General features: G+C 46.8%; 55 protein-coding genes, 2 riboswitches and 1 other annotated feature (2 of these 58 cut by a window edge). Of the genes, 45 read left to right on the top strand and 10 right to left on the bottom strand.

All coding sequences use genetic code 11. The features are described 5' to 3' along the window. The 28 genes from IEY34_RS14985 to IEY34_RS14850 all read left to right on the top strand — a co-directional run. On the top strand, positions 1-286 hold the final stretch of the coding sequence (locus tag IEY34_RS14985) for an endonuclease MutS2 (RefSeq protein ID WP_189012682.1). 2,078 nt of this gene lie to the left of the window's left edge; the window shows 286 of its 2,364 coding nt (coding positions 2,079-2,364); its start codon lies beyond the left edge, outside the window; it ends in the stop codon at positions 284-286. 142 nt (positions 287-428) lie between these two features. After that, positions 429-1,109 carry a PspA/IM30 family protein gene (locus IEY34_RS14980; protein WP_189012681.1) on the top strand — a complete coding sequence of 227 codons (681 nt, stop codon included), beginning with the start codon at positions 429-431 and terminating at the stop codon, positions 1,107-1,109. Between the two features lie 117 nt (positions 1,110-1,226). Then, a complete protein-coding gene (locus IEY34_RS14975) occupies positions 1,227-1,646 on the top strand; it encodes a DUF350 domain-containing protein (RefSeq protein WP_189012680.1) in 420 nt (139 codons plus the stop codon). Between the two features lie 137 nt (positions 1,647-1,783). After that, positions 1,784-2,284: a hypothetical protein gene (locus IEY34_RS14970; RefSeq protein ID WP_189012679.1), complete on the top strand. Its 501-nt coding sequence runs from the start codon at positions 1,784-1,786 to the stop codon at positions 2,282-2,284. Between the two features lie 113 nt (positions 2,285-2,397). Next, positions 2,398-3,708 (top strand): MFS transporter, encoded by a 1,311-nt coding sequence (locus tag IEY34_RS14965; RefSeq protein WP_189012678.1) that lies wholly within the window; start codon positions 2,398-2,400, stop codon positions 3,706-3,708. A gap of 68 nt (positions 3,709-3,776) precedes the next feature. Next, on the top strand, positions 3,777-4,703 hold the full coding sequence (cysK, locus tag IEY34_RS14960) for a cysteine synthase A (protein ID WP_189012677.1): 927 nt from the start codon (positions 3,777-3,779) through the stop codon (positions 4,701-4,703). Positions 4,704-4,992: 289 nt separating this feature from the next. Then, positions 4,993-6,357, top strand: coding sequence for an IS1182 family transposase (locus IEY34_RS14955; RefSeq protein WP_189012676.1), 1,365 nt, complete (start codon positions 4,993-4,995; stop codon positions 6,355-6,357). Positions 6,358-7,100: 743 nt separating this feature from the next. Beyond that, a complete protein-coding gene (locus tag IEY34_RS14950) occupies positions 7,101-7,391 on the top strand; it encodes a hypothetical protein (protein ID WP_189012675.1) in 291 nt (96 codons plus the stop codon). Between the two features lie 191 nt (positions 7,392-7,582). Continuing rightward, positions 7,583-8,074, top strand: coding sequence for an Lrp/AsnC family transcriptional regulator (locus IEY34_RS14945; RefSeq protein WP_189012674.1), 492 nt, complete (start codon positions 7,583-7,585; stop codon positions 8,072-8,074). A 15-nt stretch (positions 8,075-8,089) separates the two neighbouring features. After that, the gene (locus IEY34_RS14940) at positions 8,090-9,295 is read left to right on the top strand and encodes an aminotransferase class I/II-fold pyridoxal phosphate-dependent enzyme (RefSeq protein WP_189012673.1); all 1,206 of its coding nucleotides are present in this window, start codon (positions 8,090-8,092) and stop codon (positions 9,293-9,295) included. Between the two features lie 67 nt (positions 9,296-9,362). Continuing rightward, positions 9,363-9,629: an aspartyl-phosphate phosphatase Spo0E family protein gene (locus IEY34_RS14935; protein ID WP_189012672.1), complete on the top strand. Its 267-nt coding sequence runs from the start codon at positions 9,363-9,365 to the stop codon at positions 9,627-9,629. A gap of 61 nt (positions 9,630-9,690) precedes the next feature. Then, complete coding sequence (locus IEY34_RS14930; RefSeq protein ID WP_189012671.1) at positions 9,691-10,218, top strand: hypothetical protein; 528 nt, start codon at positions 9,691-9,693, stop codon at positions 10,216-10,218. Positions 10,219-10,250: 32 nt separating this feature from the next. Beyond that, positions 10,251-10,401, top strand: a riboswitch (cobalamin riboswitch). A gap of 559 nt (positions 10,402-10,960) precedes the next feature. Then, entirely contained in the window at positions 10,961-11,974 is a 1,014-nt protein-coding gene (locus tag IEY34_RS14925; protein ID WP_373291251.1) for an ABC transporter substrate-binding protein, read from the top strand. Then, the gene (locus IEY34_RS14920; protein ID WP_189012669.1) at positions 11,975-13,012 is read left to right on the top strand and encodes a FecCD family ABC transporter permease; all 1,038 of its coding nucleotides are present in this window, start codon (positions 11,975-11,977) and stop codon (positions 13,010-13,012) included. A gap of 5 nt (positions 13,013-13,017) precedes the next feature. Further along, positions 13,018-13,794 (top strand): ABC transporter ATP-binding protein, encoded by a 777-nt coding sequence (locus IEY34_RS14915; protein WP_189012668.1) that lies wholly within the window; start codon positions 13,018-13,020, stop codon positions 13,792-13,794. Positions 13,795-13,817: 23 nt separating this feature from the next. Then, positions 13,818-14,885 (top strand): nicotinate-nucleotide--dimethylbenzimidazole phosphoribosyltransferase, encoded by a 1,068-nt coding sequence (cobT, locus tag IEY34_RS14910; RefSeq protein ID WP_189012667.1) that lies wholly within the window; start codon positions 13,818-13,820, stop codon positions 14,883-14,885. 25 nt (positions 14,886-14,910) lie between these two features. Continuing rightward, positions 14,911-15,507, top strand: a complete 597-nt coding sequence (cobU, locus tag IEY34_RS14905; protein ID WP_189012666.1) for a bifunctional adenosylcobinamide kinase/adenosylcobinamide-phosphate guanylyltransferase — start codon at positions 14,911-14,913, stop codon at positions 15,505-15,507. Positions 15,508-15,512: 5 nt separating this feature from the next. Further along, complete coding sequence (gene cbiB, locus IEY34_RS14900) at positions 15,513-16,490, top strand: adenosylcobinamide-phosphate synthase CbiB (protein WP_189012665.1); 978 nt, start codon at positions 15,513-15,515, stop codon at positions 16,488-16,490. Further along, complete coding sequence (gene cobS, locus IEY34_RS14895) at positions 16,463-17,314, top strand: adenosylcobinamide-GDP ribazoletransferase (RefSeq protein ID WP_189012664.1); 852 nt, start codon at positions 16,463-16,465, stop codon at positions 17,312-17,314. Before cbiB ends, cobS begins: the two co-directional genes overlap by 28 nt. 38 nt (positions 17,315-17,352) lie before the next feature. Further along, positions 17,353-18,447 (top strand): threonine-phosphate decarboxylase CobD, encoded by a 1,095-nt coding sequence (cobD, locus tag IEY34_RS14890; protein WP_189012663.1) that lies wholly within the window; start codon positions 17,353-17,355, stop codon positions 18,445-18,447. Positions 18,448-18,451: 4 nt separating this feature from the next. After that, positions 18,452-20,062 carry a cobyric acid synthase gene (locus IEY34_RS14885; protein ID WP_189012662.1) on the top strand — a complete coding sequence of 537 codons (1,611 nt, stop codon included), beginning with the start codon at positions 18,452-18,454 and terminating at the stop codon, positions 20,060-20,062. Next, the gene (locus IEY34_RS14880; protein WP_189012661.1) at positions 20,059-20,628 is read left to right on the top strand and encodes a cob(I)yrinic acid a,c-diamide adenosyltransferase; all 570 of its coding nucleotides are present in this window, start codon (positions 20,059-20,061) and stop codon (positions 20,626-20,628) included. The genes IEY34_RS14885 and IEY34_RS14880 overlap by 4 nt, the downstream gene beginning before the upstream one ends. Continuing rightward, on the top strand, positions 20,625-21,566 hold the full coding sequence (locus IEY34_RS14875; protein WP_189012660.1) for an RluA family pseudouridine synthase: 942 nt from the start codon (positions 20,625-20,627) through the stop codon (positions 21,564-21,566). The genes IEY34_RS14880 and IEY34_RS14875 overlap by 4 nt, the downstream gene beginning before the upstream one ends. Before the next feature lie 114 nt (positions 21,567-21,680). Further along, positions 21,681-22,046 (top strand): arsenate reductase family protein, encoded by a 366-nt coding sequence (locus IEY34_RS14870; RefSeq protein WP_189012659.1) that lies wholly within the window; start codon positions 21,681-21,683, stop codon positions 22,044-22,046. 1 nt (position 22,047) lies between these two features. Next, positions 22,048-23,151, top strand: coding sequence for a site-2 protease family protein (locus IEY34_RS14865; RefSeq protein ID WP_373291255.1), 1,104 nt, complete (start codon positions 22,048-22,050; stop codon positions 23,149-23,151). A 58-nt stretch (positions 23,152-23,209) separates the two neighbouring features. Next, positions 23,210-24,385: an aminotransferase class I/II-fold pyridoxal phosphate-dependent enzyme gene (locus IEY34_RS14860; protein WP_189012657.1), complete on the top strand. Its 1,176-nt coding sequence runs from the start codon at positions 23,210-23,212 to the stop codon at positions 24,383-24,385. Positions 24,386-24,479: 94 nt separating this feature from the next. Further along, a complete protein-coding gene (locus IEY34_RS14855) occupies positions 24,480-25,616 on the top strand; it encodes a DNA sulfur modification protein DndB (RefSeq protein ID WP_189012656.1) in 1,137 nt (378 codons plus the stop codon). Further along, complete coding sequence (locus IEY34_RS14850; RefSeq protein WP_189012655.1) at positions 25,616-26,794, top strand: DNA sulfur modification protein DndB; 1,179 nt, start codon at positions 25,616-25,618, stop codon at positions 26,792-26,794. The genes IEY34_RS14855 and IEY34_RS14850 overlap by 1 nt, the downstream gene beginning before the upstream one ends. A gap of 357 nt (positions 26,795-27,151) precedes the next feature. Here the strand turns inward: IEY34_RS14850 and clpP are convergent, their stop codons facing one another. The 3 genes from clpP to IEY34_RS14835 are packed head-to-tail and all read right to left on the bottom strand — an operon-like array spanning position 27,152 to position 28,689. Further along, positions 27,152-27,739 (bottom strand): ATP-dependent Clp endopeptidase proteolytic subunit ClpP, encoded by a 588-nt coding sequence (gene clpP / locus IEY34_RS14845; RefSeq protein ID WP_308423019.1) that lies wholly within the window; start codon positions 27,737-27,739, stop codon positions 27,152-27,154. 15 nt (positions 27,740-27,754) lie between these two features. Then, on the bottom strand, positions 27,755-28,273 hold the full coding sequence (locus IEY34_RS14840; protein ID WP_189012654.1) for a hypothetical protein: 519 nt from the start codon (positions 28,271-28,273) through the stop codon (positions 27,755-27,757). Continuing rightward, positions 28,273-28,689, bottom strand: coding sequence for a MerR family transcriptional regulator (locus tag IEY34_RS14835; protein WP_189012653.1), 417 nt, complete (start codon positions 28,687-28,689; stop codon positions 28,273-28,275). Before IEY34_RS14835 ends, IEY34_RS14840 begins: the two co-directional genes overlap by 1 nt. Before the next feature lie 164 nt (positions 28,690-28,853). On the opposite strand from IEY34_RS14835, the gene IEY34_RS14830 reads away from it, so the two are divergent. The 4 genes from IEY34_RS14830 to IEY34_RS14815 all read left to right on the top strand — a co-directional run bounded on the left by IEY34_RS14830 (position 28,854) and on the right by IEY34_RS14815 (position 34,102). After that, entirely contained in the window at positions 28,854-29,081 is a 228-nt protein-coding gene (locus IEY34_RS14830; protein ID WP_189012652.1) for a DUF7667 family protein, read from the top strand. Positions 29,082-29,164: 83 nt separating this feature from the next. Next, complete coding sequence (locus IEY34_RS14825; RefSeq protein ID WP_189012651.1) at positions 29,165-32,389, top strand: glycosyltransferase family 39 protein; 3,225 nt, start codon at positions 29,165-29,167, stop codon at positions 32,387-32,389. 159 nt (positions 32,390-32,548) lie between these two features. Next, positions 32,549-33,091: an NADPH-dependent FMN reductase gene (gene ssuE, locus IEY34_RS14820; RefSeq protein WP_189012650.1), complete on the top strand. Its 543-nt coding sequence runs from the start codon at positions 32,549-32,551 to the stop codon at positions 33,089-33,091. 120 nt (positions 33,092-33,211) lie between these two features. Further along, positions 33,212-34,102 carry a 5'-3' exonuclease gene (locus IEY34_RS14815; RefSeq protein WP_189012649.1) on the top strand — a complete coding sequence of 297 codons (891 nt, stop codon included), beginning with the start codon at positions 33,212-33,214 and terminating at the stop codon, positions 34,100-34,102. Positions 34,103-34,170: 68 nt separating this feature from the next. Here IEY34_RS14815 and IEY34_RS14810 read toward each other — a convergent pair whose 3' ends face one another. Then, entirely contained in the window at positions 34,171-35,019 is an 849-nt protein-coding gene (locus tag IEY34_RS14810; RefSeq protein ID WP_189012648.1) for a helix-turn-helix domain-containing protein, read from the bottom strand. 180 nt (positions 35,020-35,199) lie between these two features. Between IEY34_RS14810 and IEY34_RS14805 the strand changes: the two genes are divergently transcribed. Next, on the top strand, positions 35,200-36,684 hold the full coding sequence (locus tag IEY34_RS14805) for a tagaturonate epimerase family protein (protein WP_189012647.1): 1,485 nt from the start codon (positions 35,200-35,202) through the stop codon (positions 36,682-36,684). 429 nt (positions 36,685-37,113) lie between these two features. On the opposite strand, the gene IEY34_RS14800 is transcribed toward IEY34_RS14805, so the two are convergent. Further along, entirely contained in the window at positions 37,114-37,431 is a 318-nt protein-coding gene (locus IEY34_RS14800; RefSeq protein ID WP_189012646.1) for a hypothetical protein, read from the bottom strand. A gap of 59 nt (positions 37,432-37,490) precedes the next feature. Then, positions 37,491-37,784: a DUF3055 domain-containing protein gene (locus IEY34_RS14795; protein WP_189012645.1), complete on the bottom strand. Its 294-nt coding sequence runs from the start codon at positions 37,782-37,784 to the stop codon at positions 37,491-37,493. A gap of 196 nt (positions 37,785-37,980) precedes the next feature. Here IEY34_RS14795 and IEY34_RS14790 point away from each other — a divergent pair, with 196 nt between their 5' ends. Together IEY34_RS14790 and tyrS are read left to right on the top strand one after the other, a co-directional pair. Further along, the gene (locus IEY34_RS14790) at positions 37,981-38,994 is read left to right on the top strand and encodes an HRDC domain-containing protein (RefSeq protein ID WP_189012644.1); all 1,014 of its coding nucleotides are present in this window, start codon (positions 37,981-37,983) and stop codon (positions 38,992-38,994) included. Positions 38,995-39,045: 51 nt separating this feature from the next. Next, positions 39,046-39,314, top strand: a binding site (T-box leader). Between the two features lie 55 nt (positions 39,315-39,369). Next, on the top strand, positions 39,370-40,626 hold the full coding sequence (tyrS, locus tag IEY34_RS14785) for a tyrosine--tRNA ligase (protein ID WP_189012716.1): 1,257 nt from the start codon (positions 39,370-39,372) through the stop codon (positions 40,624-40,626). 71 nt (positions 40,627-40,697) lie between these two features. Here the strand turns inward: tyrS and corA are convergent, their stop codons facing one another. Together corA and IEY34_RS14775 are read right to left on the bottom strand one after the other, a co-directional pair. Next, positions 40,698-41,633: a magnesium/cobalt transporter CorA gene (gene corA, locus IEY34_RS14780; RefSeq protein ID WP_189012643.1), complete on the bottom strand. Its 936-nt coding sequence runs from the start codon at positions 41,631-41,633 to the stop codon at positions 40,698-40,700. Between the two features lie 307 nt (positions 41,634-41,940). Next, entirely contained in the window at positions 41,941-42,168 is a 228-nt protein-coding gene (locus IEY34_RS14775; protein WP_189012642.1) for a hypothetical protein, read from the bottom strand. A 237-nt stretch (positions 42,169-42,405) separates the two neighbouring features. Further along, a riboswitch (SAM riboswitch) is annotated at positions 42,406-42,534 on the top strand. 101 nt (positions 42,535-42,635) lie between these two features. Between IEY34_RS14775 and metA the strand changes: the two genes are divergently transcribed. The 4 genes from metA to mqnC all read left to right on the top strand — a co-directional run bounded on the left by metA (position 42,636) and on the right by mqnC (position 47,231). Beyond that, the gene (gene metA / locus IEY34_RS14770; protein WP_189012641.1) at positions 42,636-43,580 is read left to right on the top strand and encodes a homoserine O-acetyltransferase MetA; all 945 of its coding nucleotides are present in this window, start codon (positions 42,636-42,638) and stop codon (positions 43,578-43,580) included. Between the two features lie 37 nt (positions 43,581-43,617). Further along, positions 43,618-44,787, top strand: coding sequence for an aminotransferase class I/II-fold pyridoxal phosphate-dependent enzyme (locus tag IEY34_RS14765; protein WP_308423018.1), 1,170 nt, complete (start codon positions 43,618-43,620; stop codon positions 44,785-44,787). Then, complete coding sequence (locus IEY34_RS14760; RefSeq protein WP_189012639.1) at positions 44,784-45,956, top strand: aminotransferase class V-fold PLP-dependent enzyme; 1,173 nt, start codon at positions 44,784-44,786, stop codon at positions 45,954-45,956. Before IEY34_RS14765 ends, IEY34_RS14760 begins: the two co-directional genes overlap by 4 nt. Positions 45,957-46,094: 138 nt before the next feature. Continuing rightward, positions 46,095-47,231, top strand: coding sequence for a cyclic dehypoxanthinyl futalosine synthase (mqnC, locus tag IEY34_RS14755; RefSeq protein WP_189012638.1), 1,137 nt, complete (start codon positions 46,095-46,097; stop codon positions 47,229-47,231). Positions 47,232-47,386: 155 nt separating this feature from the next. On the opposite strand, the gene IEY34_RS14750 is transcribed toward mqnC, so the two are convergent. Beyond that, entirely contained in the window at positions 47,387-48,487 is a 1,101-nt protein-coding gene (locus IEY34_RS14750) for a GGDEF domain-containing protein (protein WP_189012637.1), read from the bottom strand. Positions 48,488-48,666: 179 nt separating this feature from the next. Between IEY34_RS14750 and IEY34_RS14745 the strand changes: the two genes are divergently transcribed. The 5 genes from IEY34_RS14745 to IEY34_RS14725 all read left to right on the top strand — a co-directional run bounded on the left by IEY34_RS14745 (position 48,667) and on the right by IEY34_RS14725 (position 55,050). Next, complete coding sequence (locus tag IEY34_RS14745) at positions 48,667-49,623, top strand: putative sporulation protein YtxC (RefSeq protein ID WP_189012636.1); 957 nt, start codon at positions 48,667-48,669, stop codon at positions 49,621-49,623. Between the two features lie 345 nt (positions 49,624-49,968). Further along, the gene (gene thrS / locus IEY34_RS14740) at positions 49,969-51,903 is read left to right on the top strand and encodes a threonine--tRNA ligase (RefSeq protein WP_189012635.1); all 1,935 of its coding nucleotides are present in this window, start codon (positions 49,969-49,971) and stop codon (positions 51,901-51,903) included. A 182-nt stretch (positions 51,904-52,085) separates the two neighbouring features. Then, a complete protein-coding gene (locus IEY34_RS37530; protein ID WP_308423015.1) occupies positions 52,086-52,736 on the top strand; it encodes a 3D domain-containing protein in 651 nt (216 codons plus the stop codon). A 339-nt stretch (positions 52,737-53,075) separates the two neighbouring features. Beyond that, positions 53,076-54,593 carry a methyl-accepting chemotaxis protein gene (locus IEY34_RS14730; protein ID WP_229757652.1) on the top strand — a complete coding sequence of 506 codons (1,518 nt, stop codon included), beginning with the start codon at positions 53,076-53,078 and terminating at the stop codon, positions 54,591-54,593. 79 nt (positions 54,594-54,672) lie between these two features. Beyond that, positions 54,673-55,050 carry a hypothetical protein gene (locus tag IEY34_RS14725; protein WP_189012633.1) on the top strand — a complete coding sequence of 126 codons (378 nt, stop codon included), beginning with the start codon at positions 54,673-54,675 and terminating at the stop codon, positions 55,048-55,050. Between the two features lie 46 nt (positions 55,051-55,096). On the opposite strand, the gene IEY34_RS14720 is transcribed toward IEY34_RS14725, so the two are convergent. Next, positions 55,097-56,389, bottom strand: coding sequence for an ammonium transporter (locus tag IEY34_RS14720; protein ID WP_189012632.1), 1,293 nt, complete (start codon positions 56,387-56,389; stop codon positions 55,097-55,099). Positions 56,390-56,661: 272 nt separating this feature from the next. Between IEY34_RS14720 and liaF the strand changes: the two genes are divergently transcribed. Beyond that, positions 56,662-57,671, top strand: partial view of a cell wall-active antibiotics response protein LiaF gene (liaF, locus tag IEY34_RS14715; protein ID WP_189012631.1) — the 5' portion only. Its footprint extends 109 nt past the window's final position; the window shows 1,010 of its 1,119 coding nt (coding positions 1-1,010); the start codon lies at positions 56,662-56,664; the stop codon falls past the right edge of the window.

The following is a 57,671-nucleotide window of genomic DNA, read 5'->3' as shown; positions in this document are numbered from 1 at the left end:
GCAGCAAGCGGCAACTACGCTCAAGCGAACACGCGACGACAATGTTAAGATGGAGCTCGATATGCGAGGACTCAATATGGAGGATGCGCTAATCGAGGCGGATCGCTTTTTGGATGAATCCTTCTTAAGCAATTTCGGGCAAGTGTACCTGATTCATGGCAAAGGCACAGGCGTGCTGCGCACAGGCATGCAAGAGTATTTGCGCCGCCACAAACATGTGAAAAGTTACCGAATGGGGAACTACAATGAGGGCGGCGCCGGAGTCACCGTGGTCGAACTGAAATAACGTTGAAATTTTTTTTCATCTTTTTGAAACTCCTGGTTTGAGACTGCGTATGTAATGTGTGTAAGCACCGGTGATTAAATCTTAAAAAAACGTTATGCCAATTATACAATTTAATTTTCATCAAACTTAGGAGGAATTTACAATGGGAATTTTCAAAAGACTGCGTGACATGACGATGGCTTCAATCAATGATATGCTGGACAAAGCGGAAGATCCGGTTAAGATGTTGAATCAGTTCTTGCGTGACATGGAAGAGGATATTTTGGAAGCTGAATCTGCGGTTGCTAAATCCATTGCCATTGAGAAGAAATTCAAGCTTCAGTTCGAAGAGTCCGAAGAAATGGTTACCAAACGGACAGAGCAAGCGATGAAAGCATTGGAGTCCGGCAATGAAGACTTGGCTCGCCGCGCGTTGGAAGACAAGAAAGAGCATCAAGCTCGTTATGATGAATTGAAACGTCAATACGATCTGGCCAAAACGAATGCCGATCAGCTTCGCGGTCAATTGACAGAGATGAAAGACGAGTTTAACAAAATGAAGAATAAGAAAGATTTGTTGATTGCCCGTGCCGAAACAGCCAAAGCGCAAAAACAAATCAATCAAGCGATGTCCGGCTTCGGTACCGACAATGCAGCCAAAGGGTTCGACCGCATGAGCGAGAAAGTGCTTCAGATGGAAGCCGAAGCGCAAGCAAGCGGTGAAATTCGCGCTAAAAACCGCAGCTTAGATGATGAGCTTGCTGGACTTGGCGCTGGCAGCAGCGGCATTGACGACGAATTGGCAGCGATGAAAGCAAAGCTTGCTGAAAAAAAACAATCCTAATGATATACTAGTAGTACCTGCGAGAGACTGAGCTAAACTCAGTCTCTTCTACCATATATAGGGATCTTTATAACAAAGATTAAAGTCTCTACTATTTGAGGGAAGGCAGGAGACGATATGAATGAAGAGGTGGATGTGTTGCTTAGTAACCCGTATTTATCGACGCTTGCATTCTTTGCAGTAGCCGTTGTCGCACTCGTCGTCTTTCTAACGATTTTTGAATTGCTGACCAAGTATGATGATTGGGCAGAAATCAAAAAAGGAAATTTGTCTGTGGCGATGGCAACAGGCGGGAAAATTTTTGGGATTTGTAATTTGTTCCGCTTTGCGATTCTCAACAATGATACGATGATGCATTCTCTCATCTGGGCAGGGTACGGTTTCTTGCTGTTGTTGGTTGCCTACTTCATTTTTGAATTTTTGACGCCTTATTTCAAAATTGATGAAGAAATCAAAAAGGATAATCGTGCTGTCGGTTTCTTGTCTCTGACCATTTCCGTTTCCCTTTCTTACGTAGTTGGAGCTTGTGTAACTTAGTATCCTACATAGTCTTGGAGGCTTGAACAATGAAATACCTGTGGGGCACCTTGTTTGCCATTGCAATTGTGTTTGTGGCGGCTGGGGTTTATTATTTAGTGAAATATGCATGAATGCAATAGGTGGGGGATTACGAAATGAGCGCGAATGAGGAAATAGTTTGTCCATGGTGCCAAACCGAAATCGTTTGGGATCCAGAAATCGGACCAGAGGACGAATGTCCGCACTGTTTTAACGAATTGAACGATTATCGGAGCATTGATCTGAAAGTGAAACAAACCGGTCAGCCGCTCCGTTTTGATGAGCAGGAATACGTGGATGCCGATGAAGATTTATCCTTGGCATGGGATGACTCTGACGAACCGCTAGACAAATATGGCGAGAAAGTTCAGCATATCACGGATGAGCAGGAAGAAGCACCGGAGTGCTCAAGCTGTCATGAACTGCTGTTGCTTGCCGGCGATGAAGTGGTCAGCGAAGCTTCCTTTACTCCTGTTATTCCCAAAACGTTAGGAAGCGCCTTTTTGACAGGTCCTTTTACACTTAACGTTTATGTCTGCCCATCCTGCTTCAAAGTAGAAAAAATCTTATCCGATACCGATCGCTTGCTGATGGTTTCCCGAATTAAATCGGAATAGTGCGTAGAACCGAGTCCTGGTGGACTCGGTTTTTTCGTTGTAATGCCTCATATTTTCACTCCATTGGGGAAGCTTAACAAGAGCGATTCAATGGTGGGAAGGATGGTAGGCGTATGCACAAAGATCAGAGCCAGACGAGAAGGAGACAAGGCCGGGCAGCGGAAGGACAGGCGAGTAACTATTTTGGTCATCAGGCAAGCGGCGGCGGGAATGAGGCAAAGATCCACAAAGGGCGTTTGGATGCACAGGCCATTTTACTACTCATCGTTCATACCTTGTTCGGAAGCGCGAATGCTTTATCAGGGACTTTCGTTGGTGTTTATTTGTGGAAAGCCAAAAATGATTTTGCCCTTATTGGCTGGTTTACGCTAGCCACACATCTGACGATGGCCATCACCTTCTGGCTGGCTGGCAAATGGGTCAAGGAACATAATAAGATGAACTGTTTGCGAGTTGGGGTTTCGGTTTCAGCTGTTTTCTATATGCTGGTTTTGTGGCTGGGACCAAGCAGTATACATTACTTTGTTTGGCTTGGCATGGTGCAGGGGATATCATCCGGCCTTTTTTGGGTTGCTTTTAATGTGGTCTACTTTGAAGTGACAGACCCGGATAACCGTGACCGTTTTAATGGTTGGATCGGGCTTCTGGGCTCAGGTGCGGGGATTGTGGCTCCGTGGATTTCGGGCGGGTTGATAATTCGGCTCGGGGATGTCAGCGGCTACCGCTTGATTTTTTCCATTTCGTTAGGCGTATTTCTGCTTGGTGTGGTCATTAGTTTCTTTCTCAAAAAACGCAAGGTGCAGGGCACCTATGAATGGCTGTTCCCTTTGCGCTGTCTCCGCCAGCCGGAGACCCCTTGGAAGCGAGTGAGTCTGGCCCTCGTATTTCAAGGCGTTCGGGAAGGCGTTTTTGGTTTCATGATCGCTTTGCTCGTCTACATATCTACAGCCAGTGAAGCGAGTCTGGGCAATTTTGTACTGATTACATCCGCTGTTTCCTTAGTTAGCTTCTGGGCAGCAGGTCGATTCATCAAACCGCATTTTCGTAAAATAAGCATGCTTATCGGTGCTATCATGGTTGTCGTGGTGATATTTCCTTTTTTCTGGAAAATGGGGTATAGCACGCTGCTCCTTTTTGGGTTGGGAGCCTCCCTCTTTTTCCCGATGTATTCGGTGCCTATGGTGTCAGCTGTCTTCGATCTGATTGGTTCTAATGAGGCAAGCGCGAAACAGCGGGAAGAGTACATCGTGCTAAGGGAATTATCCTTGAATGTAGGCCGCATGTTGGGTGTTTTACTTTTCATTGGCGTCATATCCTGGAGCAAAGCTCCGCTTATAATCAATGTGCTGTTATTGGTTATTGGCAGTTCGCCGCTAGTGAGTTGGTATTTTATGAAAAGGCAGCTTTCGGTAATTAAGCCTTGACTTTTGTTTCAATTCCCGATAAAAATGTGGGTATAGTCGGTTATTATGGGGAAGAGGAACGTGCAGACATGGCGCAGAACAGAATGGTAGGCAGCATCACAGAGCTCATCGGAGATACGCCGGCAGTGCGGATTAACCGATTGGTAGAGCCAGGTGACGCTGAACTCTATGTAAAGCTGGAATATTTCAATCCAAGCGGCAGTGTGAAGGATCGTGCTGCTTATAACTTAATTGAGCAGGCTGAGAGAAAAGGACTTCTTCGTCCTGGAGCTACGATCATTGAGCCGACAAGTGGCAACACAGGTATCGGACTTGCGATGAATGCAGCCGCCAAGGGCTACAAAGCGATATTGATCATGCCGGATAATATGAGCAAAGAACGTATTAATATCCTCAAAGCCTACGGCGCAGAGGTTGTACTTACGCCAGCCGCGGAGCGGATGCCAGGGGCGATTGCCAAAGCGGAGGAACTGCGGCAACAAATTGCGAACAGTTATATTCCTCAGCAATTTGAGAATGCAGCGAATCCGGACATTCACCGGACGACTACGGCTCCGGAAATTCTGCAGCAAATGGAAGGGCGTCTGGACGCCTTCGTTGCAACCTCGGGTACAGGAGGCACAATTACTGGTACAGGCGAGGTTCTCCGGGAGAACCTGCCAGATATTCAGATCTATGTTGTGGAGCCCAAAGGGTCTCCTGTGCTCTCAGGCGGAGAGCCTGGTCCGCACAAGCTTGTAGGGACGAGTCCGGGGTTCGTACCGGCTATTTTGAACACAAGCGTGTATGATCACATCGTCCAAGTTACTGATGAGGACGCCATCCGCACGATGCGGGATTTGGCAAGCCAAGAGGGCATACTCGTGGGGCCATCCGCCGGAGCTTCCGTCTGGACGGGTTTGCAGGTGGCTCGCAAGCTGGGCGCTGGCAAACGGGTGTTGTGCATTGCGCCGGATACAGGCGAGAGATATTTAAGCATGGATATTTTTGATTGATCATGCGGGCTGGAGGACATGCGGACATAGGGGCATGAGGACTTGAGGAAGTGAGGGCATGAGGACCGCGTGGCTAAACGCATTGTGGATGTTCGCGAAACGCCAAAAGGGGCTGTCCCCAAATGAGTCTATCTCCAGGCTGACTCTTGCTTTCAATGTTGAACTACATGGAAAAGCTCAGGCTGTCGAGAAAGTCTCGACAGTCTTATTTATTTCTTTAAGTTCATTTCAACACATCACCGCGTTAATTTGGTATAATATAATCATACTATTGAAAGTGGTGGTTCCTATGTTTCGTTCTACTCCGAAAGACCCTCAATTAGACTATGAACTTGTATGCATTGATTTGATGGTCCCTCAAAATCATTTACTTCGCCAAATCGCTGATCATATTGATTTTTCGTTTATTATAGATATCGTTCGTCCTTTTTACAGTGACAATCATGGACGGCCGTCGATTGATCCTATTTTACTCTTTAAAATGATGTTTATTGGCTATTTATATGGGATTCGTTCCGAACGCCAACTTGAGCAAGAGATTAACTTGAATATTGGTTATCGCTGGTTTCTAGGGCTTGGACTTACTCAAAAAGCGCCTGATCACACCACTATCAGCTGGAATCGTCGGACTCGTTTTAAAGATACGACCGTATTTCAGGATATTTTTGATGAAATCGTTCGACTCGCCATCGCACATCGAATGGTTGCAGGTCGTGTACTTATCACAGACTCCACGCATATTAAAGCAAATGCCAATAAAAATAAATACGTGATGCAAACCGTGGAGCAAACGCCTCACGAATACACATTGGAATTGGATAAAGCCGTGGACGAAGATCGGAAACAACTTGGAAAAAAGCAGCTGGAGCGCAAGGAGGAGGAGACCGAGACAAAGCCAATTAAAGTAAGCACGACGGATCCAGAAAGTGGATATATGATGCGAAAAGGTAAACCTGATGGGTTCTTTTACTTGGATCATCGCACTGTTGATCATAAGTTCAACATTATTACGGATGTGCATGTGACAAAAGGAAACGTTAACGATTCCGTTGTTTACATCGAACGATTGCAGCACCAAATTGAAAAATTCGGATTCGAAGCATCGCTTGAGGCAGTAACCGTCGACTCTGGTTATATGACGCCATACATTTGCAAAGAGACATTAGAAATGGAGATTTACCCCGTCATCGGCGGGCGCCGAGCTAGTTCGACTTCCGAGGGAATGTCGAAGGAACGGTTTCTTTTTCATGCCGAGAAAAATGTGTATATCTGCCCAAAAGGTCAGGAACTAAGCCAGAGCACCACGAACCGACAAGGTTACCGCGAGTACACATCTGACCCGAAACAGTGCATCGAATGTCCCTTACTTTTCAGCTGCACAACGGCAAAGAACCATACTAGAAAAATCCAAAGGCACTTGTGGGAAGACTACAAAGAGCAAGTAACTAAGAACAGGGAAAGCGTTTCTGGTAAAAAACTGTACCGACTTCGGTGCCAAACCATTGAGCGAAGTTTCGCGGATGCTAAAGAGCTCCATGGACTTCGCTATTCGCAGTTGAGAGGGCGAGCGAATGTGCAGGAGAAAGCACTTATGACGGCAGTAGCACAAAACATAAAAAAGATCGCCCGTCAGCTTGCGAAGCATGCAAGTTAAGGAGCGATCTTTTTTGTTAACAGATAAATATGCATTGCGAACGGGTCACAGGTTGGTTGAGACTAATTGAAAGCGCTTTACTCGACAGCCTGAAAAGCTACCGCTAATTTAGGTGTTTTCGCATGAAAAGGCAGTTTACATGGCAAATCTCCCGTTATTTCCGATGCTTTTCCACTGAATAGCGATTTCTCCCTTAATTAGCGGGAGGTTTTCCAGTTAGATGACCGTTTAGAGTTAGTAAAGCCAAAATAGCAGGAGAAATTCCTGTTAGTTTTGGCTTCGTATCGAGACAAAATAGAGGCTGCTTTCAAGGTTTGTAACCTTTTGAGTCAGCCTCTTTGACATTGCCTCTGCGTACGTCACTAGATCATATGCTGTTCTACAGTATCCAACGCTACTCATGATATCGCGCATTGTCCCATGACATACCGCGACATACCCCAATCCCCTGCGATCCCCGCGAAGGTCTATCACTGTCATCCACGTTCCTTGTGAAGTCTATCGCCAGCATCCGCGTTCCTTATATAGTTGAGTACCTGAATCCCCATTCCGTGTGAAGACCTAGCATCGGTTCTGCGTGAGGGCATGTCTTGGGGTGACACGATGCAGATAAACTAATTATGAACATACGAATGATGTGCGCGCGTGGGTATTCAAACCTTTTTTAATAAATGTTGAATAAAAATTCATTATTGAGTATAATTATAAGTGTAAAAGGTTCTCAGATGAAAGGTGGACTCAGCGTGAAAATAGCCTATATCAATTCGTTCCCAGAGATAGATCAACTGGATAACTTTATACAGACATATACAGAGGAATGCATAAACCTAGGGTCGCAAATGCCTGTGAATTGGCAGGAACTCCACTCTCACAATGTCATCTCAGTCTATGATGAGGATACACTAGTTGGGATCGGGTACTGTTCCGAGACAGCTATTATCCATGTGCGTCCTACGTATGGTCACCGTGAAATTGAAACGATGGTCAACAAACTGCTGCAAGCCGAGTTGAAGCTCCGTTTGGTTCACAAATGATCTTATATCCCATAAAATGAAGGGCTGCCTATCGATTAGGGCGGTCTTTTTTGTTGTTTGTGAATGGATATTTTGGTTATACAAAAATAATCTGGCATTTAGACAGGCTCAGTAATTGAATTGCGATGCCAATTCATTGTAAGATTAAAGGATGAACCGAAAACCCAAATTTCAGAAAGGTAGGTTTAACCATGGATACTTTGAAGCTTAAAATTCTCGAACTAATGAAAGAAGACGCCCGCCGAAGCGCGGATCTTATCGCCACAATGCTAGGAACGGCGGAGGACGAAGTGGCGCGAGCGATAAGCGAGATGGAAGCGGATAAGGTCATCGTCAAATATGCGACAGTGGTGAACTGGAGTAAAGTAGATGACGAAAAGGTTACCGCCCTGATTGAAGTGCAAATTACACCGGAACGCGGACGCGGCTTCGATGCCATCGCGGAACGGATTTACCTATATCCGGAAGTCAAATCCGTCTACTTGATGTCAGGTGCTTATGACTTGCTTGTTGAAATTGAGGGCAACTCTCTGAAGCAAGTAGCCTCTTTTGTATCGAATAAATTGTCTCCAATCGACCGTGTGCTTTCTACTAAAACAAATTTCATATTGAAAAAATACAAACAAGACGGCATTATATTCGAGGATCAGGCTGATGATCACCGTATGCTCGTTTCGCCGTAAGGAAGAGGGAACGTCATGATCCAAGATGAGACAACGATCCAGCCGAACAAGGTCAAATCCATGCAGGACTACCTGGCTCCTGCCGTGCGTGAGATCAAGCCATCCGGTATTCGCAAGTTTTTTGATTTGGTAAGCAATAGCAAGGATGATATTATTTCGCTTGGTGTAGGGGAGCCTGACTTTTCAACACCGTGGCATGTGCGTGAAGCTGCCGTTTATTCCCTTGAGCGCGGCCGTACCAAATATACGCCAAACTCCGGGATTCCGGAGCTTCGTGAAGCGATTGCCGATTATTTGCACACCTCGTTCAAAGTGAAGTATGAGCCTTCCAACGAAGTGCTTGTCACAGTAGGCGGCAGCGAAGCGATTGACTTGGCACTGCGCGCTTTGGTTACGCAAGGTGACGAGATTCTTATTCCGGAGCCATGTTACATTTCATATTCACCTATTACGAGTATTAGTGGCGGTGTTCCAGTAGGTATTGAAACTTTCGCGAAGGATCAATTCAAGCTTACGGAGAAAGCTTTGCGCGATGTTATTACGCCACGTTCCAAAATTTTAATACTTTGTTACCCAAGCAATCCCACTGGCGGTATCATGACTTATGAAGATTGGCTGCCGATTGCTAAAGTGGTGGAAGAAAATGACTTGATCGTGATTTCGGATGAAATTTATGCCGAATTAACATATGGACAGAAGCACGTAAGTTTCGCGGCTGTACCGGGAATGAAAGATCGGACGATCCTGGTTAGCGGCTTTTCCAAAGCATTCGCAATGACAGGTTGGCGGATGGGGTATGCTTGCGGCCATTCAGAACTAATATCGGCTATGACCAAAATTCACCAATATACGGTGATGTGCGCACCAGTCATGGGGCAGGTTGCAGCACACGAGGCGCTGACTAATGGTTTGGAAGAGAAAGATCGTATGATAGAGTCCTATAATCAGCGCAGACGGTTGATTGTCAAAGGGTTTCGAGAGATTGGCTTGGAGTGTCATGAACCGCAGGGCGCGTTCTATGCCTTCCCAAGTATTGTCGCTACAGGGCTGACTTCGGATGAATTTGCGCAAAAATTGTTGTTTGAAGCAAAGGTTGCAGCGGTACCCGGAGATGTGTTTGGCTTAGGAGGCGAAGGCTTCTTGCGCTGCTCCTATGCTTACAGTGTTTCTCAACTTAATGAAGCGTTAGAACGCATTGGAAAATTTTTGAGAAAATTGTAAATTGTTAAGTAATAGATATGTTCATTATGTCAGAAAACTGGTATTCTTGTAGTAGGGAGGGATGAGCATGGCTTTTATGGAATACCAACTATCAACCTATCAGAAACATATTCAAATTCGTGAACAAGATTTCGGAAAGTGTTGGTTGACTAAGCGTGCGAAGAAGCGGAATTCCCTCATCTTACTCGAAGAAGAGATTCATTCTTTACGACGTAAGCTGGAACAGTTGGTTCTCGATGGGGAAGAAATGACCTCTGAATCTGTCGTCGAATTGAGTACAATCCTAGACCAAAGAATAAATGAATATATGAACAACGGGAAGAAAAGTCGGTGAAAACCGACTTTTCTCGCGACTACAGAAGGATATAGATCACATACGGAGGTACGTTCACAACATGAAAGCGAAATGGCTGTTGGTTATGATGGTTGGACTTATGGTACTGCTGGCAGGATGTGGCGGGCCTAAGCCAGATGTTTCTATTTTTATTATGGGATCAAGCGGGTTCCCGAGTGAAGCGGCGGAGAAATTGGAAGTTTCGCTGAAATCCAAGGTGGGCGAGACCCCTACGGTCAAGGTTGTTAGTTCCCCTATTTTCTCTCTGGAGAAAATGATTGTAGAATTAGCTGCCGGCGGCAATGGCATCTTCATTCTTGCCGATGACCAGTTTAAATCCCTCAGTAATCAAGCAGGTTTCGTGTCCTTGGATGATACGATTAAACCGGAGGATTACCCGGATGGGGTCGTCGAAATCAAAGAAGAAGGCAAGCCGTCCGAAAAGCATTTATACGGAATTCCGCTTACAGGAAACAAGTGGATGAAAGAGCAAGGCTTTGAAGGCAAAGGGTTGGTAGCGTTCATTCCTCAGAATGCGCCAAAGCTGAATGAAGCCAAGCAAGTGCTCAAAGTGATTGCACAAAAGTAACAAGAAGTCTATAATCGACAAAGAGATTGATAGTCAAATACGCCGCCATAGGTGCTGGCAAGCTTATTCCTAAGCTTGTCTGCTTAAAAGGGAAGCCGGTTGAAGTCCGGCACGGTCCCGCCACTGTAATCCACGCAAGCGAAGGTGGAAAGTCAGGATACCTGCCCATGGAGCCTTTTTACGACATCCTTCGAGGAAAAGGATCGCGTTAAATCAGGAAGCAAACGTCAAGTTGCTGAACACCGCGATTTATCGTCCCTCTGTTCCTTCAGGAACAGGGGGCTTTTTTGAAATATAAGAGTTTATATGAACGCGGAGTTACTCCAGCTAGCTCGCACGAAGGGACTACGTTGCGCTGTTCTAGCCAAAAGTGTCATTATCGGGAGTTTGAGGGAACTACAGTACGCTATAATTCTGAAAACCGCCATATTCCAGGCCAGAGGGAACTACGATCCGCTATTTCACCGTTTCCCGGTTGGAATCAGCAGGTTCCGCTTAAATAGCGGATCTCAGTTCCTTTTCATGTTACTTTTACCCCAGTTTCCGCCAGTTAGCGGATCATAGTTCCTTTTCACACGACGCTCTCTGTCATTGCAAAGCCCAAAGGGAACTACGATTCGCTAGATTGTTAAAAACCGTTATGAAGATGTTCATCTCTAAAGGCGGCAAAGCCGCTTTCTTATTAGGCTCAAACCGGCTAAGATCAATCGAAATCAAGCATAAAGAGAGAGGGTTAATGATAATGGAAAAGAAGTTTGTCAAAAAAGCGCTGATTCTTACAGTTGCGTTAGCAACGGCAGTCAGTTTAGCGGCTTGTGGGAAGAAAGAAGCAGAAATAACGAATCCATCGAAGCTGGGCGGCGAGGGGACCAAAGCGCCAACGGTGACAACAACACCGGCAGCAGCAGCGAAAAAGACCGTTTATCCATTGAAAGTTAAAGATGCAACAGGCAAAGAGTTTACGTTTGAGAAAGCGCCGGAGAAGATTGCATCCGTATCACCGGCAGAAACCGAGGCACTGTTTGCTCTAGGTTTGGAAGCTAACATCGTAGGTGTCTCGGATTATGATGATTATCCTGATGCGGCAAAAACCAAGCCCAAATTAGGCAGTATCACGAAACCTAACCAAGAAGCGCTGATTGCCTCCAATGCGAATATTGTGTTTACAGGGGTTTCGATGAAAGTAGATACGGTGGAGCAGCTTCGCGCATTGAATGTTAACATTTTCAAAGTAGAGCCTAAGACGCTGGATGATGTGATTGCGAACATTCAAACTTATGGACTGATTACAGATCACCAAGAGCAAGCGGAGAAAATTGTTGTCAAAATGAAGGCAGACCGTCAAAAGGTTGTCGACGCGGTCAAAGATGTGAAGCAAGAGAATAAGAAGAAAGTCTACATTGAATTCAGCCCAGGCTGGACTGTGGGCAGCGGAGAATTCATGGACGAGTTGATTAAGCTATCAGGCGGTATCAATGTAGCTGGAGACGGAAAAGGCTGGTATCAAATCAGCGAAGAGAAGATCATTCAGCAAAATCCGGCGGTTATCCTTTTCGCTAACGGCGTTATCGATACGAAGAGCAAGAAATCACTGGACGAAATCATCCGTACGCGCAGTGGCTGGGATACGATCGAAGCCGTGAAGAACAAGCAAGTGATCGGCCTTGATCAAAATATGCTGAGCCGCCCGGGACCTCGATTGACAGACGGACTGCTTCAAATGGCTAAAGGCATTTATCCCGAACTGGTGAAATAAATGAAAAGAAAATTAGTGCTATGGGGAGGAGTAGGAGTTATACTCCTTCTTCTTTCTATTCTGGTGAGTTTATCACTGGGAACAGCGAATCTGCCTGTCTTGCAAATCGCAGGAATACTGGGCAAGCATATCCCATGGCTTGGGGACTATATCGACACGAACTGGCAGCAATCAGCAGAGCAAATTATTAATAAAGTGCGATTTCCTCGCGTCTTGCTCGGCATTCTGGTGGGTGCGGCGCTGTCTATCGCGGGTGCGGCTTTTCAAGGTGTTTTGCGAAATCCCTTGGCAGATCCGTATGCGCTCGGGGTATCGTCAGGGGCATCGGTTGGCGCAGCTTTCCTCATCTATTTTGGGCTGCAGATGGCGTGGTTCGGACAATGGTCGATTCCGATTGTTGCTTTCATTACCGGACTTCTTTCCTTATTTCTAGTTCTGAAGCTCGCTCAAATCGAAGGAAAGCTCAAGATGGAAACGTTGATCTTGTCAGGCGTTGTTATGCAAGCGTTCCTAGGGGCCATCGTATCGTTCATGGTTTCGATTTCCAAACAGGTGATCAATGAGATCGTTTTCTGGCTAATGGGCAGCCTGGCGATGCGCGGCTGGTCGTATATTTACATCATTACACCCTATTTGCTTATTGGCATTATTGTGCTCTTAGGCTATGCGCGTTCTTTGAATTTGCTCGCTTTGGGGGAGCGGCAAGCGTCACATCTAGGCGTCAATGTCGAGCGGACCAAGTTAGTCGTACTGGTCGTGGCTACTTTCCTGACGGCAGCTGCCGTATCGGTTGCTGGTGTTATTGGATTTGTCGGTCTCATCGTTCCGCATCTGGTCCGATTGGTTGTAGGACCTGATTATCGCTTGATTATTCCTTTATCCGCGATTGGCGGAGGGGTCTACGTTCTGTGGGCGGATACGCTGGCTCGCACGGTATTAAGTCCAACCGAAATTCCACTGGGTGTCATAACAGCCTTCTTGGGCGCCCCGTTTTTTGCGTATTTGCTACATAAGGATAAGAAAACGTTAAGAGGTTGATCAACATGATTAAAGTGGAGCACCTTTCGCAAAGCTTCTTGGAGCAGCAAGTACTGGAGAAGATTACCTTCGAGGTCAAGCAAGGCGAATTTTTTGGCATTATCGGACCCAACGGAAGCGGGAAGTCGACGCTGCTTCGACTTTTATCCGGCATGGATCCTGTGAAAACCGGGAAAGTCCAGTTGGATGGACGAGAAGCGTCAGCTTTTTCCCGCAAAGAATTGGCGAGATGGCTTGCTGTGCTGCAGCAGGATGCGCTTCCTCCGGTAGGATTTACGGTTCGTGAAGTGGTGGAGATGGGGCGTTATCCATTTCAGAATTGGCTAGGCGAGGATTCCGCAGATGCGGAGGGTTTAATTGATGGAATCGTGAGACGGCTGCATTTGGAGCCATTGATCGACAGGACCATTGAGCGGTTAAGCGGCGGGGAACGACAGCGTGTTGCGCTGGCCAAAGTGATGGCACAACAGCCACGGCTGCTGATGCTGGATGAACCGACCACCTTTCTGGATATTGGGTACCAGGTCCAAATGATGGATTATATGAGAGAATGGCAGAGCGAAGCGGAGTTAACGGTCGTTGCGGTTCTGCATGACTTAAACTTGGCTGCTCAGTACTGCACGCGTTTGATGGTCATCCACAATGGGCGAATGGCTGCCATTGGAACGCCTGAAGAAATCATAACCAGTGAACTAATCAAAGAGGTGTATGGAACAGAACCAATCGTTCTGCGCCATCCTGTCAACGAAGCACCGCAAATTTTGTTGCAGCCAGGCAAATAAGTGAAATATCGGAGGATGACATAATGAGCAAGTTAGCGACTATTCTTAATCGTATTGAGCCGATTCATGAAGAGGCAGTGAATCAAGCGAACAATCATTTGAACCAATTAACCAAGCCGCAAGGAAGCCTGGGCAAGTTGGAAGATATCGCGCGTCAGGTTGCGGGCATTACGGGTGAAATCATGCCTGATTTGGACAAAAAAGCCGTCATCGTCATGGCTGGCGATCATGGTGTCTGCGAGGAAGGAATCAGTGCATTCCCTGCGGAAGTGACGCCGCAAATGGTATTCAACTTCCTATCCGGCGGGGCTGCGGTTAATGTGTTGGCGAGGCATGCCGGCGCTGATGTCATCTGCGTGGATATGGGCGTTAACGCGGATTTGGAGCATCCAGAGCTTGTTTCGCGCAAAGTGCGCAAAGGCACACGCAATATGGCGCGGGAATCGGCTATGACGAAGGAAGAGGCTGTACAAGCTATCCAGGCGGGCGCTGAGCTCGTTGATGAGCTGGTAGAGAAGGGATATCGCCTTTTCGCCACGGGGGAGATGGGGATTGGCAATACAACGGCTAGCGCGGCTATTCTGTGCGCGCTGACGGGTCTGGACGCCAGCATAGCCGTTGGCCGTGGAACAGGCATTGATGATGCCAAATGGCTGCATAAGCAGGCTGTGGTGAACAAGGCCTTGGCCATAAACGGGCTGGGCCAAGGCGATGTGGCAAGCGCTGATTATGCGCTTGATGTATTGACGAAAGTCGGCGGACTAGAGATCGCCGGACTGGTAGGCGTGATTCTGGGCGCAGCGAAGAATCGCTGCCCTGTCGTTGTCGACGGCTTCATCTCGTCGGCAGCAGCGCTTGTGGCGAGCCGATTAGCACCGCTAAGCGCGTCCTATATGCTCGCCTCGCACTTATCGCAGGAGCAGGGACATACGAAGATGCTCGAAGCGGTTGGCCTCTCGGCGATGCTGCAGATGGATATGCGCCTGGGCGAGGGGACAGGCGCTGTGCTTGTGTTCAACGTGATCGATGCCGCAGGCAAGATCATGAAGGAGATGGCGACATTCGATAGCGCAGGCGTGTCACGGGGGTAAGTGAAAGGAAGGGGGCGAAGGCGACATGGCGGTTCTGGTAACAGGCGGCGCGCGAAGCGGCAAGAGCTCGTTCGCCGAGAAGCTTGCTATGCATGACAGCAAGCAGGGGATATATATCGCTACCTCCTACATCTATGATGAGGAAATGAGGGAGCGGGTCGATCTGCACAAGCAGCAAAGGCTTGATTCCGGTTATCCGTGGGATACGCGTGAGGAGCCATATGACTTGCAGGAACTGCTGCAGCAGCTTCATACGAGCGGCGCAAGCGGGGAAGCTGCGGTGCTGGTGGATTGTTTGACGCTGTGGCTGACCAATTGGCTGCTTAGGTATGAGTCCGAATCCAATGCGGCAGCGCTGGCGATGGCACGGATCGACGATCTGGCAGAAGCCGTTGCTTCCTACAGGGGTCCGCTTATCCTCGTCACGAATGAAGTAGGAGACGGCATCGTGCCGGAGTATCCGCTTGGTCGCAGCTTTCGAGACTTGGCAGGACGGATGAATCAACGATTAGCACAAGTATGTGATGAGGTGTTCCTGGTCACGGCAGGGATACCGATTGAGATCAAAAGCAGCGCTTATCGACTGGAAGAACGCAAGTCGTCGCTAAGTATGGAACGGTGATTACCATGTGGATGTACTCTTGGCAGGAAATCGTTATCATGACGGCTGCGGCCATTGTCGTAGATTGGATTCTCGGAGATCCGAATTGGCCGACCCATCCGGTTATTCATATCGGACGCTGGATTCGCGGCATCGAAAAGATGCTGCGCAGAGAAAGCGATTCACCTGGATGGTTGCGGGCCAAAGGCATTATGCTTACACTGTCAACCCTCACCGTAAGTTTCGGCACTGTGATGGTGCTGATTCTGGCTGCTCGTTCGATTCATGAATGGCTTGGGTACGCTGTCTGTACCTGGCTGATTTCTACAACGATTGCTATCAAAGGCTTAAAGGATGCGGCCTATCTGGTCTATCGTCCGCTGCGCAAGGGTGAACTCACTGAAGCTCGCAAGTACACCGGCTACATCGTAGGCCGGGAAACAGGCGAGCTCGGTGAGGAAGAACTGACGCGCGCGGTCGTTGAGACCGTGGCCGAGAACATTGTCGACGCGGTGATCTCGCCCTTGTTCTACGCGCTGCTCGGCGGGGCGCCGCTCGCGATGCTGTACCGGGCAGCGAATACGATGGATTCGATGGTCGGCTACCGAAATGACAGATACCGTCATTTCGGCTGGGCGTCGGCCCGCTGGGACGACGTCATGAACTGGATTCCGGCCCGGCTGACCGGCCTCCTGCTGATCCTCGTTGCCCTGCTGCAGCCGGGCCTCTCGGCGAAGCGCTCGGCGGCTGCGATCCGCCGCTTCGCGCACTTGCATCCCAGCCCGAACAGCGGAATTCCAGAGTCGGCGGTAGCCGGGGCACTCGGAATTGAGCTTGGCGGGCTGAACGTCTACGGCGGCGCGGCAAGCGAGCGCGCCCGCCTGGGCTGGCCGCTGCGTCCGCGGACGCAGCAGGATATTGTCTACGCCGTCCGCATGTTGTACGGCGTCAGCTTCGTAGTGATGGGAGGATTGCTATGCGTAATGCTCGTGTGGTTGTTCTAGATTGGCTGCGGGCCTGTCTGGCGGCCTTTCAGTTTCTTACCCGTTTGCCGATTCCTGTGCAAATTGAATATACAGAGCGGGTTTTTCGGCGCAGCGTTGTATTCTATCCGCTCGCCGGGTGCGTAATCGGCTTGCTTTTATTGCTGGCTGGCAAAGGGTTGGGTCTCATCCTGCCTCCGATGCCTGCGGCAGTGCTGCTGCTGGGGCTGTGGATCGTCTTAACGGGAGGACTTCATCTCGATGGTTTGATGGATACGGCAGACGGAATTCTGAGTCATCGGCCGCGCGAGATGATGCTCGAGATCATGAAAGACAGCCGGGTTGGAGCGATGGGTGTCATCGTCTGCGTCTTGCATGTGCTTCTCAAGTTTGCAATTCTTTATTCCTTATTGGACTTGCATATAGCTGGTCACGAAGGAGGCGTAAGCTTTCTGCTTGTGTTGGTCCCGGTTTGGAGCCGCTGGTTCATGGTCATGGCGATCTATGGCTGGCCTTATGCGCGCAAGGAAAGCGGGCTTGGCAGTCTTTTTCGCAGTGTGCGCAAGCCGCATGTCAGCTGTTCTTTTTTAGTAGCCCTTCTTACAACTACGATTACTGCGAGCTTGGCGCTAGGCAAGGGTTCTTATGCTGTTCTGGCAGATCCGAGAGTTTGGATCATCGTTTGCGGTTACATGTTGGTGACGGTGATAGCCGGTTGGATCTTCGCTGCCTACATGAATAGCAAACTAGGCGGGTTAACAGGAGATACCTACGGCGCTTTGAATGAGTTGTTGGAAACGGTCTTGCTAGTCGGGGTTCTCCTGATAACCTTGACACAGTTTTAGAGGGGTTCATCCTATTGGTTATGAGAGGAGCAAATTGGATGCTCGAACGTTATGGACATGGCGGGGATCTGTGGACCGCTGAGGAAGCCTTCGGTCAACCCAAGGAAGCCTTTCTGGATTTTAGCTCGAATATGAATCCGCTTGGTCCGCCTCAGGCTGTTAAGATCATCCTAAGCGAGGGCTGGCGCGATATTGTTAAATATCCGGACCCTGCCGTACGCGAGCTGCGCAGCAAGCTGTCTGCGAAGTACGCTATTCCGGTTGAAAGTATTCTGGTCGGGAACGGTGCGGCGGAACTGATTGATTTAACGGCAAGAGTCCTCAAGCCCAAGGTTACTGGACTTGCCAGACCTTCCTTCAGTGAATATGAGGAAGCTGTGCATAAATCCGGGGGCGAAATTTACAATATTCCGCTTCAAGCAGAATATCAATTCGAACTGCAGCAGCAAGATGTGGAAGCAGCTTATGCATCTGTTGATCTGTTCTTCCTGGGCCATCCGAATAATCCGACAGGCAAGCTTATACCAGGGCCCGTTCTGGAGGGGCTTGTGCAGAGCGGTCACCGCTGTGTACTTGATGAAGCTTTCATGGAGTTTGTGCCCAATGAGCAGGATCATTCGCTGCTGCAACAAGCCGCTAATAATCCACAGCTATTGGTAATTCGTTCTATGACCAAGTTTTATTCGATCCCAGGCATACGTTTAGGTTTTATGGTGGCGCATCCGGATTGGATCAGGCAGATAGAGCAGCTGCAAGTGCAGTGGAGTGTGAATTATTTGGCGCAGCGTATAGGGTCGTCGGTACTTGATGATGTGGATTACGAAAGTAAAAGTTGGCAGTGGCTGCACGAAGAGAAGACATGGCTGATTCAGCAGTTAGGACAATTAGGTCTGGAAGTTGTGTCTAGTGAAGTGAATTTCCTGCTTTTTTCCTTCCCGCTGTCTATGGGAATTACGGTCAAGCAAGCTCAGCAGCATATGGGGCAGCAAGGTATTTTGATTCGGGATGCTTCTTTGTTTGAAGGTCTTGATGAACGTTACTGCCGAGTTGCGATCCGACTTCGAGAAGACAATGAACGGCTAATCGCCGGATTACATAACATGCTGTCAGATTTCAAGATGAATCGAGGGTAAGGTCATGACAAAAGCGACTGTGCAAGCAGCCACATTGATGGTTCAGGGCACTGCCTCCGATGTGGGCAAAAGTATTTTAACGGCGGCGATATGCCGTATTCTCGTTCAAGATGGCTGGCAAACGGCCCCTTTTAAATCACAAAATATGTCCTTGAATTCCTACGTGACTTTTGACGGCAAAGAAATCGGTCGAGCGCAGGGCGTTCAAGCGGATGCCTGCAAAATCCTCGCGACAACCGATATGAATCCAATTCTCCTCAAGCCCAAACAAGACATGGTGGCCCAGGTTGTCGTTCACGGTGTTCCCTTCTCCGATCTGGATGCGCGAACCTATCGGGAGTCATATTTGCCGCAAGCGGAGATCATTGTGAAGGATGCTTTGAAACGACTGCGCAGCGAGTATGATGTGGTGGTGCTCGAAGGTGCGGGGAGTCCGGCAGAAGTGAATTTAAAAGACCGGGATATCGTGAACATGCGTTTGGCCGGCTGGGCGGATGCCCCTGTACTGCTTGTAGCGGATATTGATCGTGGCGGCGTATTCGCTTCTATCGTAGGGACATTGGAGATTCTGACGCCAGAAGAGCGAGACCGTGTGAAGGGCTTTATTATTAATAAATTCCGTGGCGACGTCAGCTTGCTGAAGCCGGGCTTGGATTGGCTGGAGGAGAGAACAGGCAAACCTGTGCTCGGTGTTATTCCGTATTTGCCGCAGCTCGGGATCGAGGATGAAGATTCAGCTTCCCTGGACTCGAAGAGAGTGCAAAGTAAACGCAATGACAGTTATGGAAGCGGCAAAACGGCAGATCAATTGGATATCGCGGTGATTCGCTTGCCTCGTCTTTCGAACTTTACGGATTTCGATCCGCTGCAAGAAGAGAAGGACGTCCACTTCCGTTATATTACGCATCTGGCTGACTGGGGAGAACCTGACGTGATTGTGCTGCCCGGCAGCAAAAATACGATGGACGATCTGCGGTATTTGAACGAGTCGGGCTTAACGGAGCGTATTCAAGCTTTTGTCCATCAGGAGGAAGGTTGGGTCGCCGGTATTTGTGCAGGCTACCAGATGCTGGGCAGCAAGCTGCTCGATCCGGATGGCTACGAATCGGACCATCCCGAATTAGCGGGGCTGGGACTACTGCCGACTGAAACGGTGTTCACTGCGGAGAAGCGAACGGTTCAGGTGCATGGCAGCAGTACGCTTTTTGCTGAAACTCCTAACAAACTGCTTATTGAGGGTTATGAAATTCATATGGGACGCACACGTTATTTGCACGAGGTAGAAAGCCCATTTCGGATTAAAACATCGCTTGAAGATTCAGAGGGCCATGCAGATAGTTGGCATGAAGATGGAGCGGTGGCCGAGGAAGGCCGTGTCTGGGGAACTTATTTGCACGGGATATTGCACAATGATGACTTCCGCAGGGCATGGCTCAATCGGATTCGCCAGCAGAAAGGACTAGGTCCTGCTGCGGAAGGACTTCGGTTCAAAGAACGCAGGGAAGCTGCCTTCGACAGGCTGGCAGATCATGTGCGAAGCCACTTGGATATGCAGCGCGTTTATGAGATGATGGAACCATATAAATCCAGGAACAGGGAGGCAGGTACCCGATGAAAATTTATACGCGCACCGGAGATGCAGGGCAAACTGGCGTGATAGGCGGCCGTGTGGATAAAGATGATGATCGCGTAGAAGCTTATGGAACGACGGATGAGTTGAACTGTCACGTAGGTCAAGCGATAAGCTTCATGGACCCGGCGGTGTATCCCGATTTGCTGCCGGATTTGCAGCAGATTCAGCATGAGATTTTTGATTGCGGTTCCGATTTGGCGTTATTGAAGCCAGAGCTGCGGCCTTATAAAGTTACAGCAGAAATGGTCGATGCGCTAGAGGTCTGGATTGATCAATATGATAAAGAAACTCCGGATATTACCCGTTTTATTTTACCTGGAGGCGGAACGGTTTCTTCTACCCTTCATATTTGTCGAACGGTGTGCCGCAGAGCGGAACGTCGCGTCGTTACCCTAGCTCGCACACAAGAAATAAATCCTGAGGTGCGCCGATATTTGAACAGACTATCAGATCTCTTCTTTACGATTGCCCGCACGGCCAACCACCGTGAAGGTATTGAGGATGTCACCTATATTCGCAGTGCAGAGGTGTTTAGACGCAAATTATGAGTTATTATGAACCTTTAGTATATATCGTGCCGCCAGAGGAAGAGGGCTTTATTCTTAAAACGGTACTGCAAAAGAGATTGATGGTTTCCCGCAAACTGCTTTCCCGCATTAAACTGACGGAGCAGGGAATCACAGTGAATGGTGTCAGACAGTATATTAACATTAAAGTGAATGCCGGAGATCGTGTGGAAATTCGGATGGAGGAAGAAGAGTCCGAGGATATCCTGCCGCAGGATCTGCCTCTGCATATTCTTCATGAGGATGATCATTTGCTCATTCTAGCCAAAGAGGCCGGCATCATCGTGCATCCCACGCATGGTCATTATGTGAATACGATCGCCAACGGTGTTGTCCATCATTGGCAGCAAGCTGGGATTACTTGCCGCTTCCGTCCGATTCACCGGCTAGATCAAGAAACGTCAGGTGTTCTCGCAATTGCCAAGACGCCCTATGTTCACCAACAAATTTCGGAGCAGATGATTCAGCATCAGGTAAAAAAAGAGTATCTAGCCTTTGTTTGGGGGACAGTAGCGGATGCGAAAGGCACGATTAATGAACCGATTGATCGCGATCCTGAGCAGCCTCATGTGCGTATTGTAAGGCCAGATGGTTATTCAGCCGTCACCCATTATGAGGTTGTCCAGCAGTTCGCACAGGCCGCCTTAGTTCGGATTTGGCTGGAAACTGGACGTACCCATCAAATTCGCGTGCACATGCGTCATTTGGGGCATCCGCTGCTTGGTGACAAGATGTATACGCTGCCTGAGTATGATCAGGGATCCGCTGCGGAGGAAGTAAATCAAAGGCTCGATCGACAAGCCCTGCATGCTCATAAACTAGGCTTCGTGCATCCAGGCACGCGAACATGGACGGAATATTTGGCTCCACTGCCCGCTGACTTGCTGACTTTGCAAACTTGGCTTGAAAAAAACAACTAAAATGCGAAAAACCATCCCCAAATGGATGGTTTTTCTTTGGGTATAACTTGACTTTCCCTTACATTTAGCCCAGAATTTTAAATAGATCTGACTTATAAAAGGAGTTTTCGCATCATGCCGGTAAAAGTGTTTTGTTACGATAAATGTGGGACATGCCGCAGCGCCATCAAATGGCTGAAAGTCCATGAGGTAGATATCGCAGAAAATATTCCTTTGTTCGATACGCCGCCTTCCGCCAAGGAGCTTGCCAAGCTGCTAAGCGACAGCGGTTTGGAGATCAAGAAGTTCTTCAATACATCGGGTGAAGTGTACAGAGAGATGAATTTAAAAGACAAGCTGCCAGGCATGTCGCAAGAGCAGATGCTCGAGCTGCTGGCTTCGAATGGCCGACTAATTAAACGCCCTATCGTTACCGATGGGCATAAGGTTACTGTAGGATTTAAGGAGCCGGAGTTTGAGCAAGCATGGGCGAAGGGGTGACGTGAGGTTGGAAGAAAAAGAAAAACCACCCGCTCGCAAAAAATCACCACTGGCTATCGGCGGCTTTATCGCTGTTCTGCTATCACAAGGCAAGCTGCTTCTGGCTGCCTTGAAGTTCGGAAAAGTCGGCGGAGCCATTATTTCGATGTTCATCACGATTTGGGCTTACGCCTATCTGGCCCCATTGCCTTTTGTAATCGGCATTGTTTTCTTGGTTCTCATTCATGAGCTGGGGCATGTCTTTGCAGCCAAAATCAAAGGGCTCCCGGTATCCGCGCCTGTCTTCATTCCGTTCCTCGGTGCCCTCATCACGATGAAAAAGAATCCTTCCGATGCGGCGACAGAAGCTTTTATCGGAATCGGAGGGCCTGTTCTAGGAACACTTGGAGGCGTAGCAACATTCGGTTTAGGTGTTTATATGGATTCTCCCGTCCTTGTAGCAATTGCTTATGCGTCGTTTTATCTTAATTTGATTAATTTACTGCCGATTCATCCGTTAGACGGAGGCAGAATTTCAACTGCAGTAACACGATGGTTATGGGTGCTAGGACTAATTGGCGGTTTGGTTTTTATTTTTTATCTAAAAAATTATATAAATCAAGTTATTTTCTTGGTGATCTGGGCGATGTTTGCTTGGGATTTATACAAGAAATACGTGAAATTTAGAAATCGTGAGGAAATTGTTTCGGTTTCTACACGTTTTGAGTTCGCAGCGAACCATTTGCTGGAGCAAGGTTATATGATCCCAGGTGAAAGCCATACGCGAGAACTTGACTATACAACGTATTCAGAGATCCAAGGCGCGGGAGAAGGCAGACAAGTTATCATTATGCATTGGCAGGGGATTGGCTTCGAGGGGCATGCGTATTTGCCTCAGCAATCCACAATCAAAAAAGTTCAACTAGTCAAGGTAGAGCGCGTGCAGAAAGAGACTAGTTTTTTCTTGGGACTTCAAGTGCAAGTGGATTTCTCGCCTCTTGGTGTGCAAGAACGCTATTATGATGTTCCAACAAGCACACGATGGAAGTTCGGGATCGCTTACCTTACTTTAGTATTATTTTTACTCTATATGATCAGATTGGTTCATCAAGTAGGTATTATCTAAGTTTACGTATTATTAGTTAATGGCATTAATTGAATTCAACATAATGAGGAACTAACCCATGACAATTAAAGGTTCGAAACGACTTAGTCAGTTAGGCTCTGCTATTTTTTCGGAAGTTGCAGATTGGAAGAGAGAGGTTATGAATCGAGGGGTAGACGTCATAGATTTAGGTATAGGAAGTCCTGACCTGCCGCCGTCAACTCGAATCATTGAAGCATTCACAGAAGCTGTACAAAATCCTGACCACTATGGTTACCCCACATCGGAAGGAAGTCTCGCTTTTCGGACAGCAGTTGCCAAGTGGTACCGTTATCGCTTTGGTGTAGAGCTGGACCCCGAGCATGAAATCCTAACCTTGATGGGTTCACAAGATGGTTTGGCTCACTTAGCGCTTTCACTCTGCGATCCAGGGGACATTGCCATTGTACCCGATCCAGGATACCCTATATATTCGGCAAGTTTAGTGCTGGCAGGTGTTGAGCCCTACTTGCTCCCACTGCGTGCTGAGCATAATTATTTACCCCAATTAGTAGACATTCCAGTAGACGTGGCTGCCAAGGCGAGATTCATCCTGCTTAACTATCCGAGCAATCCGCTGTCTGCTGTTGCAGATCGTGCTTTCTTTGAGCAATTAATTGCCTATGCCAAGAAGCATGATTTGCTTGTCGTACACGATTTAGCCTACTCTGAAATGGCTTTTGACGGCTATAAGCCAATGAGTATTTTAGAGATAGAGGGCGCTAAGGAGGTTGCAGTTGAGTTTCATTCTTTATCCAAAAGCTTTAATATGGCAGGTTGTCGCATCGCCTTCCTAACCGGGCAAGCGGACGCTGTGAAAGCTTTGAAGACACTGAAATCAAATATTGATTATGGTGTATGGGGGGCTATTCAAGCGGCTGGAATTGCAGCATTACAGGAAGATATGGAACATGATCATTCTGTCGCTGATGTTTATCAGAGAAGACGTGATGTCTTCATCACCGCACTTGAAGTTGCGGGCTGGAAGATCACACCTCCTAAGGCCACGATGTTTATTTGGGCCGCTATTCCTAAAGGGTGGACATCTCGACAAATTTCCCGGGAAATGCTTTATCACGCTGGTGTTGTCGTTATTCCTGGAGACGCTTTCGGAGCGGAAGGTGAGGGCTTTGTACGTATCGCCTTGGTACAGGATGAAGCTAGGTTGCTGGAAGCGGCAAGACGAATAGGAGATTGGCTGCGAACACTAGAATGAAAATTAGAGATTTTGGTAAAAATAGGAGAATGAGAGACATAGTGAATCATTTCTGTGAAAATTAGAAATTTTATAACTTGAAAGGGGTACCTATATGGATGTTATTTCGTCTTTATCTGAGCTATTAGCTGAACAGAAGCCTTCGTCCTTCGTTGAAATTCCTGGTGTGTTAGGACAGACGTTTGGGCAAGCAACAATTGCAGCTACCTTACCTATGAGTAAACTATTTTCGATTTATGAAGTGGATTTAGAGGTGCAGCGTGCGATTATTCCTCGAAATCTTTCGAAACTGATCGACTATGTAAACTTGTATTTGGAAGATCGTCAACCTATCTATTTCCCAGGTATTATATTTTCGGCCAGAGGCGCCGGTCATTATGATGATGATCAACAAGCCCTGCGCTTGCAGCCGATTGAGAAGCTTTATGTGGTAGATGGCCAGCATCGCTTAGCTGCTTTCCAACGCATTATGGAAACGCTGCAGAGCCAAATGGCACGTGCCAAAGATCGGCGCGAATACGACAAAATGGAAGAGATTACGGAGAAATTGCGTAGACTGTACGCATTCCCTATTTCGACGATGACCTATTTGGACATTAATGCACGACAAGAGCGCCAATTATTCTCTGATATTAATAAATTGCCGCGCAAACTCGGCGGTAACCTGGCCGTACTGCGTGATCAACGTAGATTTTATCATGTTGCAGCTACAGAACTTGCTGCCAAAGCACCAGCTATGCAGAAACTGACCGTAGATATGTTCTCGGAAAGAGGCAAATCACCTGAATACCTATTCTCGTATCATTTGTTAATTGAAATCTTGGTTGCCCTATTCGAAGGCAGAATGAAATCAGCAGCCCGGAATAACGGCTATCAATATGAAGAGAAAGAACTGCAAGACCTGGTTTCACTAGGTGGAACCTATTTCAATGGCTTGCTGAACTACTTGCCGGAACCAACCAAGGGTGAAGCGGTATGGTCCGAAAATATCCAGATTGCCTTAGCGTTATTTATTCACGAAGAAGCTACCAAACCTGGTAAATTCAATCGATATGCGCTTGAGCATGCGCTGAAAATTCTGCCTCATGTGAATTGGAACGGCATTTATGCCGGCGACGAGAAAGATCGTTTGCCAAGACGTACGCGCATTATGAAGGCCTATAACTTTATCAAAAACTTTTATCAAGAGCAGAATGCATTTCTGATCAGTGACAAGGAGGACGTGAGCTAATGGAAGGATTACGCCTGAAGATGACCATACATCCTTTTTGCGATAAGTTCGGACTTTCAACCGTAGCTTTGCGCGTCCAGGATTTGTTGAACTATACGATGATTGATCCGATGGTACAGCGGAAATTAAGCAACATGCAAAGACGTAAAATTTCGACCTACCTTCAAGAACGTGAGTTGGATCATGTTTTTTTCGGTCCCGTGACCCTTTCGCTGCGTGAAGTGAACCAATTGTCCAAAGGGGAGAAGGAATTCCTTTTGAGACATGGCTCCAAGCTTTCAATCCTGGACGGACAGCATCGAATTCTGGCGCTTGGCTATGTGAATGATCAAATGCAGAAAGAAGTTCGACGTTACGAGAAGAAACTGGTTGTGCTCAAAATCAAGCAGCGCAAATTCCCGCAGGATGCCGAAGTGAAGCAAGAAGTGGATGAAACCGAAGGAACGATTAATCAACTCGAAGGCAGACGCCTGGATCTGATGGAAACACAGCTTGCTGTGCAGATCTATATTGGGTTGACCGAGGAAGAAGAACAGCAGCTCTTCGGCGACATCAATTCCAAAGTCCAACTGGTCAGCAAGGAGCTTGGACATTCCTTTGATTCTATTGATCCGCTGAATCTGGTGATTCAACAGGTTGTCGATCACAATGTGTATTTGAAAGCTGTTGGCGTTGAGCGACGCAGCAATCTGACATCCTTCAACCGCAACTTTACGTGCTTCAGCTGGCTCTATGCAACCGCGACGATGTTGTTCTCGGGCAGAATGCAGCCGTCTTACGAACTGCAACGTAAAATTCGCCAAGATCCTTCAACTTATGTTGAAATTTTGCACCAATTCTTCAACACGATCTTGCCAATGATGCCGGAACAACCGGGGTTAGCCCAATATACCTCTGCGAATCGGGTCATTCAGGAAAGCATTGCGCTGTATGCGAATCGGTTCTTATTCCCGAATGGACAGTACAACGATGAGTGGACTTCCTGCCTGCAAATTCTCGACGGCTTCGATTGGTCCCACGGCAATGAGGAACTGATCTATGTCTTCGGCGCTCTGGATAACGGGAAAATTAATCTGATTCACGAAAAATCACTGAAAAAGCATGTGAAGCTGGTGCAATTCTTCTTAGAGGGCACAGATTCGGATAGTGCTTCCGAGGATGAAGTTACGACAGCTTAATAAGGAATGCAGCGGGGGCTGTTGCAAAAGGTCGTTAGACTTTTTGCGACAGCCCCCGTTTTGTTCTTCATTGGACGGTGCCTTACCTTATGAACTCCATAGCTCTTATTCGATCAAAATGAGCACATTTGAAAATGTAACGAATTCCAGAAGCGTTATTGCAGGAAAAAGATCACCATTCCACCTGAAAACTACAGCATAAAGCGGTTGTAGTTCGTTAGTTTCACAAAGTAGCCGTTTTCGCGTCTATAAGTATGATACGGTTCGTTAGAAGCGCCGCTAGATATCCCGCTCGCTGTCTGAATCCCGGTCTATATTGAGACGATCACGCTTTCAAAAGCTTCTTGCATGGTTAGATTATTTGGCTTTATGGAGGATATCATCAATCAATCCATAATTTTTGGCTTCGATCGGATCCATGAAACGTTCTCTGTTTGTGTCCAACTCAACTTGCTCAACAGCTTGTTTGGTTTGTAGAGCTAATATTTGGTTGATTTGGTTTCTTAATCGTAAGATACGTCTAGCACTTATTTCTATGTCTGATGCTTGGCCTCGCGCTCCACCAAGTGGCTGATGAATCATGATTTCACTATTAGGCAGAGAAAAGCGTTTTCTCTTTGCGCCACTGGCTAATAAAAAAGCACCCATGGAAGCTGCTATGCCTACACATAAGGTTGAGACATCGGCTTTGATAAATTGCATTGTATCGTAGATTGCTAAACCGGCTGTTATGGAACCACCTTGCGAATTAATATACAAACTAATATCTTTTTCGGTATCAGATGCATCTAGAAATAAAAGCTGGGCAATAACCATGTTTGCTGTTTCATCGTTTATTTCTCCAGTTAAAAAAATGATTCGATCTTGCAACAGTCTGGAATAAATATCATAAGAACGCTCGCCTCTTGTGGATTGTTCAACCACGTATGGTATTTGATGTAGGATAGTTATCCCTCCTAATTAGCAGTCTACGCGGTACTTCTTTTCAAGATAGGAATACTCATTATGGCGTATCTCCATTATCTTCGATTGAACACTTAGGAAATCAACTTTATCTTGTGGAATGGGGGATAATAATTCTTTTAACCGACCGATTACTTGGTCATTTACGGCCAAATGTTCAGATTCATCTTCATGGACGAAATGGATAGGAATGCTGTGATGGATTTCTTTTATGTTATTCAAGCAGTTTGTGTAGCGGAGCCCAACGGTGATTGCGGCTTCTCCAATGTTGATGGCGGATTGTGTGTAAATTTCAATAAGCACATCCTTATCTCGTTCTAAGTTGACTAGAATTAGTTTAGACATATTTTCTTTATATCCATTTAGATTAGGTGAACGATAAAGACCATCAGGGAGTTGAATACTTACTTCAGCTAGCTCGGTTTTCATAAAGTCAGCAAGGGGAAATTGAACCCACAAATGGTTCATCCCTTCTTCGTTTTCCATAACTGGTTTGGCTAATTGGATATCAAGCATTACTGATCCTCACTCCTTAGCACTTGAGAAATAGAATCGATGACTCGTTGTTTTAATTCAGCCGAAATCCGGGGACTTATGGTAATAAGGATATCCTCGTTAATTCTATGTGTCTCATTCTCTAGAACACGGCTTGATTCATAGAGGTGCAGCTGTTGACCAATTTTTTCAATTTCAGCAAGTGAGAGCAATTTTAATTTATCTTGAATCGCTGCAAGAGTTTCACCCGTTTTTGTTAAAGTGAGTATAGAGCGAAAATAATGAAGGTGTAGATCGGTATACATTCTTTTGTTACCGACTAACTCTAATGGTGGCACCATGCCAATTTGTGTATAATATCTGACTGTTCTTAAATTCATACGAGAATCATCTTTTTGAAGAATATTCGCTAGTTGCTGTGCCGTAAAAGTATCCATTAAATCAACTCCGATACATATCACTGTATTAGTTACACTTAACTGTAATATACACAGTTTACTGTAACTAAACTAGAAAGTCAAACCCCCACTGTTTCATTCGTCCGTTCTTTGACCATACTGCATAATGTTAGCTACTTAACAAGCAGGAGGGCACCCGAACTATGTTGGCTGTTCATCAACGTATGGCGGAGTTATGGACATTACGCAGAGCGCGCGAGCTGACACGAGCAGAGCAGGATGAGTTGCTGCTGTGTATGGAAGCTAACGCAAGCTACGTATGGAACCGATTGAAATTGGAAAATTTATCACTTTGTGCATCCTTGACGGAAGACTATGATTGGCTGCATGAAATATGCGAACGCATCGAAAAGCTTGAACCGAAGCACTGACCTCCCAGGTCGGTGCTTTTTTCCTTTTCTGCAAGAGAGTGGACAGGTATAATGGTAGTAGTCTATTTCTAAGGAGAGGTCACATGGCAAGCTGGTTTAAGCAAGCGGGGGGTGCCCCCAATAAGTACTTACTTTTGGGTTTACTGCTTTTGACAGCACTAGTACTTAGATTGTACTTAGCACCTGTATGGGTTGGTTATGATACGGATGTACGTACATTCATGGCTTGGGCTGACCGTGCTTATACGGTAGGACTGTCTGGATTGTATACGAATGCGAAAGACTACTTCTTGGACTATCCACCTGGCTACATGTATGTGCTGTACGTCGTGGGTTTCCTGCACCATAAGTTTTCCATTCCTTGGGAGAGTGGGCAGTCACTATTAATTCTCAAGCTTCCTGCAATTATAGCTGATGTTGTAACGGTCTATCTGCTATTTCATTTGACGATTAGCTGGCGCCGTGGTGCGCGGGCATGGTTGCAAGCGCTGGGCATTGCCGCGTTGTTTGCTTTCAATCCGGCGATTTGGTCGAATTCCGCCATATGGGGGCAGGTCGACTCGTTTTTTATGTTGTTTATCGTAGCGACCTTCTTATTGCAGCAGCGTGGAAAACTTCCGCAAGCTTCAGTTTGTATAGCACTTGCTCTGCTTCTTAAACCCCAGGCGCTGCTCTTTGGCATTTTTTTATTGATTGATGTGGTGCGCAAACGCAACTGGATGGTTGCTGTGTTGAGCATTCTGAGCGGTCTGACGACAATAGTTGTTATCTCGCTTCCTTTTGCTGTTGGCCGGGGATACGGCTGGCTGATAGAACTTTATTCAGGTACACTGGCTTCTTACCCTTATGCCTCTTTGAATGCGTTTAATCTCATGGCCTTGTTAGGCGGCAATTTTATCGATATGAAAAGCACATTTCTACATATTCCCTACCAGTGGCTAGGGTGGGTGCTTATGCCGTTGGCACTCGTGTATACGTGCTATTTGTACATACGCAGCAAAGGTAGGCCAGGCGCATTACTCTACGTTGCTTTCTTGTTTATTACAGCGGTTTTCATGTGTATGACCAAAATGCACGAACGCTATTTGCACTATGGCTTGCTGCTGGCGTTAACCAGCTTCATTTACATCAAAGATCGTCGAATACTCGGTCTGTTTATCGGTTTCAGCCTCACGCATTTTATTAATATTGCGGATGTGCTGCAGCGTAGTTTTCATAAGGACTATCACATCCCGCGTTATGATTCTTTGATGCTGACGATATCCGCTATCAATGTTATTATGTTTATCTATGCATGTATATTGGGATGGAGGCTTTTCGTGGATTCACAACCAGAACAACAAGCGGAGGAACGAAATCAGGACCGGATGCAAGATCAGCAGCCAGTTCCAGCTGCGTTGCCTCGGGCAACACCATCTGAACGATGGAAGGCGATCTTTAAACCTCAGGAAGATGGGATAGAAAGAAGCCCCAAGGGCCGATTTTTCACCAAGAAAGATGTGCTGTATCTCGGAGTTTTAGTCGTCATCTATACGATTATTGCATTGTTTCACCTAGGGGGGCATAAGGCTCCGACGACATTCTGGAAGCCAACGAATGTTGGTGAAGCCGTCATTGTTGATCTCGGCAGTACACATAACATCACAAGGATCAACACCTTTGCAGGTGTCGGTGAAGGAGCTTACTCCTTCTGGTTTTCCAACGATGGCATGCAGTGGCAGGATCAAATGTCGGTTAAATCCGATCATACCAAGGTCTTCACCTGGAACACGGTGGAACCCAAAAAAGATGCCAGATACGTTAAACTGGTGATAGATACCCAGGAAAACGCTGCGCTTCATCTACATGAAATTGGTATCTTCGGAGATGGCAGTTCAGAAATTCTTAACATTGCAGGCGTTACCGAGCAGGATGTTAATCCTGCTGACGAAGGAAGACCTGCGCAATTATTCGATGAAGCGAGCGTGGTACCGTATACGCCTACGTATATGAATGGTACGTATTTCGATGAGATTTATCATGCTCGTACTGCCTATGAGCACCTTCACCAGATTGAGCCCTATGAAAGCACACACCCGCCGCTCGGGAAAGTTCTTATGTCGATCGGGATCTATGTGTTCGGGTTAAATCCGTTCGGTTGGCGTATTATTGGCACGTTATTCGGCATAGGCATGATTCCAATCATGTATGTATTCGCCAAGCGGATGTTTGGCCGATCGGAGTATGCCTTCATCGCAGCTTGTTTGCTTTCCTTTGATTTTATGCATTTTGCGCAAACGCGTATCGCGACGATTGATGTGTATGGCGTTTTCTTCATCATGCTGATGTTCTATTTCATGTATCGCTATACGACGCTGAGTTTTTATAGGGAAAAGCTGTGGACAACGCTAGTTCCCTTGGGGCTATCCGGTCTTTTCTTCGGCATAGGAGCGGCTTCCAAGTGGATTGTCATCTACGGCGGCGCAGGGCTTGCCTTATTGCTGCTAATTTCCCTGTTTGAACGCTACGGGGAGTATAGATTTGCCCGACGGGCCCTTTTGGACGAAGGGGAGTCTGCGCAGGCGGAGGCGGAGCCACTCGATGCCTCGAAGCCGGTTTGGACGGAAGCGGAGAAAGACCAACTGTCTCTAGTCAAACAACGGTTCGTTAAGAATACACTGCTCACACTGCTTTGGTGTGTGCTCATGTTTGTCATTGTGCCGCTGGGCATTTATACGCTGTCCTACATTCCATTCATGATGGTTCCAGGTCCAGGACATGGCCTTAAGGATGTCGTCACCTATCAGGTACATATGTATAAGTATCATAAAGATTTAGTCGCTACACATCCGTTCTCGTCGCCGTGGTGGGAATGGCCGCTGATGCTTCGCCCTATCTGGTATTATCAAGCCAAGCTGATGCCGCAAGGCATGCTGTCGAGCATCGTTTCTTTCGGTAATCCGCTTGTCTGGTGGCCAGGTTTCATTGCAGTTCTATATTCGTTCTATCTCGTGTTCAAAAAGAAAGATAAATTGCTGCGCGTGCTGCTTATCGGCTACTGCTCCCAGTACTTGCCGTGGATGCTGGTGCCGAGGCTGACTTTTATTTATCATTACTTCGCGATGGTGCCGTTTCTAGTGCTTATCTTGACCTACTATATTAAGCAGTATTTGGAGGAAGGGCCGCTTCATAGAAGAAGATATATCTATGGTTATTTAATAGGGGTCGTTGTGTTGTTCGGTCTGTTCTATCCAATCTTATCAGGGATGATCATTCCATCCACGTATTCCTTCTTCCTCCGCTGGCTGCCAGGTTGGAATTTCTTTTAAGCAAAAAGTATTGACGTTCGCAAGTGGGAATGGTAATATAAATCCAAGTAAAATACTATGAATTAAAAGTCGACCTAACAACCGGAGACTCCCACTTTGTACACAGCAAAGATTGCGGAGTCTTTTTTTCATCCAAAACCTATATGGAGAGTGAACCTCATGGCCAAAGTTGTTATTATTTCCGGAAGTCCAACCCCTACATCCCGTATTCATGGTGTTATTGAAGTAGCCAAAAGTGCTCTATTGGAAGCAGGTTTAGAAGTTGAATGGATTAAAGTGCGCGATATTCCAGCAGAGGATCTGTTATACGCGAAGTTCGATAGCGAAGCCATCGTGAATGCGAATGCGCTTGTTGCCGCTGCTGATGCGGTTTTCGTGGCTACACCGGTATACAAAGCTTCTTACACAGGTGTGTTAAAGGCATTCCTTGATCTGCTCCCGCAAAAAGGGCTCGAGCGCAAGATCGTGCTTCCGCTTGCAGTAGGCGGAACTGTTTCGCACTTGCTTGCGATTGATTACGCTTTGAAACCAGTGCTGTCCGCACTTGGTGCGCAGAACATTCTACAAGGTGTTTTCGTTCTTGATAAGCAAGTAACATGGGGCGAACAAGGGCAAGCGATTCTGGATGAGGAAATTTCTACGCGTTTAGAGGCTTCCGTAAGTGAATTTATTCAAGAAATTAAATGGCATACAAGTCGTTAAGACAATGTAGATGAGGGCTGAACCGTCGCTGGTATCTTTTGCTAGCGGCGGTTTTTTGCGTGCTGAACAGCTGTTCCCATGCTATACTACGAGTAGAACTTATACGTAAAGATGCAGAGAATGGGAGCGATTATTTTGTCCGAAACAACAACTGAATCTGTGCTGCTCGTCGATGGCATGGCTCTGTTATTCCGTGGCTACTATGCAACATCTTCAAGCGGATACATCATGCGAACAAGTGCAGGCGTACCGGTGAATGGCGTGTATGGCTTTCTCAAATATTTGCTGGATGCCATTGGGACGTTCAAACCGACACATGTGGTATGCTGCTGGGATATGGGAAGCAAGACTTTCCGTACGGAGAAGTTTGATCTCTATAAAGCGAACCGCGGACCTGCTCCGGAAGAGCTGATTCCTCAATTTGATTTGGTGAAAGAAGTGACGGCTTCCTTCAATATTCCGAATGTAGGCGTGATCGGCTATGAAGCGGATGACTGCATAGGTACATTAGCTCGTACATATAGCCCTTCTACGAAGGTGCAGATTCTTACAGGCGATCATGATATGCTGCAGTTGGTGGAAGAGAATACAGAAGTCATTATTATGAAAAAAGGGCAGTCCAACTATATGGTGTACACGCTCGAAACGTTGATGACGGAGAAAAGTCTGACACCTGCCCAGATTATCGATTTGAAGGGGTTGACCGGAGATACGGCGGATAATTACCCAGGTGTCAAAGGGATTGGCGAGAAAACTGCGACGAAGCTGTTAATGGAATACGAGAATATTGCGGGAATACTGGAAAATTTGGCGGCTCTGCCGAAAGGTGTGCGCGCCAAAATTGAAGCCGAGCTGGAGATGCTTCATCTTTCTCGTGATTTGGCTACGATTCGCTTGGATGTGCCGGTTGCATGCGCATTGGAAGAATGCGGTTGGGCTATGGAACGGGAGAAAGTGATTAGCAAGTTTGAGGAATTGGAATTCAAAGGCTTAATGCGGTTGATCGGTTAAAAGGAAAGAGGCTGTTCCATAAGGTGAAAACCTTGCGGACCGCCTCTTTTTTGTAGATTCTGCTAAGTCTAACGGGAATTCCGGGATTGGCGGTAGCGCAGCGGAGTCGTTTTGGTCATTTGGCGGAAGACGCGTCCGAATTGGACTAACGAGCCGAAGCCGACCTGCTCTGCGATGACGATTACTTTTATATTCGAATGGGTTAACAGTTTTTGTGCTTCTTGCACACGAACAAGACTGACATACTCAACCATCGAAAATCCGGTGATTTCCTTGAACATCCGGCTCAAATAAGCAGGACTGATTTCAAAGCGCTCAGCGAGCTCCTCGAGTCGAACCGGTTCTGCATAATGCGTGTTGATATGGCGAACGATGTTCGATATTTTTCGATGCATGGGAGAGACGTGCTCGGGCGAAGTGACGGGATGGACACGGATGTAACGGGCCGTCAGCAGCAGCAGCTCAACCAAATAGTGCGCAAGCGCGAAATCTTGGCCGAGCTGATTTTCTTTGGCTTCATGAACCATTTTGCCGAAAATATCTTCGACCATGCGTCTAGTAGGCAGATCAAGCCGCAATACAGGCGTTCTATGGGTAATGGCATCGAGCAGGAAGGGAGCGTCCTTGAGCGCACTGCCCAGAAAACTGTCGCTGAAATTGATCACAACCCGCGCATGTCCAAGTTTATCGGAATCAGAGGTCGCATGAACATCTCGCCGGTTAATCAATACCAGATCGCCAGGGAGAATCAGATAGGAACGATCACGTATGAAATACATGCGCTCGCCTTCATACAAATAATAAATCTCGAATAGATCATGCATATGCTGAGTCCGTTCGAAAGAACCGGAACGATGAATATGTTGGATATAGAAGGGACCTTCTTCTTCGTTGCCATAAGTGACAGTGCGGGACATCAGGAGGACTCCTTTGATCGTTAATCCGTTATGGAGCTAGTATAGCATGTTTTTAGTGAAAGATATGAATAGTTTTAGTGGAAAATAGGAATAGATGATGAGAAAACGCTCCTTGCTTGCGATATGATTAAGGTATAAGAAGTCAGTAAACGCTTGCAAATTTAAAGGAGGATTTAAGTCATGAAACAACTCATCGAAGCTATTCAATCGGGAAATATATCCGCATTCGCTTCACCTGCTATCCATGTATACGAGGCCTCTTTCACACAAATCGGCAGCACTTCTCTTGTTCTGGTAAGAACAGAAGCTGGGAAGAAGCTAATTGCTGTTGGTGAAGGCGATCTTTATGATCAACTGCAAGGCGAGATCGTGGATGGCGGCAAAGCAGCGCCTTTATCACATGAGAATCGTCTGACATTGAATAAATTCCTACCCTACACCGCGCCGCAAGCTTTCGGTACGCAGGTCGCAACGATGGGGTTAGGCGACCGACTTGGCATCGCAAGTCCAGGTCATATTCAAACGATTCGCGGCAAAGATATTCGTCCCGTTCTAGCTCAGCAAAGCATTCGTGAGCTTGCCTTAACAGGACGCACGTATGAGGATGTCTTGGATGCTGCGGCTTATGCCGTTCTCCAAGAAGGCTATAAGGATGGTTATGGCGCTGACGGCGACCATTTGAAGAAAGAAGAAGACATCGAGTATGCGCTGCGTCTTGGTTTCACGATGCTGACACTCGATTGCTCGGAAAACATCGATAATACGATCGAATCCTTATCGGAAGCGGAAATTGCAGCCAAATATGAGCAGCTGCCAGCAAGTCTGCGCAGCCATTATGAAGGACGCTACTTACTGGCAGCGCCCAATGTGCCTGGTGCGACATTGGCGTATACGCCGGAAGCGCTGAAGAAGGATGTGCTGATCTATGATGCTGCGATCAATTTCATGGAAGCCATCTTCCGCAAGTACATTGTGACCTTGGATCGCGCAGTCGATTTTGAGATCTCCATCGACGAGACGGCGACACCGACATCGCCGGAAGCGCACTATTTGGTGGCGAATGAGCTGCGCGATCGCGGGGTTGCCATTTTCAGCATGGCGCCGCGCTTCTGCGGCGAATTCCAGAAGGGAATCGACTATATTGGCGACATCGCGCAGTTTGAGCGGGAGTTGGCCAGCCATGCCGCGATTGCTGTGCACTTTGAATACAAGCTAAGCATTCATTCCGGCAGTGATAAATTCAGCGTATTCCCGCTGATCGGGCAATATACGAACGGTTTGTTCCATATCAAAACAGCCGGTACGAACTGGCTTGAAGCGGTGCGCGTCGTAGCGAAAGTCAATCCATCCCTCTACCGCCGCATGCACCAATATGCGTTCGAGCATTTCAACGAAGCGACAGCATACTATCATGTGACAACAGACATCAACGCTATCGTCCCTTTGGCTGAAGTGAGCGATGCGGATCTGCCGAATTATATGGAAGAAAACAATGCGCGCCAGCTGCTGCACATCACGTATGGCTTGCTTCTGCAAGCTAAAAATGCCGATGGCAGCAAGCAATTTGCAGATGAGTTCTTCCAAACGCTGGCCGAACAAGAAGACGTCTTCGCTGCAGGACTTCGCCACCATATTGGCCGACATTTGGAATTGTTGGGCAAGTAAATACAAGAGTCGACCTCGCTCTATGGAGGTCGGCTCTCCAGCACCCGCGCCACCACAATCATTCAGCACACTTCTAATGAACTGTATGATGCTTATTGACAAGAAAATGGCTACTTTGAAAATCTAATGAACTCAATTGGCGCTATCGAGCAGCTTTTAGGCGGAATGGTGATAGTTTGCTTGAGATAACGTGTCAGGGATTCATTAGATATTTCAAATGCCCCATTTTGATCAAATAGAGGGTATTGAGTTCGTAAGGGAGCTTGCCTACTTGCCTCATGGTTCAATGACTATTGCGGCAGCTCCTTATACGCTTTGGCCGCCCCCACCGCGCTTTCAAAAAGTTTCTGCACGGAGGCTTACAGCAGTAGAAGCCAAAAATAAAGGAGCTAAGCAGACAAGCCGCTTAGCTCCTTTTTCATTGTTTCCTCATTCAGACGAGGAGTCTGCAAGAGTTGGTTCATTGCGATTATCATCTTCACCGGGGTAGTCCCGTTTCAAGCCCTCGTGAAGCTCCTGATTCTCATAGGAGAATCGATTAGGCGGTCGTTGATCCTTGCGCCATGGTGTGCTTTTGCCTAGTGATTCGGCTAATAGGCTCGTGCCGTAAGGACCCTCGGGAAACTCCTCGGGGATTAGGTCATTGCGCTGGGATTCGACTGTCTCGAGATCGGTGTAAGCATCTCGATCTTCCGAAATAAAGCCGGGATTCCGCTCTTGGTTGTGGTCTGGCGATTCAGGACTCATGAAAAAAGCCTCCTTTTTCAGGGTTGCTCAAGCTTTTTCCAGTGTCCCCCGTGAAGAGCTTAAATATCCGTAAAATGAATAGAACCAATTACTTGCGATAAGAATTCATTCAACTCCAGGGCTTGCTCTTCATTCAATTTGAACACATGCTCCAGGTAGCCTTCTTCGGCCAAATCATCGGGACCCATAACAGCACTGCGGCCGGATTGCAAATCGATCACGAGTTTTTTACCGAAAAAACGGCTTGTAGTCATAATGGCAAGATCGAAACGGTGCAAAGCATTGCCAACAAAACAGACAAACCGTGTTGTCGTTTCTTCTTGATGATCGTATAAAAAGTCATAATCAGACATAAGGGCCCTCCATTCTCTTTCTAGTATGCAATTCATTATAACCGATATCAGCCTGTCAACAAAACATATCTTGCGCCCATCTGACAGACATGGTACAATATGGGTATTAGGAAGAGGGAAGCACCTTTTCAGCCTAGCGCTGATTGGGTGCTTTTTCGTTTTCTGAAACTATTTTGTTGCGTTGGGAGGAGAAAGGATGAACATCGTTTTTTTGAATACATTGGAGAAGGAAATGGGGGATCATAGCGTCCTATCAGCACAAATCTCAATTGGTGAAGATCAAGGCATTTGGAGTGTCCTGTGGAGTGAGCCTGATCAAGCAGGCAAGCTAGTGCAAGATGAGTGGTACCAGGGATTAAGCTGGGATGAAATGCTGGGTGCATTCCGTCAAGGGTTGCGTGAGAAAGTGAGATTTGGCTTTCGGCCCTTAGTTCATACGGACTTGGAATCGGCACAAACGTTGTCCGGCAAGGCTAGAATGTCCCAGATGCTGACGTACTACTGTGAGGAGAATCCAAGTGAAGAGGTATACGAATCACTGCGTGCTTGGCGAAGAGAGCAGGCTGCCCGCGAGGGGAAAGCGCCGTACATTCTCGCCACAAACCGTGTGCTGCGGATGATCTCTGTTTTCCTGCCGCAAAGTAAGGATGAACTGCAGCAGCTCCCAGGCTTTGGTGAGCAGAAGACGGCGATGTATGCCGCGGACGTGCTGCGGCTGACAGCTGAGCACACGCGCACGAACGGCTTTCCGCTAGACTGGGTGGCTAAGCGTGTCGATACCACCAAATTCGATGCATGGCTGCTCGCTCAGAAAGAGCAGAAGCTGCGTATGGAGTTGGATCGCGAAGTTAGCAAGCGCAAGCTGCTGGAAATCGTGGCAGGCGGAGGCAGCTTAGGGGACCTTCAGGCTGTCTTAACGATGCCGCGCCGGGAGCTTCTGCTCTGGGTAGAGGAATTGGACAGAGAGGGCTATGATATGGATCCGCTTGTTGAAGCGGAACTGATTTCGATCGCCGAGGAAGAGCAAATAAAAGCGTGGAACGCTTTCGAATCCGAAGGTGACCGGTACTTGAAGCCGGTGCTGCAACGACTGATCGGCACGGAAGAGCTCAAAGGGAAAGAACTCGACCGAGCCTATGAGTGGCTGCGCCTGCTCCGCTTGCGTTTCCGCAGGGAGAAAGAGAATCTTAGCGCGCAAGCGGCAAGCTAAGATTGACAGCGATCAGCTAATGTGATTAAATAATCAATAATCTACATATCAAGCAAAGCGATGACGAACAGGGGCTGCGCCCTAAGTAGGAGAAATGCCACTGCTGCAGAGAGTCGGTGTCAGGTGCAAACCGATGCAAGCATAACTCTGAATTACAGTTCTGAGTTGGTTAAGGGAACCTGTCCGCAAGGGCACCAGTAGCTTATACCCGGCATATATTTGTCGTTAAATAACGAAGTGAAAGGGAATTTTTGCGCGCAATTGGCAAATCGTTCTCTTTAATTAGGGTGGTACCGCGAGACAATCTTCTCGTCCCTTTGTGGACAAGGAGGTTGTCTTTTTTGTGTTCTCATTCGGAGGAGGAGGGATCATATGTTGACATGGAATCAGTTAACCGATGAACAGCAGAAGGAAGTAGAACGTCAGCTTCTCATCATCAAACGAGGTACTGCTAACATTGTGCCGGAAGAAGCGCTCAAACAGAAAATTATCAAAGCGGTGGTGACGGGCATTCCCCTGAGAGTGAAGTTGGGGCTAGACCCATCTGCTCCCGATATTCACATCGGTCATACCGTTGTCTTGCAGAAGTTGCGGCAATTTCAGGATTTGGGGCATGAGGTGCAGCTCATTATTGGCGACTTCACAGGGCGGATCGGGGATCCTACAGGTAAATCGGAAACGCGCAAACAGTTGTCGGAGGAAGATGTGCAGCATAATGCGCAGACCTATCAGACACAATTGAGCAAAATTTTGGATCTTACCAAAACGACCTTTTACTACAATTCAAGTTGGCTAGGAGCGTTGAAGTTTGATGATGTGCTCAAGCTAGCGGGCAAAGTTACGGTTGCGCGCATGCTTGAACGTGACGATTTTGCCAAAAGATATGCAGCCAATCAGCCCATACATGTGCATGAGTTTTTCTATCCCTTGATGCAAGCGTATGATTCGGTTTCGCTTGAAACAGACATTGAACTGGGGGGGACCGACCAGACCTTTAATATTTTGATGGGCCGCACACTGCAAGGGGCTTACGAGATGAAAGAAGGGCAGGTGGCTATTCTGATGCCGCTGCTGGAAGGACTCGATGGTGTCCAGAAGATGAGCAAGAGTCTGCGCAACTACATCGGCATCGATGAGCACCCGAATGATATTTTCGGTAAAACGATGTCAATTCCAGATACCCTCATGACCAAGTACTATGAGTTGACGACGATGTTGTCCAATGAAGATTTGGTTGAGCTGAAGGAAGGTTTGGAAGCGGGGACGGTCCACCCAAGAGATGCGAAGCTGAATCTGGCCAAATCCTACGTTCGCATGTACCATAACGCACAAGCGGCAGATGAAGCTGAGCAGCATTTCATAACCGTCTTTCAGAAGAAGGCGTTGCCGGATGAAATGGAGGAAGGGCAGCTGCCTGTTAGTCAGTTGGCCAACGGCCAACTCTCCATCATTCAACTTCTCGTTAATCTGGGCATGAGTGTTTCTAACAGCGACGCGAGACGAAGTGTGGAGCAGGGCGCAGTGAAGATCAATGAACAGAAGATAACGGATATTCATGCATCAGTTAAGCCAAGTGACGGAGATATTGTGCAGGTAGGTAAACGTAAATTTATTCAAATTAAGTTGGTTTAAATCAGATAAGGGCTGCTTGTTAGCAGCGTGCTGCTTGCAAGAAGCCCTTATCTTGTGTTCGGCGGATTCGTTCATAGCCATTCTTTTTTTCGGAAAAGGATATACATCGCAATGCCTAATGCGCCCATGAAGGCTAGCACAATTTCATCGCCATGAGCAACATGAAGTCCTAGAATATTATCGAAATTCATCCCGAACACACCGGTGATGAAGGTTAGCGGCATGAAGATGGTTGTCAGCGCCGTGAAGACGCGCATGATATCATTCGCTCGGTTAGCTAGGCTGGACTGGTAAGCCTCTCGTAAGTTGCCCATCAGATCGCGCAGCGTATCGAAGGTATCAACGATTTTTACGGCGTTCTCATAAATGTCGCCAAAATACTTTTGCAATTGATGATCAATCAATCTAAGCTCTTTCTTGCCTAAAGTTCCAATGACATCGCGCTGTGGAACCAGCACTTTTTTGAGCCAGAGAATTTCGGAGCGAAGCCCAATAATCTCATTCAAATGAGATTTCTTGGTAGCCATGAGGATGTCTTCTTCCAGCTTTTCAATCTTGGCCTCGATACGATCGCCAACGGCGACGTAATTATCGACGACAAGATCGACGAGATGGTAGAGGAATCGGTCGGCGCTGTTCACTTCCTCTTCCCAGAGGAAGGGCTTTAAAGCACGGATTTCATTAATTTTTTGCCGAGTAACGGTGATAATGACATGTTTGCTTAGGAAAATATTGAGTGCACGAAGGAAAATCTCCTCGTCATCGAAACGAATGCTATTAATCACAATAAAATAATGCGAATCATAAATTTCAATTTTGGGACGCTGCTCCTCTTCACTTAAACAGTCCTCGACCGCCAAATCATGGAGATGGAACATAGGCTGAAGTAGTTCTAAATCTTCGATTCCCGCGTCAATCCAATAAAAGCCTCTCGTTGGAGGCGTAAGTGCGACAGTCACGTCATCAACTAACGTAAAAATGCCATCTTGAACCCACCGTGTTTTCATCTGATCCACCCCTTTGCATGGAATCAGCCGGTTGTGTTCATCGGGCAGTACTAGGCTCCGAATGAAGGAATAACCGACTGCATTCCTACACTATGAAATTGTTTGCTAAACTTGCAGATGCTACTCCTCGGTTCTCCGTCCATACGTATGCCCCCCTTTGTCGTCCGTGTCGAATAATACTTGTCTAGTATAACCCTTCATATACCTGCTTTCAAGCCAAAAAGTTTGGTTCATTGCGGGTATTTGCTGCTTAGATACAGTATGGGGAAAAAGTGTGATCGGTGTCAAAAAAATAACCGCCATGAAATCACATGGCGGCACTGAAAATCTTATTTTTCGTTTCGTTATAAATCTCGATTAATTCTGGGTCATCCTTCAGCAGCAACTCTTCTTCCGTGTCTGCTCCATACATGCGATATAGCGCGGCTGCGGCCTCTTCTGCTTGTTGAAGCGTCGGTTTCGATGATTGACTTAGCGTGAAATATCGATTCAAGGAGGCGAAGGCCGAGAAATTGTCAGATGTTTCAGTTGTCATGGTAGACCTCTTTTCTACTATTAATGTAGGAAACGGTTGAGCAATACCTCTTACTTATTTATATACCCATGTTCAAAGTGATCTTAAACAGATCTCTTTGATACATTTTGTATCAATCATATCATAAGCGGACAAGGCATTACAAATTCTAGATTTGAAGTTCATTTTAGTGCCAGATAACGCCTTGACTTTCCTTAGATTTATGGATATGATAATTTTAATCGCATACGTTACATTTTCTTATCAAGAGTAGGTGGAGGGACTAGCCCTATGACACCCGGCAACCGACAAACCTTTGGAAACAAAGGAATGCACGGTGCTAATTCTTGCGGAAACGCGAATCATCGCGAATCTGGGAGATAAGAGAAGGACATTGACTTTGATTTTCTATGGCCTTTCTCTGATCCCAGAGAAGGTCATTTTTGCATTTACAGCCCATTTAACCCTTATGAAAAGGAGTGAACAGGATGCCGATCAAGATTCCAGACAACCTGCCAGCCAAAGAAATTTTAAACCAAGAGAACATCTTCACTATGGATGAATCCGTCGCGTATCATCAGGATATACGTCCACTTCGCATTGCATTGCTGAATTTAATGCCAACGAAGGAAACGACGGAAACGCAATTGCTGCGTTTGATTGGGAACACCCCGCTGCAGGTGGAATTCGTTCTTTTGCATCCGAAAACTCATACATCTAAGAACACGTCCGCTGAGCATTTGGAAATGTTCTATAAAACTTTTGACGATATTAAAGATGAGAAGCTGGACGGCATGATTATTACAGGTGCCCCAGTGGAACAAATGGAATTCGAAGATGTGAATTACTGGGAGGAATTGACGCAGATCCTGAACTGGAGCAAGCAAAACGTCACTTCCACTTTGCATATTTGTTGGGCTGCTCAAGCGGGTCTATACCATCACTTCGGTGTGCGCAAGTTTGCCTTGGACCAGAAGATGTTCGGTGTATTCCCACATACCGTTGGCGTGCCGAATACGAAGCTGCTGCGCGGCTTTGACGAAGTGTTCAATGTTCCGCAATCGCGCCACACGGACATCCGTCGGGACGACATAGTACGATGTCCGGACTTGGAGATTTTAGCTGAATCAGAGGATTCCGGTGTCTATATCGCGGCTACGCGGGACGGAAAACATATTTTCGTCACGGGCCATTCCGAATACGATGCGAATTCCTTGAAGTGGGAGTACGATCGGGATGTAAGCAAAGGGCTTGATATTGAGGTTCCACGCAATTACTACCCAAATAATGATCCTAGCAGACAGCCTTACAATACATGGAGAGCGCATGCGAACTTGCTATTCTCCAACTGGTTGAATTATTACGTTTATCAAGAGACACCTTTTGAATTAAACGTGAACATTAATGAAAGCTGGGCCAGCTCGCAATTGTAAAATTGAAAACCATACCCATGAGGAGGAACTCCCTTTGTTGAAAATCGAAAGTCGTCTCGCTCAAATTGGCTCCATTGAAGAACCTGTTACCGGGGCTGTAAGCTTCCCTGTTTATCAAGCTACTGCTTTCCGTCATCCGAAGCTAGGTCAAAGCACTGGTTTTGATTACGCGCGCACCAAAAGTCCGACACGCAAGGTGCTTGAGGATGCCATTGCTCAGTTGGAATCCGGAGACGCTGGGTTTGCTTGTTCCTCAGGGATGGCTGCGCTGCAAACGATCTTTGCTTACTTCAGCCAAGGAGATCACTTGATCGTTTCCTTGGATTTATATGGCGGTACGTATCGTTTGCTAGAGAAAATCATGTCTCGTTTCGGTGTGAAGGCTACGTACGTGGATACGAATGATTTGGATGGACTGGAAGCTGCGTACCAACCGAACACCAAAGGTTTGGTTATTGAAACGCCGACCAACCCTTTGATGATGATTACGGACATTGAACTCGTATGTACATGGGCCCGTAAGAAGGGCATTGTTTCCATCGTGGATAACACATTGCTAACGCCTTATTTACAGCGTCCGATTGAGCTTGGAGCCGATATCGTCGTCCATAGCGCCACGAAGTATTTGGGGGGGCACAACGACGTGCTTGCCGGCCTTATCGTGACGAAGGGCAAGGAGCTTTCCGAGCAAATGGCTTTCTTGCACAACTCCATCGGAGCGGTGCTGGGACCGCAAGACAGCTGGCTGCTGATGAGAGGCATGAAGACACTTGCCCTGCGGATGGAGCGTCATGAGCAGAATGCAACCGCGATTGCTAATTTCTTGCTCGAGCATCCGCTTATCGACGAAGTCTACTACCCGGCATTGGAAACACACCCTGGCTATGCGGTGCAAAATAAGCAATCCAGCGGAAATACAGGGATATTCTCCTTTAAAGTTGCTGACGCCCGGTTGATTGAACCGATCCTGCGCCACATTCAACTAATTGCTTTTGCTGAAAGCTTAGGCGGCGTTGAATCCCTTATGACTTACCCTACTGTGCAAACCCATGCGGATATCCCGCTTGAAATTCGCCAACAAATTGGTGTGGATGATCGTCTTCTTCGTTTCTCAGTCGGTATCGAACATATCGATGACTTGATTGCAGACCTTGCCAACGCATTAAGCCAAGCACAAGCCGAAATCGAAGGAGAAACCCGTTCATGAGCCATCCATCTGATCATAAACGCAAGCCTCAAGGCAAGTTCGCAACGAAACTGATTCATTTTGGCGCTGAAATTGATGAGGTGACAGGGGCATCCAGCGTGCCCTTGTACCAAGCTTCTACCTTTCATCAAGCGGACCTCGAGACTTCGCCAGAGTATGATTACACGCGTTCGGGCAACCCAACCCGTCAGGCATTGGAAGATTACATAGCTTTGCTGGAAGGCGGTACACGTGGCTTCGCATTTGCCTCAGGCATGGCGGCGATTTCTTCCGCGCTTATGCTGCTTTCTCAGGGAGATCATGTCATTTGTACGGAAGATGTGTATGGCGGCACGTATCGTTTGCTTACTACCATCATGAATCGGATGGGGATTGAGTCCACGTTCGTCGATATGACAGACATTGCGCAAGTACGCGCAGCTCTTCGTTCCAATACAAGAGCGGTGTTCATCGAAACGCCGTCTAATCCGACGCTGCGCATTACAGACATCAGCGAGGTCGCTGCTTTTGCCAAAGAGCATGATTTGCTGACGATGCTGGACAATACCTTCATGACGCCCTATCATCAACGTCCAATTGAGCTGGGTATTGATATCGTTCTGCATAGCGCAACCAAATTCCTCGGCGGACACAGTGATGTTCTCGCTGGTCTAGCCGTTGTAGCTAACGACAATCTGGGACGCCGCATGAAGCAAATTCAGAATGGCATGGGAAATGTTCTGGGAATTCAGGACTCCTGGCTGCTGATTCGCGGGATGAAGACGCTGCAAGCTAGGATGGAGATGTCAGAGAAAGGCGCACGCAGACTGGCTCAGTGGCTTTCGGAACAGCCGGATATTGAATTCGTCTACTATCCAGGTCTGCCGAACCATCCGCGCAGAGACGTGCATGAGAAGCAATCCTTGGGTTACGGAGCGGTCGTTTCCTTCGATGTGGGCTCCGGTGAGCGGGCCAAAAAATTGCTCAGCAAAGTGCGCATTCCGCTCGTGGCGGTAAGTTTGGGCGCTGTAGAAAGCATTCTGTCCTATCCGGCCATGATGTCTCATGCGGCAATGCCTAAGGAAGTTCGCTTGCTGCGCGGCATTACGGACGGTTTGGTGCGGTATTCCGTAGGGCTGGAAGACATCGAAGATATTATAGAAGATTTGGAACAAGCGCTGCGCGGTTAGCCTCCCTATGATATTCGAAAAACAGCCATATTTGAACGAAGGATACCCTCTGGAAAAGCAGCATTTGCTGCTTTTTTGGCATGAGTATGATACGATGAATGGATACAAGCTTTCAGAAATTTAAAGGAGTGAGTTGCTATGAAACCGATTGATCGCATTTTATATAAAGCGCAGGCAGGCGGACGAATTGATGTAGAAGATTGCATTACACTGTTCGAATCTGATCAAATAGAAAAGATTGGCGATACCGCCAATCAGATTATGAAGAAATGGCATCCCGATCCGATAACGACTTTCGTCATCGGACGTAACATTAACTATACGAACATCTGTGATGTGTACTGCCGTTTTTGTGCATTCTATCGTGCGCCAGGCTCAGCCGAGGGCTATGTCTTGCCGGATGAAACGATTTTCCAAAAGATTCAGGAAACACTGGATGTAGACGGCACCGAAATTCTGATGCAGGGCGGGACGAACCCGAATTTGCCGTTCAGCTATTACACGAATATTTTGCGTGAAATCAAGAAACGCTTTGATATCACGATGCATTCCTTCTCACCAGCGGAAATTATGAAAATGAAAGATGTTTCCGACGGTTTATCTTTGGAAGAAGTTGTTCGTCAACTTCACGAAGCAGGTCTTGATTCCTTGCCTGGTGGCGGAGCGGAAATTCTTGACGACCGGACGCGCCGCAAAATCAGCAAGCTCAAAGGCTCGTGGCGTGATTGGATGGATGTCATGCAAACCGCTCACAAAATCGGTATGCATACAACGGGCACGATGGTTATTGGATTCGGGGAATCGATGGAGGAGCGTGCGCTTCATATGCTGCGTATCCGTGATGCCCAAGATGATGTGATTCATCAGAAGCTGAACACCCCTGGATTCTTGGCGTTCATCCCGTGGACGTTCCAACCGGACAATACGAATATGAAGGCGGAGAAAGTGACGCCGGAAGAATACTTGAAAACCCTGGCGATTAGCCGGATTATGCTGGACAATATCCCTAATTTCCAGTCCTCTTGGGTAACGATGGGGCCTGAAGTTGGCAAACAGACGCTCAGCTATGGCTGTAATGACTTCGGCAGCACGATGATTGAAGAGAACGTCGTTTCCGCCGCGGGCACAACGCACAAAGTCAACGTGTCCTCGACGCTGGATATCATCCGTCAAGCAGGCAAAATCCCGGCGCAGCGGAATACGAAGTACCAGACTTTGCGCATATTTGATGACGTGAACGTGAAGATTGATAAAGATTTCGTGATGCAGAACTAAGGTTTAAACACATATAACGCTTATCTCGTATTTAATCCACTCGGGGGATTAGTTGAGATAAGCGTTTTTTGTTGCGTCTGGAAGAGGCGCTTCATTAAAAAAACCTCTTGAAATTGCCCCATAGGGGCTATATCAAAAGATTTATAGGGCTGGATTTAATTAGCTTCCTTCAGTGGAGCTGTGTGAATAACGGTTTTGTTTTTGCCGGTCTTCTTCGCTGTATACAAGGACTGATCGGCTCCGGCGAATAAGGATTCCTTGGAGGTCCCAGGGTGATACTCGCATAATCCGATGGAGATCGTTACCGATTGCCCGCTCAATTCTTCATATTTCATTTGGGAAATCTGCCAACGGATGCGCTCCAGCGTCTCGAAGACTTCATCTGTTTCTTTTTCCGTGAAAATGATGGCAAATTCCTCGCCGCCATATCTCGCGACAAAATCATTGAGGCCCACACGATTTTTCAGTGTGCTGCTGACACTTTTCAAGACGGCGTCGCCTGCCCTATGACCATAGGTATCATTGACTTTTTTGAAATTATCAATGTCTAGTACAGCGATATGAATGCAGAAATGGCCCGATTCGTTTTGCTGGATCAGCTCATCCAAATACTCATGGAAAGTAATATGATTATACAGGTCTGTTAATGCATCTGTTTTGGATAGTTTATCCATAATAATATTTTTGATCATCAACTCTTGTTTAAGTTCGGTAGTGGCTTTCAAATTAGTTAATATTTCTGCGCCGCGCTTCATAATTCCCGAAGCTATGATGGAAACAACGAGTAGGACGGGAACAACGGCAAGGAGATCAATCGGTTTATAGTTGGAGAAAACGCTTAATTTAATCCAATACAAGATAGAGATAGAAAGCAGAGAGAGCGCTAGTGCGTAAATGATTTTGGATAGCTGAAAGTAAAAGATGGAAACGAAAATTGGGAGAAAAAGATAAAGTGGAGCTAATTTCATATCATGATTGTAGTAAATAAGCGCGAAGGATAAGACGGCGCCGCCACTGATAATGTAGTAGTCCAAAAATCTTTTGCTGTACATATTGATGAATTCAAGTAGGGACATGATGAGGATCATGATGAGTAGTGGGATGATCAGTCGATTGATGATGAATTCCAAATCCTGTTGGATGGAAATGGCATAGAGAAGTTCGAATGGCAGTTGAATCCAAACAAGCAACCAGTAGGCGTTAAGTAACTTCCGGTTCCAGTCCTGTTTGTGTTGATTAGATGCATCCATTTGCATAGGTACCCACTCCAAAATATGCTACTTAAGCACTATTACCCGTATCATAACATGAATATCTTGCCGATTGGAATAACTTTAACTAAAGATTTGACAAAAAATGCTGAAAAGAAATGGCAAATTGTTCGTTGTATATCTGATTCTTATCGACCATATACTCTTAAAGGAGGATGTAGTAGATGGAAAGGAGTGAGGTCATGGAACTGTTTGCAGTTGTGTTGATGAATACGATAGAACCATATGTACGTTCGCTAACCGCTCAAATTGAAAGCGAGCTGCAGCTTTTACATATCGCTGAATGTGAATGGACGATTCACTATGAATTATTTGAAACCCATGCATCCATTCATGTTGAAACGCTTGTTCAAGAAGAGGATGCGCCTGCTATGCGCAAAAAATGTTTGCAAGGACTTGCAGATGCATTGGCTGAGCATATTATGATGGACAAAGAGTCTCCTATGCTGCGAAATTTGATTACCAAAGAGTTTAAATATGAGAACAAAGAAGATGTAGATGTTATCGAGGGCTATTGTACGCAAACGCACCTGGAGACTCCGATTGAGGAATCTCCCGTTATGAGCAGCATTTCTGGTCGATTGCGACGTAAACAAGTGTTATCTGATCAGCTCGTGCTGGCCCTAGAAGAAGCTCCGCAATTAAGCTTAGATGGCTTTATTCTATTTCGTATGCAAGATTATTTGGATGAGTTAAGGGAAATTGCGGAGTATGCGATCGATGAGTTTATGATGGATCGTCAGTATCAGGAGTTTATTTCGCTCTTGCAATACTTTGTTTACATTCAGGAAGCTAAGATTCCCGTGGCTCATTTGATTCACAAGGGAGGCCATGAATTTATCATTTTAAATGATCGGCTGGAGCTCATTGATGCTAATGAATTTGATGCTTCTTTTAAAATGGAAGTGCTTGAAAAAGATATTAATTTTGAAGATATGATCGTTAGCACATTGATCACGGTGTCACCTGCTAACATCTATATTCATACGAGAGACCCGGATATGACAATAATCAAGACGATTCGACAAATTTTTGAAGATCGTACAACGGTATGCGCCTATTGTCGGACATGTGACATCTATCTGGGGGAAGCGAAGAAGCAGGATCAACTCTCCCCTTGACCTTGGGCAAGCAGCGAATTATAATAATGAACGAAGGCGTTTGGAACAAAGACATGAACTTTCTGTTATAACTGCTCAGAGAGAGGAGACCAGGCTGCAATCTCCTTCAGTAATCGGACTGTTTACCCCTTTGGAGCCGTATCGTGGAACTCTGCCTGATCTGCAGGTTGGATAGTATACAATACCGGAGTCATTCTCGTTATCGAATGCTGATGAGGATTCACTTGCCGCAATGGTAACCTGTGAATCGAACTAGGGTGGAACCACGAGCTGAGCGCACTCGTCCCTTATGGGATGATGTGTGCTTTTTTGCGTTCAAATGATGAATACCTAGGAGGAACGAAGATGGTCGTACAAGTTAAATTACCAGATGGCGCTGTAAGAGAATATGCAGTTGGAACGACGATTGAACAAGTTGCAGAGTCGATTTCATCCGGTCTGAAGAAAAATGCGGTAGGTGGAAAAGTAAACGGCAAATCCGTCGATCTTTCCTTCGCCTTGGAGCAGGATGCAGACGTTGAAATTCTAACGTTGGATAGCGAAGCAGGCTTAGAAATGTATCGTCACAGCACAGCACATTTGATGGCGCAGGCGATCAAGCGCATCTATGGCGAGAGTGCTGTTAAATTAGGGATCGGACCTGTTATTGAAGATGGTTTCTATTATGACATCGATTTGGAAACGCCTTTGAATCCGGAAGATTTGGTGAAAATCGAGAAGGAAATGGAGCGCATCGCGGGTGAAAACTTGGCGATTACGCGCCGTGTCGTTTCCCGGGAAGAAGCAATTCGTATTTTCACAGAGTTGGAAGATCCGTTCAAGTTAGAATTGATTCGTGATTTACCTGAGGATGTGGTGCTAACGATCTACGATCAAGGCGAGTTCTTTGACCTTTGCCGCGGACCGCATTTGCCTTCCACAGGTCGTATCAAAGCTTTCAAATTGCTTAGCGTAGCAGGAGCTTACTGGCGTGGAGACGCTAAAAACAAAATGCTGCAGCGGATTTACGGCACGGCATTCCCGAAAAAAGCGCAATTGGATGAGCATCTCCACCTCTTGGAAGAAGCCAAAAAACGCGATCACCGCAAATTGGGCAGAGAGCTCAAAATGTTTGCTTTTTCCCGCGAAGTTGGACAAGGGCTGCCGCTTTGGCTGCCAAACGGTGCTAAACTAAGACGTACGATGGAACGTTATATCGTTGATTTAGAGGAGCGTTTGGGCTACCAACACGTGTACACGCCTGTATTAGCTAATGTCGAGTTGTACAAAACTTCCGGACACTGGGATCATTACAGCGAGGACATGTTCCCCAAAATGGTGATGGACAATGAAGAACTTGTCCTTCGTCCAATGAACTGCCCGCATCATATGATGGTCTATAAAACCGATATGCGCAGCTACCGTGATCTTCCGATTCGTATTGCAGAGCTTGGCACGATGCACCGTTATGAGATGTCAGGAGCGTTAACAGGTCTTCACCGTGTTCGTGCGATGACGTTGAATGATGCTCATATTTTCTGCCGTTTGGATCAGATCAAGGAAGAGTTCTCTCGTGTCGTTAACTTGATTCGTCAAGTGTATGCTGACTTTGGCATTACGGACTACCGTTTCCGTCTTTCCTACCGTGATCCCAAAGATACAGAGAAGTATTTCCAGGATGATCAAATGTGGGAAACTTCCCAACGCATGCTGCGTGAGGTAGTGGAAGAATTAGGTCTTCCTTTCTATGAAGCGGAAGGTGAAGCGGCGTTCTACGGTCCTAAGCTTGATGTACAAATCAAAACAGCGCTGAAGAAGGAAGAGACGCTGTCGACGGCGCAAATCGATTTCTTGCTGCCTGAGCGTTTTCAATTGGAATACACAGGAGAAGATGGCCAGAAGCATCGTCCTGTCGTTATTCACAGAGGCATTATCAGTACGATGGAACGGATGACAGCCTTCTTGCTAGAGAACTTTGCTGGCGCCTTGCCAACATGGTTGATGCCGATTCAAGCGAAAGTGATTCCGGTCTCTCCTGCCTTCGAAGAGTTCTCCAATAAAGTGACGGAGCGTTTGCTGGCAGCGGGTATTCGGGTTGAAGCTGATAATCGCAATGAGAAGCTTGGTTATAAGATTCGGGAAGCACAATTGGAAAAAATTCCGTTCATGCTCGTAGTTGGTGAAAATGAAGTAACGAATGAAAGCTTGTCTATCCGCAAACGCGGTCAAGGGGATCTGGGAACCCATCCAATTGACGAAGTAATCGGCATGATCAATGAAGAAATAAGTAAAAAAATATAATTTTCACCCCTAAACCTCAAGCAGAGAAGAACTTCTTCTCTGCTTTTTTTGTTTTCAAATTTAGCCAATAGGGTATGTATAAGGGAACGTAAGGAGGACATCTTAATCAGTGAGTCTGCATACGGAGGTTTAAAGCTGAAATGAACTGGACAACCTGCAATAGTAGGGGAGGTATTAAAAAAATGTTTTTGCAACTAATCACTCAACCCAAATGGTTGGGGGCATGGATGGTCGTTAATGTTCTCATTGCGCTGTTCGGACAAGAGTCAAATCATCACACTAGCCACGCGACGGAAGCCGCCGTCACCCATATACAAACGCCGCAGCGAATAGACGATTCGGGGAAGATAGCGCCTATTTCCTTGCCGGTCGCGCAAGAACATCAACAACAAATCAGTTTTCGGTACGTGCCGAAACTAGACTCGGATTTGTCCAAGCTCAAGGCTGTAGAAGTGACAGCCACGGGTTATTTTGCAGGTAAAGAATCTACAGGCAAGAATCCAGATCATCCCGAATATGGCATTACCTTTTCTGGAATCAAGGTGAAGCGGGATCATAAGGCGCTGTCCACCATAGCGGCAGACACCAGCGTCTTCCCGCTCGGCACGGTTTTGTTTATTCCCGGATATGGATATGGCGTTGTAGCGGATACCGGAAGTGCGATAAAGGGCAAGAAGATCGATTTGTACTTTGATACCAAAGACCAAGTGTATAAGGAATGGGGCAAAAAAACGGTGAAAGTTTTTGTTGTGAAAGAGGGACAAGGCAAAGTAACGGAGCTCATCTGGAATCAACTCAAGGATGAGATTCTAGCTCCCGCCAAAGCATTATAATGACCTGTTAGCCGAATATTTCCATCACATCAGTCACATAAAAAAACCTGTTTGGGAGAACCTATTCATACAGGAGGTGATTGAACATGGCTAAGAACAAGAACAACAAAAAGGCAGCTCAAGACGTAGAATTTGCTAGTGAAACTTCGGTACCTAGCAAGCAACAACAAGCGAATACCCAAAACCAAAACAAATAACGAAATACACAAACATAAGAACGGAAAAAACAGGGATCTAATCAGATCTCTGTTTTTTATTTCTTTCCAACTCCTCTTATTTTCGATATAATGTAACAAAAACTAACATTAAGGTTCCTTTTGGGAGGAGTGCCAGTTGCTTATGCAGGCCGAGCGGAAACAGAGAGTTTGGTTCTACGCTTTTATCTTTATTGGTATTATTGTAAATGTATGTGCCTTCATGACGGATTCTCGATGGTTTACGGCTGCTGGATTGGCTGTTTTTTTATTTATAGGTGTATTTAGTTGGTTTGGTCTTAAACGTTCAAAGTCTGCTGGCGTTGAACAAGATCAGCAAGAGCAATTCCGAACATTTATCCAAGAATCACAAGTAGTTGCGGATCGCTTAGCGGCTGCTGTCGAAGAAGTGAATCGCTCGATTGGACATCTCCTAGAAATAGCTGATGCCTCCATTCAAGGGGAAGAAGATTTGAAAATCCGCAGCAATCAAGCCGTCGGGCAGCTTCAGGAAGCTTTTGCGGCGATACAACAGGTAGCGGCAGCAGCTGATCAAATCCTGGATTCATCCTTACATATGCATCAAGAGAGCGAACAAACCAAAGATACGGTAGTCGATGTTTGCCGCTCGTTGAATGCGACAGATGAAGTGATGACGGATCTACATACGAATAATGACACGATGCAGAAGAAGATTCAGGACTTAACGGAACATACGTCGAAGATAGAAGAAATTAACACGTTTATTGCGGAAGTCGTTTCCCAAACATCACTGCTCGCCCTTAATGCATCCATAGAGGCGGCTCGCGCTGGAGAGCAAGGCCGAGGCTTCTCTGTCGTAGCCCAGGAAATTAAGAAGCTGGCAACACAAAGTCATGATGCTGTAACCAAATCCTCAGAGATTCTCGAATCGATTGAGAGTGGTGTTAGGCAAGTTGTTGCGGCTGTTGCTGCAGAGAAGGCTTCCGTGGCGCTTGGCATTGCCGAGATGAAGATCATGAAAGAAAAGATTGACGCGATCTTCTCGCTCATTCTTCATGTGAATAATCTCGTTGCAAGCACGGCAAGCTCGACGCAGCAGCAGTCTTCGTTAGTTATGGGCACAAGAACCTCGCTTGGACAAGTGGTTGATTTAATGAATGAGACGATGTCTAGTGTTGAACATACCTTGGAACAAATGAAAAAGCAGCGTCAAGAAGTGTCTATGCTCCAATTGATTAATCAGAACTTGGACCGCTCTTCCGCAGAGCTCATTCAAGCGATACAAGCGGTAGGGCTGCGCAACAAAGAAGGCGTCGTTCATGTCAATATTCAAGAGATTAAGCAAATGTTGAATTCCCTTGTCTTATTAGCTGACATCACTTCACTTGCTGATACGAAGCATGCTGCTCATTTGAGTGCAGTTTTGAAGAAAACGGAGGGTGTTGAAGCGATTTGGTCGAATCGCGCCGATGGGACCTTCATCTTTTCACTGCCTGAGGCAGGGTTAGTCAATGGCAAAGGAAGAGAGTGGTGGAAGCGTGCGATGGCAGGGGAGCTCTTCGTTTCACAAGAATACGTGTCAGCTATCACAAAAAAACCGTGTATTACCTTGTCGAAATCGATAATAGATGACATGGGCAACCCGATTGGTGTTGTAGGAATCGATTTAATCTTGAAATAAGTGTTCTCAAATCACTCCTTTTAGTGTAAAATAAGATTACTGTAATGAATCTTGACATGGAAAGATAGGTGGTGTGATGATGCTGAATGCTTTGCGATCGGATGGAAATCCTCATAGAACACCTAGGAAAGCTGCAGAGGTATTTCCTTTCTTGGAAGCTTACATTATCCGCAAGGAGCAGCAAGTCTTAGAGATCGAACAGGTTGTCGAGCGCTATGAAGTCAAGCGAATGAAGGAAGAACGCGCATATCAGACGATGTCTTCTCTTCGCCGCATGTTTTCAGGCAAGAAACCTGACCATCATCTTGCTGTCGAATATATTCATTATGTGAAGAAACCAATGGAGCAAGTAAGGATGCTGCGTGCCGAAATTGCCCATGCCAGACAAATTATGAATGAATCTAAACCTGGCGATGTCGTCTCGATCCCCGATGAGATTGAAGAATTGCTCTCTTAATACAAAGAAACCCTTCCGCTGTGGAAGGGTTTTTCGTTGTGGCAGGTTAGGATTTGCCATTTTTCAGCTGCTGCAGATCAAGGAAGCCATCCTCTTGACTGTAGGCAGGAACACCGTGGATTCCGACATCTAAGCCTACCAGTTCCTCGTCACGGCTAACTCTGATGGGAACGATGAGGTTGATCAACTTCATGATGCCCCATGTGAGCACGAAGCCCCATACACATACGGTAACGAGTCCCAATGCTTGAACACCTAGAAGGCTAAAGCCGCCGCCATAGAATAAACCGGCCGTTCCTTCGCGAATAGCATCAGGTTGGGCGCATAATCCAACGGCCAATGTCCCAATGCTTCCGCTGACACCGTGAACGGGAAACGCGCCGACGGGATCATCAATGCGTTTGGACTCGAGGATTTCAGTTGCATAAACCATGGAAATTCCGCATATAGCTCCGATCAGGATCGCTGCTACATCACTAACGAAAGCGCAACCCGCGGTAATGCCGACCAGCCCGGCAAGCGCGCCGTTGATCACCATAGGCGGATCGGCCTTGCGGTAACGCATCATGGTAAACAAGATGCAGGCTGCGCTTCCGGCTGCTGCTGCCAGCATCGTGGTCACGGCAATATGGCCGATCGAAGTATTCGTCGCACTCAACGTACTGCCTGAATTAAATCCGAACCAACCGAACCATAGAATGAAGGCGCCTACCGAGGCGAGTGGTAAATTCGAGGGAGGGACGATGTTGGCCGTTCCATCGGCTGAAAATTTACCAATCCTCGGCCCGATGATCATCGCTGCTGCAAGAGCAGAGAATCCGCCCAGTGCATGGATGACAGCGGAGCCAGCGAAGTCTACCATGCCGAGTTTGCCGAGCCAACCGCCCACGGCCCAAACCCAGTGGCCTGCAATCGGGTAGATGATACCTGTCATAGCGATTGTATACAGAATATAGGCGCGGAAATTGATGCGTTCCGCAACAGCTCCCGATACAATGGAGATAACCGCGATAACGAAGGCGCATTGGAACAGCCAATAAGTCTCATGTGAGATATTTAAGACGATGTGTGTCAAATCCCCTCCCATGAAAAAACCAGTCGTACCCAGTAATCCTGCAGCATCTTTCCCGTACATAAGTCCAAAGCCGACGAAATAAAAGATGAGTGCACCGAAAGCGATGTCAACAAACACTTTCATAATAATACTTACGGCGTTTTTTTGCCGTACAAAACCTGCTTCAAGCAGAGCGAAGCCGCCCTCCATCAATAAAATCATGGCAGCAGTCAGAACCACCCAAATGGTATCTAGGCCGCTGGAAAGCTGTTGAATTGCATCCATTCTCTGATCTCTCCTCATAATGCAAGCGTTCTTTTGCACCAATTATACGGTTCTGATGATAAGCATGTCAACGAAATACGTAAGAATACATAACATGCGTCATTAATTGTTCGTTTTCAGAAATTCCATGTCAGTTATTCTGTTTCCTTCTGCTGACAACTCAGTCTCTAGACCGAGGCAACCTTCAATCCTTCGTCTCTTTTCATTCTTGACGGTATCTTATAGACTAGAGATAAGCTAAACAACGATGTACACAAATGGAGGAAGAACGTATGAATCCGCACATGTTTCAACGGATAATTTGGGGGCTTGTCCTCGTAACAGCAGGGTCCCTTTTTTTACTTAATCAAATGGGGTTAATTGAAATTGATCTAGCGTATATGGTTTCCACCTATTGGCCTGTTATTCTGATCTTCTATGGATTGGCCGGTTTCGTCTGGCAGCGGAAATATCATTGGGGAGGCTCAATTTGGAGTTTGCTCATATGCGGTGTCGGAACCATATTTCTTCTGAAAAATTTGAATTTGACGGATTTATCGCTTGGCGAAATGTTGAAGTTCCTAGCGCCAGTTGCGCTCATCTTATTCGGTCTGAATGTCATATTCAGACCAAGCAGGAAAGAATCGCCGGAGTGGCCTTCGATTCGCGCAGCCAAAGAAGAAGCAAGACGTGAGCGGCGTGAAGCGAGAAGAGAGCAGCACCGGAGTCACCGGAACCCATGGGATCAACCTAAACCGAATTCTACTAAGACACCTGTGCATACAGATATTCCAAATGAGGATCGATTTTCAAAGAATGATTTAAAACGTGAGCTTAGTGAAGAGGAAAAAGCTGTACTCAAGGATATCCATGGTGAATTTCATGACAAGCTTGGCGAATGGGAGATTGGCCAGACACCGGAGACTAAGCAGTCACAAGCTCATTCGCATCCGCCGCGTCAACCGAAAACGCAGGGTTTCCATCACCATGAACACAAGTATGATGAGTTCGTAAGAAATTTCGATAATGGCGATGTCCTGCATCGACATGGTTTTATTGGTGATGTGCATCTTGGCCAAGAAGCGTGGGAGCTGAAACCAGTCCAAATTTCTCATTTTATCGGTGATTCCATTATTGACCTAACCCGTGCTTCCATTCCTTTGGGAGAAACGACGATTCATGTGACTGCTTTTATCGGAGATGTGAAGATTTTCATTCCAAATGATATTGATGTCGAAGTCCGCGTGATCGCAAGTTCCTTCATCGGAGATATGAAAGTGTTGGAGCGCCGCGAGAGTGGTTT

The organism is Paenibacillus marchantiophytorum, from assembly GCF_014640555.1.
Classification (GTDB): Bacteria; Bacillota; Bacilli; order Paenibacillales; family NBRC-103111; genus Paenibacillus_E; species Paenibacillus_E marchantiophytorum.
The sequence above is the reverse complement of the archived record's forward strand: the minus strand, read 5'-3'. Positions and strand labels throughout refer to the sequence as shown.

Coding starts and splice junctions, on each gene's coding strand:
- IEY34_RS14945 (WP_189012674.1), top strand. CDS start 7,583: ATGGATACTTTGAAGCTTAAAATTCTCGAACTAATGAAAGAAGACGCC.
- IEY34_RS14860 (WP_189012657.1), top strand. CDS start 23,210: ATGACAATTAAAGGTTCGAAACGACTTAGTCAGTTAGGCTCTGCTATT.
- IEY34_RS14745 (WP_189012636.1), top strand. CDS start 48,667: ATGGAAAGGAGTGAGGTCATGGAACTGTTTGCAGTTGTGTTGATGAAT.
- mqnC (WP_189012638.1), top strand. CDS start 46,095: ATGAAACCGATTGATCGCATTTTATATAAAGCGCAGGCAGGCGGACGA.
- IEY34_RS14925 (WP_373291251.1), top strand. CDS start 10,961: ATGGAAAAGAAGTTTGTCAAAAAAGCGCTGATTCTTACAGTTGCGTTA.
- cobS (WP_189012664.1), top strand. CDS start 16,463: ATGCGTAATGCTCGTGTGGTTGTTCTAGATTGGCTGCGGGCCTGTCTG.
- IEY34_RS14915 (WP_189012668.1), top strand. CDS start 13,018: ATGATTAAAGTGGAGCACCTTTCGCAAAGCTTCTTGGAGCAGCAAGTA.
- IEY34_RS14885 (WP_189012662.1), top strand. CDS start 18,452: ATGACAAAAGCGACTGTGCAAGCAGCCACATTGATGGTTCAGGGCACT.
- IEY34_RS14975 (WP_189012680.1), top strand. CDS start 1,227: ATGAATGAAGAGGTGGATGTGTTGCTTAGTAACCCGTATTTATCGACG.
- IEY34_RS14730 (WP_229757652.1), top strand. CDS start 53,076: ATGCAGGCCGAGCGGAAACAGAGAGTTTGGTTCTACGCTTTTATCTTT.
- cysK (WP_189012677.1), top strand. CDS start 3,777: ATGGCGCAGAACAGAATGGTAGGCAGCATCACAGAGCTCATCGGAGAT.
- IEY34_RS14855 (WP_189012656.1), top strand. CDS start 24,480: ATGGATGTTATTTCGTCTTTATCTGAGCTATTAGCTGAACAGAAGCCT.
- ssuE (WP_189012650.1), top strand. CDS start 32,549: ATGGCCAAAGTTGTTATTATTTCCGGAAGTCCAACCCCTACATCCCGT.
- cobU (WP_189012666.1), top strand. CDS start 14,911: ATGGCGGTTCTGGTAACAGGCGGCGCGCGAAGCGGCAAGAGCTCGTTC.
- IEY34_RS14930 (WP_189012671.1), top strand. CDS start 9,691: ATGAAAGCGAAATGGCTGTTGGTTATGATGGTTGGACTTATGGTACTG.
- IEY34_RS14825 (WP_189012651.1), top strand. CDS start 29,165: ATGGCAAGCTGGTTTAAGCAAGCGGGGGGTGCCCCCAATAAGTACTTA.
- corA (WP_189012643.1), bottom strand. CDS start 41,633: ATGAAAACACGGTGGGTTCAAGATGGCATTTTTACGTTAGTTGATGAC.
- IEY34_RS14805 (WP_189012647.1), top strand. CDS start 35,200: ATGAAACAACTCATCGAAGCTATTCAATCGGGAAATATATCCGCATTC.
- IEY34_RS14850 (WP_189012655.1), top strand. CDS start 25,616: ATGGAAGGATTACGCCTGAAGATGACCATACATCCTTTTTGCGATAAG.
- IEY34_RS14835 (WP_189012653.1), bottom strand. CDS start 28,689: ATGGATACTTTTACGGCACAGCAACTAGCGAATATTCTTCAAAAAGAT.
- IEY34_RS14720 (WP_189012632.1), bottom strand. CDS start 56,389: ATGGATGCAATTCAACAGCTTTCCAGCGGCCTAGATACCATTTGGGTG.
- IEY34_RS14980 (WP_189012681.1), top strand. CDS start 429: ATGGGAATTTTCAAAAGACTGCGTGACATGACGATGGCTTCAATCAAT.
- IEY34_RS14800 (WP_189012646.1), bottom strand. CDS start 37,431: ATGAGTCCTGAATCGCCAGACCACAACCAAGAGCGGAATCCCGGCTTT.
- IEY34_RS14830 (WP_189012652.1), top strand. CDS start 28,854: ATGTTGGCTGTTCATCAACGTATGGCGGAGTTATGGACATTACGCAGA.
- thrS (WP_189012635.1), top strand. CDS start 49,969: ATGGTCGTACAAGTTAAATTACCAGATGGCGCTGTAAGAGAATATGCA.
- IEY34_RS14725 (WP_189012633.1), top strand. CDS start 54,673: ATGCTGAATGCTTTGCGATCGGATGGAAATCCTCATAGAACACCTAGG.
- IEY34_RS14920 (WP_189012669.1), top strand. CDS start 11,975: ATGAAAAGAAAATTAGTGCTATGGGGAGGAGTAGGAGTTATACTCCTT.
- IEY34_RS14750 (WP_189012637.1), bottom strand. CDS start 48,487: ATGCAAATGGATGCATCTAATCAACACAAACAGGACTGGAACCGGAAG.
- IEY34_RS14795 (WP_189012645.1), bottom strand. CDS start 37,784: ATGTCTGATTATGACTTTTTATACGATCATCAAGAAGAAACGACAACA.
- IEY34_RS14810 (WP_189012648.1), bottom strand. CDS start 35,019: ATGTCCCGCACTGTCACTTATGGCAACGAAGAAGAAGGTCCCTTCTAT.
- IEY34_RS14840 (WP_189012654.1), bottom strand. CDS start 28,273: ATGCTTGATATCCAATTAGCCAAACCAGTTATGGAAAACGAAGAAGGG.
- cobT (WP_189012667.1), top strand. CDS start 13,818: ATGAGCAAGTTAGCGACTATTCTTAATCGTATTGAGCCGATTCATGAA.
- IEY34_RS14880 (WP_189012661.1), top strand. CDS start 20,059: ATGAAAATTTATACGCGCACCGGAGATGCAGGGCAAACTGGCGTGATA.
- metA (WP_189012641.1), top strand. CDS start 42,636: ATGCCGATCAAGATTCCAGACAACCTGCCAGCCAAAGAAATTTTAAAC.
- IEY34_RS14935 (WP_189012672.1), top strand. CDS start 9,363: ATGGCTTTTATGGAATACCAACTATCAACCTATCAGAAACATATTCAA.
- IEY34_RS14760 (WP_189012639.1), top strand. CDS start 44,784: ATGAGCCATCCATCTGATCATAAACGCAAGCCTCAAGGCAAGTTCGCA.
- IEY34_RS14875 (WP_189012660.1), top strand. CDS start 20,625: ATGAGTTATTATGAACCTTTAGTATATATCGTGCCGCCAGAGGAAGAG.
- IEY34_RS14790 (WP_189012644.1), top strand. CDS start 37,981: ATGAACATCGTTTTTTTGAATACATTGGAGAAGGAAATGGGGGATCAT.
- IEY34_RS14955 (WP_189012676.1), top strand. CDS start 4,993: ATGTTTCGTTCTACTCCGAAAGACCCTCAATTAGACTATGAACTTGTA.
- IEY34_RS37530 (WP_308423015.1), top strand. CDS start 52,086: ATGTTTTTGCAACTAATCACTCAACCCAAATGGTTGGGGGCATGGATG.
- cobD (WP_189012663.1), top strand. CDS start 17,353: ATGCTCGAACGTTATGGACATGGCGGGGATCTGTGGACCGCTGAGGAA.
- IEY34_RS14815 (WP_189012649.1), top strand. CDS start 33,212: ATGGGAGCGATTATTTTGTCCGAAACAACAACTGAATCTGTGCTGCTC.
- IEY34_RS14965 (WP_189012678.1), top strand. CDS start 2,398: ATGCACAAAGATCAGAGCCAGACGAGAAGGAGACAAGGCCGGGCAGCG.
- IEY34_RS14940 (WP_189012673.1), top strand. CDS start 8,090: ATGATCCAAGATGAGACAACGATCCAGCCGAACAAGGTCAAATCCATG.
- IEY34_RS14775 (WP_189012642.1), bottom strand. CDS start 42,168: ATGACAACTGAAACATCTGACAATTTCTCGGCCTTCGCCTCCTTGAAT.
- IEY34_RS14970 (WP_189012679.1), top strand. CDS start 1,784: ATGAGCGCGAATGAGGAAATAGTTTGTCCATGGTGCCAAACCGAAATC.
- IEY34_RS14870 (WP_189012659.1), top strand. CDS start 21,681: ATGCCGGTAAAAGTGTTTTGTTACGATAAATGTGGGACATGCCGCAGC.
- cbiB (WP_189012665.1), top strand. CDS start 15,513: ATGTGGATGTACTCTTGGCAGGAAATCGTTATCATGACGGCTGCGGCC.